The 56,262-nt window shown below is 44.6% G+C and carries 65 protein-coding genes and 2 pseudogenes (1 of these 67 only partly in view); 51 read left to right on the top strand and 16 right to left on the bottom strand.

Features of this window, described 5'->3' with window-relative positions; translation table 11 throughout:
* Positions 1–65: the 5' portion of a stressosome-associated protein Prli42 gene (gene prli42 / locus MTN95_RS15255; RefSeq protein ID WP_003226489.1), read on the bottom strand. 28 nt of this gene lie to the left of the window's left edge; only the first 65 of its 93 coding nucleotides appear in the window; its start codon is at positions 63–65; its stop codon lies off the left edge, out of view.
* A gap of 89 nt (positions 66–154) precedes the next feature.
* Between prli42 and mce the strand changes: the two genes are divergently transcribed.
* The 3 genes from mce to MTN95_RS15240 are packed head-to-tail and all read left to right on the top strand — an operon-like array spanning position 155 to position 3,226.
* A complete protein-coding gene (gene mce / locus MTN95_RS15250) occupies positions 155–577 on the top strand; it encodes a methylmalonyl-CoA epimerase (RefSeq protein WP_105955620.1) in 423 nt (140 codons plus the stop codon).
* Positions 570–2,093 (top strand): acyl-CoA carboxylase subunit beta, encoded by a 1,524-nt coding sequence (locus MTN95_RS15245; RefSeq protein WP_103672294.1) that lies wholly within the window; start codon positions 570–572, stop codon positions 2,091–2,093. Before mce ends, MTN95_RS15245 begins: the two co-directional genes overlap by 8 nt.
* A 17-nt stretch (positions 2,094–2,110) precedes the next feature.
* Entirely contained in the window at positions 2,111–3,226 is a 1,116-nt protein-coding gene (locus tag MTN95_RS15240; RefSeq protein WP_105991948.1) for a tripeptidase T, read from the top strand.
* Between the two features lie 49 nt (positions 3,227–3,275).
* Here the strand turns inward: MTN95_RS15240 and MTN95_RS15235 are convergent, their stop codons facing one another.
* From MTN95_RS15235 to mifM, 3 genes are all read right to left on the bottom strand, one after another.
* Positions 3,276–4,004: a YqjF family protein gene (locus MTN95_RS15235; RefSeq protein ID WP_248338817.1), complete on the bottom strand. Its 729-nt coding sequence runs from the start codon at positions 4,002–4,004 to the stop codon at positions 3,276–3,278.
* 126 nt (positions 4,005–4,130) lie between these two features.
* Positions 4,131–4,958, bottom strand: a complete 828-nt coding sequence (locus MTN95_RS15230; protein WP_105954881.1) for a membrane protein insertase YidC — start codon at positions 4,956–4,958, stop codon at positions 4,131–4,133.
* Positions 4,959–4,987: 29 nt separating this feature from the next.
* A complete protein-coding gene (gene mifM, locus MTN95_RS15225) occupies positions 4,988–5,275 on the bottom strand; it encodes a membrane protein insertion/folding monitor MifM (protein ID WP_248338896.1) in 288 nt (95 codons plus the stop codon).
* 72 nt (positions 5,276–5,347) lie between these two features.
* Here mifM and MTN95_RS15220 point away from each other — a divergent pair, with 72 nt between their 5' ends.
* The 3 genes from MTN95_RS15220 to MTN95_RS15210 all read left to right on the top strand — a co-directional run bounded on the left by MTN95_RS15220 (position 5,348) and on the right by MTN95_RS15210 (position 8,844).
* The gene (locus MTN95_RS15220; RefSeq protein ID WP_024121967.1) at positions 5,348–6,592 is read left to right on the top strand and encodes a DNA polymerase IV; all 1,245 of its coding nucleotides are present in this window, start codon (positions 5,348–5,350) and stop codon (positions 6,590–6,592) included.
* Positions 6,593–6,701: 109 nt separating this feature from the next.
* Positions 6,702–8,111 (top strand): NADP-dependent phosphogluconate dehydrogenase, encoded by a 1,410-nt coding sequence (gene gndA, locus MTN95_RS15215; protein WP_044154734.1) that lies wholly within the window; start codon positions 6,702–6,704, stop codon positions 8,109–8,111.
* 64 nt (positions 8,112–8,175) lie between these two features.
* A complete protein-coding gene (locus tag MTN95_RS15210; RefSeq protein ID WP_248338815.1) occupies positions 8,176–8,844 on the top strand; it encodes a DUF3885 domain-containing protein in 669 nt (222 codons plus the stop codon).
* A 44-nt stretch (positions 8,845–8,888) separates the two neighbouring features.
* Here the strand turns inward: MTN95_RS15210 and zwf are convergent, their stop codons facing one another.
* Positions 8,889–10,358, bottom strand: coding sequence for a glucose-6-phosphate dehydrogenase (zwf, locus tag MTN95_RS15205; protein ID WP_010334843.1), 1,470 nt, complete (start codon positions 10,356–10,358; stop codon positions 8,889–8,891).
* A 223-nt stretch (positions 10,359–10,581) separates the two neighbouring features.
* On the opposite strand from zwf, the gene rnz reads away from it, so the two are divergent.
* Together rnz and rpmG are read left to right on the top strand one after the other, a co-directional pair.
* Positions 10,582–11,505 (top strand): ribonuclease Z, encoded by a 924-nt coding sequence (gene rnz, locus MTN95_RS15200; protein WP_105991944.1) that lies wholly within the window; start codon positions 10,582–10,584, stop codon positions 11,503–11,505.
* Between the two features lie 79 nt (positions 11,506–11,584).
* Positions 11,585–11,734, top strand: a complete 150-nt coding sequence (gene rpmG, locus MTN95_RS15195; RefSeq protein ID WP_003226511.1) for a 50S ribosomal protein L33 — start codon at positions 11,585–11,587, stop codon at positions 11,732–11,734.
* 34 nt (positions 11,735–11,768) lie between these two features.
* Here rpmG and MTN95_RS15190 read toward each other — a convergent pair whose 3' ends face one another.
* Positions 11,769–12,539 (bottom strand): alpha/beta fold hydrolase, encoded by a 771-nt coding sequence (locus MTN95_RS15190; RefSeq protein WP_105954885.1) that lies wholly within the window; start codon positions 12,537–12,539, stop codon positions 11,769–11,771.
* A gap of 117 nt (positions 12,540–12,656) precedes the next feature.
* Positions 12,657–13,673, bottom strand: a complete 1,017-nt coding sequence (namA, locus tag MTN95_RS15185; RefSeq protein ID WP_248338813.1) for an NADPH dehydrogenase NamA — start codon at positions 13,671–13,673, stop codon at positions 12,657–12,659.
* A gap of 170 nt (positions 13,674–13,843) precedes the next feature.
* On the opposite strand from namA, the gene MTN95_RS15180 reads away from it, so the two are divergent.
* Complete coding sequence (locus tag MTN95_RS15180; RefSeq protein ID WP_248338893.1) at positions 13,844–15,475, top strand: M20/M25/M40 family metallo-hydrolase; 1,632 nt, start codon at positions 13,844–13,846, stop codon at positions 15,473–15,475.
* A 47-nt stretch (positions 15,476–15,522) separates the two neighbouring features.
* On the opposite strand, the gene proC is transcribed toward MTN95_RS15180, so the two are convergent.
* Positions 15,523–16,359 (bottom strand): pyrroline-5-carboxylate reductase, encoded by an 837-nt coding sequence (gene proC, locus MTN95_RS15175; RefSeq protein ID WP_185848853.1) that lies wholly within the window; start codon positions 16,357–16,359, stop codon positions 15,523–15,525.
* A gap of 402 nt (positions 16,360–16,761) precedes the next feature.
* Here proC and MTN95_RS15170 point away from each other — a divergent pair, with 402 nt between their 5' ends.
* The 5 genes and pseudogenes from MTN95_RS15170 (at position 16,762) to MTN95_RS15150 (ending at position 21,347) form a co-directional block, all read left to right on the top strand.
* Entirely contained in the window at positions 16,762–17,721 is a 960-nt protein-coding gene (locus MTN95_RS15170) for an MBL fold metallo-hydrolase (RefSeq protein ID WP_248338811.1), read from the top strand.
* A gap of 5 nt (positions 17,722–17,726) precedes the next feature.
* A complete protein-coding gene (locus MTN95_RS15165; RefSeq protein ID WP_105954889.1) occupies positions 17,727–18,506 on the top strand; it encodes an SDR family NAD(P)-dependent oxidoreductase in 780 nt (259 codons plus the stop codon).
* A gap of 92 nt (positions 18,507–18,598) precedes the next feature.
* A complete protein-coding gene (gene dsdA / locus MTN95_RS15160) occupies positions 18,599–19,957 on the top strand; it encodes a D-serine ammonia-lyase (protein ID WP_248338809.1) in 1,359 nt (452 codons plus the stop codon).
* A gap of 75 nt (positions 19,958–20,032) precedes the next feature.
* Complete coding sequence (gene coaA / locus MTN95_RS15155; protein WP_024121956.1) at positions 20,033–20,992, top strand: type I pantothenate kinase; 960 nt, start codon at positions 20,033–20,035, stop codon at positions 20,990–20,992.
* Between the two features lie 5 nt (positions 20,993–20,997).
* Positions 20,998–21,347: pseudogene (locus MTN95_RS15150) on the top strand (VOC family protein).
* Here the strand turns inward: MTN95_RS15150 and MTN95_RS15145 are convergent.
* The 3 genes from MTN95_RS15145 to MTN95_RS15135 form a co-directional block, all read right to left on the bottom strand.
* On the bottom strand, positions 21,344–21,505 hold the full coding sequence (locus MTN95_RS15145; RefSeq protein ID WP_024121954.1) for a hypothetical protein: 162 nt from the start codon (positions 21,503–21,505) through the stop codon (positions 21,344–21,346). The pseudogene MTN95_RS15150 and the gene MTN95_RS15145 sit on opposite strands and share 4 nt — an antisense overlap.
* A 53-nt stretch (positions 21,506–21,558) precedes the next feature.
* Positions 21,559–22,788: an MDR family MFS transporter gene (locus MTN95_RS15140; RefSeq protein WP_213417717.1), complete on the bottom strand. Its 1,230-nt coding sequence runs from the start codon at positions 22,786–22,788 to the stop codon at positions 21,559–21,561.
* A gap of 505 nt (positions 22,789–23,293) precedes the next feature.
* Positions 23,294–23,500, bottom strand: a complete 207-nt coding sequence (locus tag MTN95_RS15135; RefSeq protein ID WP_024121951.1) for a YqzH family protein — start codon at positions 23,498–23,500, stop codon at positions 23,294–23,296.
* Between the two features lie 167 nt (positions 23,501–23,667).
* Between MTN95_RS15135 and MTN95_RS15130 the strand changes: the two genes are divergently transcribed.
* From MTN95_RS15130 to MTN95_RS15100, 7 genes and pseudogenes are all read left to right on the top strand, one after another.
* Positions 23,668–24,906 carry a DNA polymerase IV gene (locus MTN95_RS15130; RefSeq protein WP_095713226.1) on the top strand — a complete coding sequence of 413 codons (1,239 nt, stop codon included), beginning with the start codon at positions 23,668–23,670 and terminating at the stop codon, positions 24,904–24,906.
* Positions 24,903–25,241 (top strand): YolD-like family protein, encoded by a 339-nt coding sequence (locus MTN95_RS15125; RefSeq protein WP_185848858.1) that lies wholly within the window; start codon positions 24,903–24,905, stop codon positions 25,239–25,241. The genes MTN95_RS15130 and MTN95_RS15125 overlap by 4 nt, the downstream gene beginning before the upstream one ends.
* Positions 25,242–25,424: 183 nt before the next feature.
* On the top strand, positions 25,425–25,895 hold the full coding sequence (locus MTN95_RS15120; protein ID WP_248338807.1) for a GNAT family N-acetyltransferase: 471 nt from the start codon (positions 25,425–25,427) through the stop codon (positions 25,893–25,895).
* A 12-nt stretch (positions 25,896–25,907) separates the two neighbouring features.
* A pseudogene (locus MTN95_RS15115) lies at positions 25,908–26,265 on the top strand (antibiotic biosynthesis monooxygenase family protein).
* On the top strand, positions 26,243–27,274 hold the full coding sequence (locus tag MTN95_RS15110) for a bifunctional GNAT family N-acetyltransferase/GrpB family protein (RefSeq protein ID WP_248338804.1): 1,032 nt from the start codon (positions 26,243–26,245) through the stop codon (positions 27,272–27,274). Before MTN95_RS15115 ends, MTN95_RS15110 begins: the two are co-directional and overlap by 23 nt.
* On the top strand, positions 27,271–27,594 hold the full coding sequence (locus MTN95_RS15105) for an iron-sulfur cluster biosynthesis family protein (RefSeq protein ID WP_024121945.1): 324 nt from the start codon (positions 27,271–27,273) through the stop codon (positions 27,592–27,594). Before MTN95_RS15110 ends, MTN95_RS15105 begins: the two co-directional genes overlap by 4 nt.
* A 13-nt stretch (positions 27,595–27,607) precedes the next feature.
* Positions 27,608–27,847, top strand: a complete 240-nt coding sequence (locus MTN95_RS15100; RefSeq protein ID WP_044154756.1) for a DUF2552 family protein — start codon at positions 27,608–27,610, stop codon at positions 27,845–27,847.
* Between the two features lie 36 nt (positions 27,848–27,883).
* Here the strand turns inward: MTN95_RS15100 and MTN95_RS15095 are convergent, their stop codons facing one another.
* Positions 27,884–28,789 carry an alpha/beta hydrolase gene (locus tag MTN95_RS15095; RefSeq protein ID WP_227597665.1) on the bottom strand — a complete coding sequence of 302 codons (906 nt, stop codon included), beginning with the start codon at positions 28,787–28,789 and terminating at the stop codon, positions 27,884–27,886.
* A 171-nt stretch (positions 28,790–28,960) separates the two neighbouring features.
* Between MTN95_RS15095 and MTN95_RS15090 the strand changes: the two genes are divergently transcribed.
* Positions 28,961–29,185, top strand: a complete 225-nt coding sequence (locus MTN95_RS15090) for a YqkE family protein (protein ID WP_248338802.1) — start codon at positions 28,961–28,963, stop codon at positions 29,183–29,185.
* 31 nt (positions 29,186–29,216) lie between these two features.
* Here MTN95_RS15090 and MTN95_RS15085 read toward each other — a convergent pair whose 3' ends face one another.
* Together MTN95_RS15085 and mciZ are read right to left on the bottom strand one after the other, a co-directional pair.
* On the bottom strand, positions 29,217–30,137 hold the full coding sequence (locus MTN95_RS15085) for an aldo/keto reductase (protein WP_248338800.1): 921 nt from the start codon (positions 30,135–30,137) through the stop codon (positions 29,217–29,219).
* Positions 30,138–30,200: 63 nt separating this feature from the next.
* Entirely contained in the window at positions 30,201–30,323 is a 123-nt protein-coding gene (mciZ, locus tag MTN95_RS15080; RefSeq protein ID WP_024121940.1) for a Z-ring formation inhibitor MciZ, read from the bottom strand.
* Positions 30,324–30,396: 73 nt separating this feature from the next.
* On the opposite strand from mciZ, the gene nudF reads away from it, so the two are divergent.
* Both nudF and MTN95_RS15070 read left to right on the top strand, forming a co-directional pair.
* Complete coding sequence (nudF, locus tag MTN95_RS15075; RefSeq protein ID WP_105954900.1) at positions 30,397–30,948, top strand: ADP-ribose pyrophosphatase; 552 nt, start codon at positions 30,397–30,399, stop codon at positions 30,946–30,948.
* A 2-nt stretch (positions 30,949–30,950) separates the two neighbouring features.
* On the top strand, positions 30,951–32,117 hold the full coding sequence (locus MTN95_RS15070) for a TIGR00375 family protein (RefSeq protein WP_248338798.1): 1,167 nt from the start codon (positions 30,951–30,953) through the stop codon (positions 32,115–32,117).
* A gap of 3 nt (positions 32,118–32,120) precedes the next feature.
* On the opposite strand, the gene MTN95_RS15065 is transcribed toward MTN95_RS15070, so the two are convergent.
* The gene (locus MTN95_RS15065; RefSeq protein ID WP_024121939.1) at positions 32,121–32,471 is read right to left on the bottom strand and encodes a helix-turn-helix domain-containing protein; all 351 of its coding nucleotides are present in this window, start codon (positions 32,469–32,471) and stop codon (positions 32,121–32,123) included.
* A gap of 182 nt (positions 32,472–32,653) precedes the next feature.
* Between MTN95_RS15065 and ansA the strand changes: the two genes are divergently transcribed.
* From ansA to lysA, 23 genes are all read left to right on the top strand, one after another.
* The gene (ansA, locus tag MTN95_RS15060; protein ID WP_248338796.1) at positions 32,654–33,643 is read left to right on the top strand and encodes a type I asparaginase; all 990 of its coding nucleotides are present in this window, start codon (positions 32,654–32,656) and stop codon (positions 33,641–33,643) included.
* A gap of 45 nt (positions 33,644–33,688) precedes the next feature.
* Positions 33,689–35,116, top strand: a complete 1,428-nt coding sequence (gene aspA / locus MTN95_RS15055) for an aspartate ammonia-lyase (RefSeq protein WP_010334814.1) — start codon at positions 33,689–33,691, stop codon at positions 35,114–35,116.
* A gap of 140 nt (positions 35,117–35,256) precedes the next feature.
* Positions 35,257–36,663: a malate-H+/Na+-lactate antiporter MleN gene (gene mleN / locus MTN95_RS15050; RefSeq protein ID WP_105954904.1), complete on the top strand. Its 1,407-nt coding sequence runs from the start codon at positions 35,257–35,259 to the stop codon at positions 36,661–36,663.
* A 15-nt stretch (positions 36,664–36,678) separates the two neighbouring features.
* Positions 36,679–38,001, top strand: a complete 1,323-nt coding sequence (locus MTN95_RS15045) for an NAD-dependent malic enzyme (RefSeq protein WP_248338794.1) — start codon at positions 36,679–36,681, stop codon at positions 37,999–38,001.
* A gap of 114 nt (positions 38,002–38,115) precedes the next feature.
* Positions 38,116–38,337 (top strand): hypothetical protein, encoded by a 222-nt coding sequence (locus MTN95_RS15040; protein WP_105954906.1) that lies wholly within the window; start codon positions 38,116–38,118, stop codon positions 38,335–38,337.
* Between the two features lie 97 nt (positions 38,338–38,434).
* Entirely contained in the window at positions 38,435–39,079 is a 645-nt protein-coding gene (gene spoIIM / locus MTN95_RS15035; RefSeq protein ID WP_024121933.1) for a stage II sporulation protein M, read from the top strand.
* Between the two features lie 112 nt (positions 39,080–39,191).
* The gene (fur, locus tag MTN95_RS15030) at positions 39,192–39,641 is read left to right on the top strand and encodes a ferric iron uptake transcriptional regulator (protein ID WP_024121932.1); all 450 of its coding nucleotides are present in this window, start codon (positions 39,192–39,194) and stop codon (positions 39,639–39,641) included.
* A 124-nt stretch (positions 39,642–39,765) separates the two neighbouring features.
* On the top strand, positions 39,766–39,993 hold the full coding sequence (locus MTN95_RS15025) for a YqzK family protein (RefSeq protein WP_010334808.1): 228 nt from the start codon (positions 39,766–39,768) through the stop codon (positions 39,991–39,993).
* Between the two features lie 7 nt (positions 39,994–40,000).
* Positions 40,001–40,891, top strand: coding sequence for a site-specific tyrosine recombinase XerD (gene xerD, locus MTN95_RS15020; protein ID WP_105954907.1), 891 nt, complete (start codon positions 40,001–40,003; stop codon positions 40,889–40,891).
* Between the two features lie 161 nt (positions 40,892–41,052).
* Complete coding sequence (gene deoB, locus MTN95_RS15015) at positions 41,053–42,237, top strand: phosphopentomutase (RefSeq protein ID WP_024121929.1); 1,185 nt, start codon at positions 41,053–41,055, stop codon at positions 42,235–42,237.
* 12 nt (positions 42,238–42,249) lie between these two features.
* Positions 42,250–43,065 carry a purine nucleoside phosphorylase I, inosine and guanosine-specific gene (locus tag MTN95_RS15010; protein WP_105954909.1) on the top strand — a complete coding sequence of 272 codons (816 nt, stop codon included), beginning with the start codon at positions 42,250–42,252 and terminating at the stop codon, positions 43,063–43,065.
* A 157-nt stretch (positions 43,066–43,222) separates the two neighbouring features.
* On the top strand, positions 43,223–44,392 hold the full coding sequence (locus MTN95_RS15005; protein WP_105991705.1) for a D-alanyl-D-alanine carboxypeptidase family protein: 1,170 nt from the start codon (positions 43,223–43,225) through the stop codon (positions 44,390–44,392).
* A gap of 95 nt (positions 44,393–44,487) precedes the next feature.
* Positions 44,488–44,841 carry an anti-sigma F factor antagonist gene (spoIIAA, locus tag MTN95_RS15000; protein ID WP_010334804.1) on the top strand — a complete coding sequence of 118 codons (354 nt, stop codon included), beginning with the start codon at positions 44,488–44,490 and terminating at the stop codon, positions 44,839–44,841.
* A complete protein-coding gene (gene spoIIAB, locus MTN95_RS14995) occupies positions 44,838–45,278 on the top strand; it encodes an anti-sigma F factor (RefSeq protein WP_248338792.1) in 441 nt (146 codons plus the stop codon). The genes spoIIAA and spoIIAB overlap by 4 nt, the downstream gene beginning before the upstream one ends.
* 11 nt (positions 45,279–45,289) lie before the next feature.
* Positions 45,290–46,057: an RNA polymerase sporulation sigma factor SigF gene (gene sigF, locus MTN95_RS14990; protein WP_024121925.1), complete on the top strand. Its 768-nt coding sequence runs from the start codon at positions 45,290–45,292 to the stop codon at positions 46,055–46,057.
* 127 nt (positions 46,058–46,184) lie between these two features.
* The gene (gene spoVAA / locus MTN95_RS14985) at positions 46,185–46,805 is read left to right on the top strand and encodes a stage V sporulation protein SpoVAA (protein WP_044154790.1); all 621 of its coding nucleotides are present in this window, start codon (positions 46,185–46,187) and stop codon (positions 46,803–46,805) included.
* Complete coding sequence (gene spoVAB / locus MTN95_RS14980) at positions 46,795–47,220, top strand: stage V sporulation protein SpoVAB (protein ID WP_024121923.1); 426 nt, start codon at positions 46,795–46,797, stop codon at positions 47,218–47,220. Before spoVAA ends, spoVAB begins: the two co-directional genes overlap by 11 nt.
* Before the next feature lie 12 nt (positions 47,221–47,232).
* Positions 47,233–47,685, top strand: coding sequence for a stage V sporulation protein AC (gene spoVAC, locus MTN95_RS14975; RefSeq protein WP_024121922.1), 453 nt, complete (start codon positions 47,233–47,235; stop codon positions 47,683–47,685).
* A gap of 12 nt (positions 47,686–47,697) precedes the next feature.
* Positions 47,698–48,714 carry a stage V sporulation protein AD gene (gene spoVAD / locus MTN95_RS14970; protein WP_024121921.1) on the top strand — a complete coding sequence of 339 codons (1,017 nt, stop codon included), beginning with the start codon at positions 47,698–47,700 and terminating at the stop codon, positions 48,712–48,714.
* Positions 48,715–49,065, top strand: a complete 351-nt coding sequence (spoVAE, locus tag MTN95_RS14965) for a stage V sporulation protein AE (protein ID WP_003230467.1) — start codon at positions 48,715–48,717, stop codon at positions 49,063–49,065.
* A 7-nt stretch (positions 49,066–49,072) separates the two neighbouring features.
* Positions 49,073–49,690, top strand: a complete 618-nt coding sequence (gene spoVAEA / locus MTN95_RS14960; protein ID WP_248338790.1) for a stage V sporulation protein SpoVABEA — start codon at positions 49,073–49,075, stop codon at positions 49,688–49,690.
* On the top strand, positions 49,635–51,122 hold the full coding sequence (gene spoVAF, locus MTN95_RS14955; protein WP_248338787.1) for a spore germination protein: 1,488 nt from the start codon (positions 49,635–49,637) through the stop codon (positions 51,120–51,122). Before spoVAEA ends, spoVAF begins: the two co-directional genes overlap by 56 nt.
* A gap of 106 nt (positions 51,123–51,228) precedes the next feature.
* Positions 51,229–52,548 carry a diaminopimelate decarboxylase gene (gene lysA / locus MTN95_RS14950; protein WP_024121918.1) on the top strand — a complete coding sequence of 440 codons (1,320 nt, stop codon included), beginning with the start codon at positions 51,229–51,231 and terminating at the stop codon, positions 52,546–52,548.
* Between the two features lie 28 nt (positions 52,549–52,576).
* On the opposite strand, the gene MTN95_RS14945 is transcribed toward lysA, so the two are convergent.
* Positions 52,577–53,449 (bottom strand): DUF1002 domain-containing protein, encoded by an 873-nt coding sequence (locus MTN95_RS14945; RefSeq protein WP_059336647.1) that lies wholly within the window; start codon positions 53,447–53,449, stop codon positions 52,577–52,579.
* Between the two features lie 257 nt (positions 53,450–53,706).
* Here MTN95_RS14945 and MTN95_RS14940 point away from each other — a divergent pair, with 257 nt between their 5' ends.
* The 4 genes from MTN95_RS14940 to MTN95_RS14925 all read left to right on the top strand — a co-directional run bounded on the left by MTN95_RS14940 (position 53,707) and on the right by MTN95_RS14925 (position 56,164).
* On the top strand, positions 53,707–54,138 hold the full coding sequence (locus tag MTN95_RS14940) for a peptidylprolyl isomerase (RefSeq protein ID WP_003223931.1): 432 nt from the start codon (positions 53,707–53,709) through the stop codon (positions 54,136–54,138).
* Between the two features lie 528 nt (positions 54,139–54,666).
* Complete coding sequence (locus tag MTN95_RS14935; protein WP_010334793.1) at positions 54,667–54,873, top strand: zinc ribbon domain-containing protein; 207 nt, start codon at positions 54,667–54,669, stop codon at positions 54,871–54,873.
* A gap of 155 nt (positions 54,874–55,028) precedes the next feature.
* Positions 55,029–55,583, top strand: a complete 555-nt coding sequence (gene sipS, locus MTN95_RS14930; RefSeq protein WP_227597649.1) for a signal peptidase I sipS — start codon at positions 55,029–55,031, stop codon at positions 55,581–55,583.
* Positions 55,584–55,819: 236 nt separating this feature from the next.
* On the top strand, positions 55,820–56,164 hold the full coding sequence (locus MTN95_RS14925; RefSeq protein ID WP_024121915.1) for a hypothetical protein: 345 nt from the start codon (positions 55,820–55,822) through the stop codon (positions 56,162–56,164).
* Positions 56,165–56,262 lie beyond the last annotated feature (98 nt).

Genomic DNA, 56,262 nt, shown 5'->3' with positions numbered 1-56,262 from the left:
ACTGTTGAAAGAATAAAAACTCCCAAAATCACGATTAAAACGCTTTTCATCAGTTTTTGAGACATGGTTTCACTCCTTAGACAATCTGATTATATTTTAACGTGTTTTGTATGGGCGGACAAGCGATATCTATTGCCGGAAAGCAGGGATGAAAATGACCGGACTTGACCATATTGGGATTGCCGTTTATTCCATAAAAAAAGCCAGAGCTTTTTATGAAGATGTATTGGGATTAACGTTTCTTCATCAAGAAACGGTTGAAGAGCAAAAGGTGATCATTGCTCTGTTCCAAGCGGGGGGCGTTTATTTGGAGCTGATCGAGCCGTTAACGCCTGACAGCCCTGTCCGTACATTTTTAGATAAAAAAGGAGAGGGGCTGCACCATGTTGCGTTTTTATGCAGCGGCTTAACAGATCAGCTTCAAGCATTATCAAACCGGCAAATTGATGTAATAAACAGGCAGCCGAGACAGGGAGCAAACGGGAAACAGATCGCGTTTATTTCTCCGCGGGAAACAAATGGTGTGCTTGTAGAGCTCTGTGAACCGAAAGGAGATCAAGACATTGAACATGAATGAACATATCGGTCATCTATACAACAGGCGCAGGCAGGCGGAAGAAGGCGGGGGACATGCAAAGCAGGCTGAACAGCGGAAAAAGGGAAAGCTCACAGCGCGGGAAAGGATCGCCTATCTCCTGGATGAGGATAGTTTTATCGAATTATATCCCTTCATGGAGAGCCGAAGCTTAACAAGGGAGCAGCGTATATTGGGAGATGGAGTCGTGACGGGCTACGGGACGATTGACGGCCGCTCTGTATATGTGTTTGCGCAGGATTTTACCGTATTCGGCGGGGCGCTTGGCGAAACCCATGCGAAAAAGATCACCTCTCTGATGGATCTTGCAGCAAAAAATAAAGCACCGATTATCGGGCTGAACGACTCAGGTGGTGCGAGAATTCAAGAGGGTGTGGTATCATTAGATGGATACGGTCACATATTTTACCGAAACGTCTTATATTCCGGAGTCATTCCGCAAATCTCGGTTATATTAGGGCCGTGCGCTGGAGGCGCTGTGTACTCTCCGGCACTTACTGATTTTATCTTTATGGCAGAACAGACGGGCCGAATGTTTATTACCGGTCCGAAGGTCATTGAAAAAGTAACAGGAGAACAGGTTGATGCGGAGAGCTTAGGAGGAGCGGGAATACATAATGCCGTCAGCGGAAATGCCCACTTTTCCGGAAAAACGGAAGAGGAGGTTCTGGCAGGAGTGAAGAAGCTGCTGTCTTATTTGCCGCTCGACAAACAGATATCACTACCTTCATCTGTGGATGAGGCCTCCAGCTCGTTAATAAACCGCCTCGTGCCGGCTGACAGCACAAAGCCGTATGATGTTCGGGCGGTGATTCAGGAATTGGCTGATCCGCAGTCTTTTTTTGAGATTCAGCCGTATTTTGCGAAAAATATAGTCATCGGATTTGCAAAGCTTGGCCAAAAAACGATCGGAATTGTGGCAAACCAGCCGAAACATTTAGCAGGAAGCCTGACGATTGACGCGGCTGATAAAGCAGCGAGATTTATCCGGTTTTGTGACGCCTTTGACATCCCGCTGTTAACTGTCGAAGATGTTCCGGGGTTTTTGCCCGGCATTCAGCAGGAGCATAACGGCATTATCAGACACGGAGCCAAATTGCTGTTTGCTTATGCAGAAGCGACGGTCCCAAAAGTAACGCTCATTATCAGAAAAGCGTATGGCGGGTCGTATGTCGCCATGAACAGCAAATCCATCGGAGCGGATCTCGTGTTTGCTTGGCCAAATGCCGAAATCGCAGTGATGGGTGCTGAAGGTGCGGCATCTATTTTGTATGACAAGGATATTGAAGCGTCAGCTGACCCGCAAAAGACAAAACGCGAAAAAACAGCTGAATACAAAAAACAAAACGCCAGCCCTTACAAAGCGGCGGCATGCGGAATGGTCGATGACATCATTTTGCCGGAAGAATCAAGGAAAAGACTCATCCAAGCTTTTCACATGCTTGCACATAAGACAGAAGAGAGACCGAAAAAAAAGCACGGTAACATACCGCTTTAACATGGAGGGACTTACAAATGGTGAATGAAAAACGCCTGCTGGAAGAATTTTTAGAGCTTGTACAAATCGATTCAGAAACGAAGCACGAGGCTGAAATCTGCAAAGTGCTGAAACAGAAATTTTCTGATTTAGGTGTAGACGTAAAAGAAGACGATACAATGGATATCACTGGCCACGGAGCCGGAAACCTGATCTGCACATTAAAAGGGACGAAAAAGACAGATACAATTTATTTTACATCTCATATGGACACAGTCGTACCCGGAAACGGCGTAAAACCGGTTGTTGAGGACGGATATGTCAAAACAGACGGCACAACGATTTTAGGCGCCGATGACAAAGCCGGATTGGCTGCCATGTTTGAAGCAATTAAAGTGCTCAAAGAAGAAAACATTGAGCACGGCACGATTGAATTCATCATCACTGTAGGTGAAGAATCAGGTCTTATCGGGGCAAAGGCGCTTGACCGTTCCATGATGACAGCATCCTACGGCTATGCTCTTGATTCAGACGGAAAAGTCGGCAATATCATTGTTGCAGCACCGACTCAGGCGAAGGTAAGAGCGGCGATATACGGTAAAACTGCACACGCCGGAGTTGAACCAGAAAAAGGTATATCAGCGATTACAATCGCAAGCAAGGCAATTTCAAAAATGCCATTGGGCCGCATCGATGAAGAAACAACAGCAAACATCGGTCGGTTTGAAGGCGGCACACAAACGAATATTGTGTGCGACGAAGTTCATATTCTCGCTGAAGCGCGTTCTTTAGTTCCTGAAAAAATGGAAGTGCAGGTTCAAAAAATGAAAGCTGCTTTTGAAGAGGCGGCAGCTGATATGGGCGGACGTGCAGAAGTTGAAATCGAAGTCATGTATCCAGGGTTTAAATATCAAGATGGCGACCAGGTCGTTGAAATCGCGAAAAAAGCGGCAACGAAAATCGGACGCACAAGCGAGCTGCAAACGAGCGGCGGCGGAAGCGACGCAAACGTAATCGCAGGCCATGGCATCCCAACGGTCAATCTTGCTGTCGGGTATGAGCAAATTCATACGAAGAACGAAAAAATGCCGATTGAAGAGCTGGTGAAAACAGCAGAAATGGTTGTTGCCATTATTGAAGAAGCAGCAAAATAATGAAGAAAAACCCGAGTGCGGATCTGGCATTCGGGTTTTTTTCTGACAGTCAGTGCCATTGTCGAAGCGGCCAAAATAACACGTCTTGTTTTTTGGCAAAATGAAGCAGCGGTTCTGAGTCTGGTAAAGTGATTTCGTGAGCATCAGCCACTGTATTGATTGAAAACTGGGCCTCGGCTCTTTGAAGAAGCCAAGGATAATGGTGAATGTCCTCATAATAGAGCTTGTCACGATGGGCGGTATAGAGTCTGTAGCGCTCCGTCAGCCAGTAATCAAGCGAATCATCTTGCGCTGTAAAAGGCGCAGAGAGCGGCCGGTACTTGGCGCCGAATTCTGCTTTTCCGGCGTCTCTCCGTTTGCTTCTATATTCCATATCAGCCCCATTTTTTTCGGTTTTCATATCGGCGTAAAAATAAGGCAAATGAAAGAAAGTCCGTGCACCTTGAACTGCCAGCCGATGATCAGCATCTAAGCTGAAGAAATAAATGCCTGGCTTGCCTTTATAGGTGACATAAGTGCGCAGGTTAAGCTCTGGAAAGGACTGGGCTCCGGGAATAGGAGGGAGAAAACGCGCGCGAAGGTTTGTGAGCATAAAGGGAAGCACGCTGACCCAAGCTTGTCCGTTATATGTATCTATGTCCAATATCGGCGGAATCTTAGCTCGGAGGGTAGAGTAATCAACCGGCCAATGAGCAAATAAGACATCATTCCATGTTTGTTTCATGATCCAAATTCCCTCAGGCACAGAAATATTTTTTTGTTGAGACTGTTCCGTCACGACACCAGCTCCTTTCATTTGGATGTGAGTAAAGGTATTCCCGATTTTTTTCTTTTTAGACGAATGCAGGTTCTAAAACGTGATGGAAATAAAAAACAACTCCGAACAAAAGTCGGAGTTGTTTTTCTATTTCACCGGCTCTGTAAGAGCGGCTGTTTTTTTATGTTTATGGTGTGTCATCTGAAGTACGACGTTTTGCACTGTCAAGAACAGGCCGCTGGTGAACCAGTACAGCGGAAGGGCTGCAGGAACATTAAGCGAGAAAATCGTCATCATCACAGGGAAGATAAACACCATTAGTTTTGCAGATTGCTGCGCTGCCGGATTTTGCGGGACAGCGGAATATTTCGCGCTCAGTTTTTGAGCGACATAGGCTTGGACAAAATACATGATCCCTGCACTAAGGGACATGAGAATATCAGATTGCCCTAAACTGAACCACAGAAACGAGTGTGACGCAATTTCAGGTGTTGAGCGAATCGCGTAATAAAGCCCAATCATAATCGGAGACTGAATCAGCATTGGAAGACAGCCCATCGCAAGCGGGTTGATATTATGCTCCTGATACAGCTTCATCATTTCCATTTGGAGTTCTTTCTGTTTTTCCGGGTCCTTTGTCTTTTTGATTTTGGCTTGAATGCTGTCTACTTGCGGTTTAATGACTGCCATTTTTTCTTGGAACACACGCTGTTTTTTAAACTGATTGACAAACAAAGGCAGTACCACAACGCGCACAATAACGGTTACAAGTATGATAGACAACCCGTATTCTCCGTGAAACAGTCCGGCAACGCCTTTCAGCAGCGAGGAAAACGGCTCAATTAAATAGTCGTGGAAAAAACCGACGTTACCGAGACCTCCCACCTGATTTGTTGCAGCAAAAGCTGCGTTGCCCGAGCATAATACGATCAAAAAGGCCCCTAAAGCCAAAAGTTTCTGATATGTTTTTAACAATTTGTTCTCCTCCTTTTTATAAATGCGGTTTATAAAAGAAGGGAACTGACGTCTTCATCATCATTCACAGGTGAATTCATGCGGAAGACTTTACGTATCCAAGTTGTAATGCGATGATATATAATAATAAGAAAGTCTGTTCGGTTTATTCGAAAGACCGTCTGATGTTCATCTGTTCGTTTTGATTTCCACCGCTCGCCGGCACGGCACTCTCGCAAGAGAAAGGCAATCCCTATGGCGGTCAGAGCCGGAAGAATAATTGTGAAAAAATCGACTAAGAATAAAACGTCATTTATCGATTCCACAAACATTGTAATCACATCCATTCAATACCTTCATTTTACTATATGTACAAGCCGTTGTCTAATGAACGGAAAGGAGATATGTTTATGCCGGGGAAGGGCCGAATTATTTTCCATATTGATATGAACAGTTTCTATGCATCGGTGGAAATGGCATATGACCCGGCTCTCCGAGGAAAGCCGGTTGCAGTTGCCGGAAACGTCAAAGAACGCAAAGGCATCGTCGTCACATGCAGCTACGAAGCAAGGGCGCACGGCGTGAAAACAACCATGCCGGTTTGGGAAGCAAAGCGTAACTGTCCTGAGCTCATCGTCCTTCCGCCGAACTTTGACCGCTACAGAAGCTCTTCAAGAGCGATGTTTAGCATCCTTCGTGAATATACAGATCTGGTGGAGCCTGTATCCATCGACGAAGGCTATATGGATATGACGGATACACCATACAGCCGCAATGCCTATGAGACGGCAAAAGAAATACAAAGCAGACTGCAGAAAGAGCTGCTGCTTCCGTCAAGCATCGGAATCGCCCCTAATAAATTTCTCGCCAAAATGGCATCCGATATGAAAAAGCCGCTTGGGATCACCATCCTGAGAAAAAGAGAAGTGCCTGATATCCTTTGGCCTCTCCCCGTTGGAGAAATGCATGGCGTAGGCAAAAAGACGGCGGAAAAACTGAACGGGCTCAGTATTGATACGATTGGAGATTTAGCGGCCGCTGACGAACACTCGCTGAAACGGCTGCTTGGCATCAACGGGCCCCGTCTAAAAAATAAAGCGAACGGCATTCACCATGCCCCTGTTGATCCGGAGCGCATTTATGAATTTAAAAGCGTAGGCAATTCATCCACACTTTCTCATGATTCTGCCGATGAGGATGAGCTGTTAGCTGTTTTTCGCAAACTGTCCGCATCAGTTAGCGACCGTTTGCAGCGTAAGGAAGTAATGGCTTCAAAGCTGTTTATTATGATCAGATATGCGGACTGGAAAACCATTACGAGAAGCATCACACTGAAGAATCCGATAGATCAAAAAAACGAAATATATAATGAAGCAGAACATCTCTTCTTTAAGCATTGGAACAAAAACCCCATCAGGCTGCTCGGCATTACCGGAACGGATTTGGTAGAAAAAGAGCAAGCCTATAAGCAGCTCGATTTGTTCAGCTTTACAGAGGATGCGAAGGATGAACCGATTCAGCAAATGATGGAAAAACTGAACGAAAAGTATGGTTCCAAGCTGATCAGAAAAGGTGCAAAGGTTAAAAAAGACGAGAGCAAAACAAGCGGAACAAGCTTTAATAAAGATTTTTTTCAAGATGAAAAGAAAAGCTGAATGTCTTGAAATAAGGGGGTGAAGTATGGTAATTTCAATAGTATAAATATCATTTTATTTTAATGTAAATTTTAAAATGGTTAAACGTTTGCAGAAGGGACGTTAGAATATGTCAAAACAACAAATCGGAGTTATCGGGCTTGCGGTAATGGGTAAAAATCTGGCTTTAAATATTGAAAGCCGAGGATTTTCTGTTTCTGTTTACAACAGATCAAGCAGCAAAACCGAGGAATTTTTGCAGGAGGCTAAAGGCAAAAACGTTGTTGGCACCTACAGTATTGAAGAATTTGTTCAATCCTTGGAAACACCGCGCAAAATTTTGTTAATGGTTAAAGCGGGAACTGCTACAGATGCGACAATTCAATCTCTTCTTCCTCACTTAGAGAAGGACGATATTTTAATTGACGGCGGAAATACATATTATAAAGATACACAGCGCCGAAACAAAGAGCTTGCTGAAAGCGGCATTCATTTTATCGGCACAGGTGTTTCAGGCGGAGAAGAAGGAGCGCTTAAAGGGCCTTCTATCATGCCTGGCGGACAAAAAGAAGCTCATGAACTTGTGAAGCCAATTCTTGAAGCGATTTCTGCAAAAGTTGACGGTGAAGCGTGTACGACATATATCGGTCCGGACGGTGCCGGCCATTATGTGAAAATGGTGCACAACGGTATTGAATACGGGGATATGCAGCTGATCTCTGAATCTTATTTCATCCTGAAGCAGGTACTCGGCCTTTCAGCTGATGAGCTTCATGAAGTATTTGCTGAATGGAATAAAGGCGAGCTTGACAGCTATCTGATCGAGATTACTGCTGATATCTTCACGAAAAAAGATGAAGAAACAGGCAAACCGCTTGTTGATGTGATTCTTGATAAAGCGGGTCAAAAAGGAACAGGAAAATGGACAAGCCAAAGTGCACTTGACTTAGGTGTTCCGCTTCCGATTATCACTGAATCTGTATTCGCACGTTTTATTTCAGCGATGAAGGATGAGCGTGTGAAAGCAAGCGGCCTTCTTTCAGGGCCTGAAGTGAAGCCTGTTACAGAAAATAAAGAAGAGCTGATCGAAGCAGTCAGAAAAGCGCTGTTCATGAGCAAAATCTGTTCTTACGCCCAAGGATTTGCCCAAATGAAAGCAGCTTCTGAAGAATACAACTGGGATCTCAATTACGGTGAAATCGCTATGATCTTCCGCGGCGGCTGCATTATCCGTGCGGCATTCCTGCAGAAAATCAAAGAAGCTTACGACCGCGATCCTGAGCTTGATAACCTGCTGCTTGACAGCCACTTCAAGAACATTGCAGAAAGCTACCAAGGAGCGCTTCGCCAAGTGATTTCACTTGCAGTTGCCCAAGGTGTGCCGGTACCTTCATTCTCAAGCGCACTAGCTTATTATGATAGCTATCGCACAGCCGTGCTGCCTGCAAACTTAATTCAAGCGCAGCGTGACTACTTCGGTGCCCATACTTATGAGCGCACAGACAAAGACGGTGTCTTCCATACTGAATGGATGAAATAATGATGTGGAAATCCCGCAGCCTGACAGCTGCGGGATTTTTTTGAAATAGAGTGCCGACGAAAGGATGTATATTTTGCCTGTAAATGAGTATCTACTTGAAAATTTCCCTGGTTTACGACTTATGCCTCCTTTGTTTTATAACTGGCAGATTGGAATTCGGTTTGAAATAGGTGTAGGGTATAATGTAAACGATGCCTATCTACACAGCCCTTATTTAAATAACGCATATAAGAGAGCTGTCACTTTATTTAAGTCTCTACATGCCGAAGATGATGATATATTTGTTATAGCTGATGCTGTTGGTTTTGAAGGGAGAAGGGGATATAAGAGCAAATTGCATATTTTCTCACGGTACATTCGAGAAAAAGCTGTGTTGAAAAAACTGCAGCACATTGCTGTTCCTTATACTTGTTCTGATGATTATGATGATAAAACGCATAGATTTTTTCTTAGATGCAAAGCTGGTGATATAAGATATATTCCAATGCTGAGAGCAATATGTAATCAAGATATGGGGATAAAACCAAGCATTTCTCAAAAAATTTACTTTATCAATATAAAAAAGAGAACCATTTTTTATCTTTATGATGATCGAGGCTGCGATATTTTAGCTGCTACAGCTGAAACAATACGGGATATGTATGAAACATATAACAGTTGGATATTAGATTACGACAGAGAGAGAATCAATCGTCTTTTTGAGCCGCTTAGAGGCAGAAAGCTTGATACATAAATAAAAGGCTGAAAATGCTTTACAAGCACTTTCAGCCTTTTTCTTTATATATTCCACCAATGCAAGCCGTCTTTCGCCAAAAGATCATCTGATTCTTTTGGACCCATAGAACCTGCTTCGTAGTTTGGCGATAGGGTTTTGTTGGCTGCCCATGTTTCAGAAATGGAATCGACAAAGCTCCAAGAAAGGGCAACTTCATCCCAGTGTGCGAAGTTAGTCGCATCTCCGAGAAGACAGTCGTGAATCAATTTTTCATATGCTTCAGGAGTGTTCAGCTCGTCATTGCAATTGCTGCAGTAATCCAGTTTGATTGGCTGCGCGTGTGCTGCTCCTCCGAGTTTTTTAGCGTTTAAGTAAAGTGTAATGCCTTCGTCAGGCTGAATATGAATGACGAGTAAGTTCGGATTCATGTTGTTTTCATTGCCGTAGTACAGGTTCATCGGAATGTCCTTAAATTGAACGACAATTTTTGTAGACTTTTCTTTCATTCGTTTTCCGGTACGAATGTAGAATGGAACACCAGCCCATCTGAAGTTGTCGATCAGAAGCTTTCCAGAAACAAAGGTTTCTGTATTTGAGTCAGGAGCGACGTTATCCTCATCTGTATAAGCAGGGACTGGCAGACCATCAATTTCACCGGCTTGATATTGTCCGCGCACAAAATACTCATCCACTTCGTCTTTTGCAATAGGGCGGAGGGCTCTAAGCACCTTCACTTTTTCGCTGCGGATTTCTTCTGTGTTCAGTTTAATCGGCGGCTCCATTGCGAGAAGCGCAACCATTTGCATAATATGGTTTTGGACCATGTCGCGAAGGGCGCCTGATTTTTCGTAATATCTAGCACGGTCTTCAACACCAAGTGATTCGCTTGATGTGATTTGGATATTTGAGATGTAGCGGTTTGTCCATAGCGGTTCGAAAATCGCATTGGCAAATCGAATGACCTCAATATTCTGTACCATTTGTTTTCCTAAATAGTGATCGATTCTGTAAATTTGATCTTCTGTAAATGCTTCGCGAATTTCTTGATTTAATGCTTGCGCGCTCGGCAAGTCATGGCCGAACGGCTTTTCAATCACAAGGCGGGACCAGCCTGTAGTTGCTGTAACACCTTCTGATTTTAATGTCTTTGCAATTGTCCCAAAGAATTCTGGGGCCATTGCCAAGTAGAACATTCTGTTGTTCGGGATTTGATATGTATCTTCCAGCTGGTTGAGCAGCACGTTAAGCTCTTGATAAGAACCAGGGTTTGTCACGTCAAACGGGTGATAATAGAAATGAGACGTGAAATCATCTATATGTTTATCAGCAGCTGAGGAAATAGATGTTTTGACGGTTTGGCGAAGATCCTCATTGGACCAGGGTCTTCTTCCGACTCCTACAACTGCAAACTCTTCTCCGATTTGTCCGTTTTTATATAAACGGTGAATGGACGGATAGAGTTTTCGTTTTGCTAAATCTCCCGTTGCACCGAATATGACAATTACTGCTTTTGGTTGTTGGTTTGTTTTCACTAAAAGTACCTCACTTTATTCGAAGCTTTATTTTAGTACCCCGCATATTTCCTTCATTTTAAATCTAAAATTCAACGAAAGCAAACATTTAAGACCTTTTTTTGCAGAATGGCGCAAAAATATTTCTAGAACGAAAGGATTGCCCGAATCAGAGGCAAGATTCACATTTTACGCATGATCCTGTATTCTTGTAGGTAACTAGTTCTAGTAGGAGGAAGGAAATGTGGAATTACTTTTTTTAGGGACGGGAGCCGGAATTCCCGCTAAGTCGAGAAACGTGACGTCGATCGCATTAAAACTGCTTGAAGAAAGGCGATCTGTATGGCTGTTTGACTGCGGGGAAGCCACACAGCATCAAATTTTACATACATCGATTAAACCTCGAAAAATAGAAAAAATCTTCATTACTCACATGCACGGCGATCATGTATACGGTCTTCCAGGGCTTCTTGGCAGCCGTTCTTTTCAGGGCGGTGAGGACGAGCTGACGGTTTACGGACCGAAAGGCATCAAGGCGTTTATTGAAACAAGTCTTGCCGTCACGAAAACTCACCTAACATATCCGCTTGTGATACAAGAGATTGAAGAGGGAGCGGTATTTGAGGACGATCAGTTTATCGTCACAGCTGTATCCGCGATTCATGGTGTAGAGGCCTTCGGGTACCGCGTACAGGAAAAAGATGTGCCTGGTTCTTTAAAGGCGGCGTTATTAAAGGAAATGAATATTCCGCCGGGACCTGTATATTCGAAAATGAAAAAAGGTGAAACTGTGACACTTGAAGACGGACGCATCATAAACGGGAAGGATTTTCTGGAGCCTCCTAAAAAGGGGAGAGCTGTCGTGTTTTCCGGGGATACGAGAGTGAGCGATAAGATAAAAGAGCTTGCACGGGACTGTGATGTGCTTGTGCATGAAGCCACCTTTGCTAAGGATGATGTGAAGCTTGCTTTTGATTATTTTCACAGTACAACAGAACAAGCAGCTGTAATTGCCAAAGAAGCTGGGGCGAAGCAGCTCATTTTAACTCATATCAGCGCGAGATATCAGGGAGAGGCTTCTTTAGAGCTCCAAAAAGAAGCGGCAGCCGTTTTTCCGAACAGCATCACAGCGTATGATTTCTTAGAGGTTCAAGTTCCGAGAGGCTGAGAAAGAGATGGTGTTTGACAATCTGTTATTAAGTTGTATAATAAAACGTAACCATTTCGTTTTATAAGGAGATGTTAACATGAGAGTAAATGTTACTTTGGCTTGTACTGAAACAGGAGACAGAAACTACATCACAACCAAAAATAAACGCACAAATCCTGATCGTTTAGAGCTGAAAAAATACTCACCGCGGTTAAAGAAATATACCCTTCATCGTGAAACAAAATAACAAAAACCCCGGCTGCTTTAGCCGGGGTTTTTGTTTAATTGACTGCCTGGTATATCGGGGCGGCCTGCTGGCAGGCCGCGCACCAAACATCATAAATCGCCAGATGGACGATATGAGGTTCATCATGATGAATGTTATGTGAGCTGTTTTTAGCTTGTATCCAGCCGCTTTGATCGGATAGAGACAAAATGCTGCTATGCAGGTTTCTCCAGTCCTCTTCACCGGAGGCGAATTTCTCAGTGCGTTCACCTGATGACAGTACAATAAGCGGCATGTTCCCTAAATGGACTTGCTGCTGTTTGAACTGCCGCAGACTTTTCGAAAAGTCTGCATGTGTCTCCTCGAGCATCATCTGTTTTCTGTATGCTGTATGCATTTCTTCAGGAATAAATGTAAAGCCGCCATTGCCGTAATCTCCTAAAGCGGGATCAAGGAGCACCATGCCGATAATATCCTGTCGGTTTTTACAGGCCCATAAACTGCTGATAACCGATCCGTATGAATGTGAAACAGCCAGATAAGGGGGTCTTATACCTGCTGCCTTAAGCAAGCTTTCTAATTCTCTCACCTTTTGGTCGGCTGTTCGTTCTGCTTTGCTTTGTCCGCTTTTCCCAATGCCCGCTCTATCATATGTGAATATGCCAAATTCGTCATCAATGTCCGCTGTTAGTGGTTTCCACGTCTCTGAAGAAGTGCCGTAGCCGGCTTCAAAGACAATGGTTACACCGCTAAATCCTTTTCGGTGTTTTGTATGAAATTCACAACCGTCAACCGTATAGGTCCTTTCGATCCATGCTGCATTCATTGGAGTCATCTCCTCTAATTGGTTCTACTAGGGAGACGGAGAACGTCAGCTGATCGTTTCTCCAAAAATAAAAAAAGAGATATCCGGCGGCGGAGCCGCGGATATCTCGGGTCAAGATTACCAGCCTCTTTCGTATTGAACAGGGGCTTGAATGTCTGTATTCAGCTGTTTTGCGGCAGTTCTTGCAAAGTAAGGATCGCGTAATAGCTCTCTGCCGATAAAGATGAGGTCTGCACGGTTATTTTGAAGAATTTCTTCAGCCATTGAACCATTTGTAATCATCCCGACAGCTCCAGTCGCCATGTCAGCCAGTTCGCGGATTTTCTCGGCGAAGCTGACCTGATAGCCAGGGAATACGTTAATGTCTGCCTGAACAAGGGCACCTGAGCTGCAGTCAATTAAGTCAACGCCCTGCTCCTTCATCCATTTTGCAAAACCGATATGATCAGCGATGTCTAAGCCTTTGTCTGTATAGTCAGAAGCCGATACACGGACAAATAAAGGACCGTCCCACACTTGTTTGACTTCATCAATGATTTCTCTTAAGAAACGGTAGCGGTTTTCTGGTGAGCCGCCGTATTCATCTGTGCGATGGTTAGAAAGCGGAGATAAAAATTCATGAATTAAGTAACCGTGTGCTGCATGGATCTCAATCACATCAAAACCTGCTTCTTTTGCACGGGCAGCCGCTTGTTTGAACTCCTGCACGGTTTCTTTCACTTTTTCAGTTGTCATTTCAACCGGCGTGCTTGATTGCTCGTCAAACGCGATCGCAGACGGAGCGAAAATATCTCCTTCAAGCTCTGCTTTACGTCCTGCGTGGGCAAGCTGAATTCCGATTTTTGAGCCTTGCGCTTTTACCTGCTCAGTCAGCTTTGCGAAACCTTCGATATGCTCGTCGCTCCATATCCCTAAATCTTGGTCTGTGATTCGTCCTTGAGGATTTACCGCTGATGCTTCCACAATAATCAATCCGACCTGGCCGACTGCGCGCGTTATGTAGTGAGCCATGTGGAACGGCTGTAATTTTCCGTCCTTTTCGTGAGAAGAGTACATGCACATTGGTGACATCACAATGCGGTTTTTTAATGTTACATCTTTAATTGTAATAGGTGTGAATAATTTTCTGGCCATTTCTTTCGCCTCCCGTAAGGTTTTTAGAGATTGATTATAACAAGTCATTTCTTTCACGTCATATAAACTGCTCAAACGATCCGAATTTGTCAAATACTTCTGTATAATAGACAGGGAATCATTTTATTTTTTAGGGTCGAAGCGTTTTTATACATAGGAGGTCGGAAATGATGAATTGGCAGACTAAGGATGATTTGCTTACCCTTTTAACTTCTCTTGTCCAGTACGAAAGTGTCACCGGTTCAAAAGGGGAGGCCGCACTTGTAGAATATCTTTATTATCTTTTAAAGGACAAGCCTTATTTTCAAAATAACCCTGATCATGTAACACTCCATCCGATGGAAGACGGCAGAACGTTTTTGACAGCGCTTGTCAAAAAGAAAGATGTCAAACAGACGGTGCTCTTGCTGAGTCATTTTGACGTCGTGGACATAGAGGACTACGGAGAATTCAAACATATGGCTTGTAAGCCGGCTGAGCTTTTGAACTCCTTTTTAGAGAAAAAAGAGTTGCTTCCTAAACGTGTGAGAACAGACGCGGAAAGCGGCGACTGGCTGTTCGGGAGAGGCACGATGGATATGAAAGCGGGGCTGGCTGTTCAGCTGTCGATGCTTGAGCGGGCAATGAATGGTCATTTTGATGGGAATGTGCTTTTGATTACGGTTCCTGACGAGGAAGTGAACTCAAGGGGAATGATCGAAGCCGTTCCTGCGCTGAAAGAAATGGAGAAAAAATATCATCTTACATACACTGCTTGTTTGAATAGCGAACCGATGTTTGAAAAGTTTCCGGGCGACCAGCAGCAATATGTGTATTCAGGAAGCATCGGCAAGGTTCTCGCAGGGTTTTTCTGCAAAGGGATAGAGACGCATGTTGGAGAGCCGTTTTCCGGTTTAAATGCAAATTTAATGGTTTCTGAGATCAACCGTTTGCTGGAACTGAACGTGAATTACTGCGAAATGGCTGACGGGGAAGTCACCCCGCCGCCGGTAAACTTAATGCAAAAGGACTTGAAGGAGGCATATTCCGTCCAAACACCGCATACGGCCGTTACGTTATTTAATGTACTGACAATGAAGCGCTCCGCGAGTGAGCTGCATAACATGCTGCGGAAAACCGCAGAGCAGGCGGCAGAGAAGATTTCAAACCATATTCAGCAGAAAACACGTGATTTCCAGAAGTTTGAGCCATTTTATCCAATTGAACGAACTGTCTCTGTTTTTACATTTGATGAGCTGCTTGCATGTGCGAAAAGGCGTGTCGGAAGCTCGGAAACAGAACGGGTGCTGAATTTCACTTATGCAAACAGGGGAGATCTTGGAGACAGGGATTTTTCGACTAGAATTGTATCTGAGCTCGCAGCGCTGTGTAAGGAAGATGCGCCGCTCATCGTTCTCTTTTACAGCCCTCCATTTTATCCCGCAGTGTCATCAAAGAACGATCAGGTAATCAAGAATACTGCTGGCAAGCTCATTCAATATGCAGCTGACAGGTACGGCATTGCTTTACGGGAGGTTCAGTATTTCCCAGGACTCTCGGATTTGAGCTATCTTCAGCTGGAAAAACAGGAGGTTGGTGCATACACAAGCAATATGCCGCTCTTTAACAGAGGATATTCACTTCCCAGCAGTAAAGACAAGGCGCTGTATGTCCCGGTATTAAATGTCGGCCCGGCTGGAAAAGACCCGCACAAATGGACAGAAAGACTGTATGTGCCTTATTCCTTTGAGGTGCTTCCCGACTTGCTTTCCTTTACAATCTCTGCATTATTAAAACAATCAGAAGCTGCCAGCCAGCCTTAAGATAAAAGAAGACAGAAAGCGCTTTGCCTTCTGTCTTGTGTTTTTTTCTATAAATGCTTCTTTAAGGCGGCTCCGGCAAATTGCTCTTTGATTTCAGCGCTTCGTTTGGCTGTTTCTTCAATACAATGAATGATCGCTTCTTCAAAGCGGGCTTCCGTTAAAGCGCGAAGGCCTGCCTCTGTTGTTCCCCCTGGGCTCGTAATCTCCCTGCGCAGCTGTGCGGGCTGTTTTCCGCTTTGACGAAGCATGTCTGTTGCGCCTGCCATTGTCTGCAGGATCAATTTTTTAGCCGTTTCCTCCTCTAAACCGACCGTTTGCGCCGCTTTTTCCATCGCTTCGATATAGCGATACAGGTAAGCGGGACCGCTGCCTGCTATCGCGGTAACGGCATCAAGGTGCTGCTCCTCAACCAATGTGGCGTCACCGATTGTTTCTAGCAATGCTGTAGCCGCCGTGATATCGTCTTGGCTTGCTTCAGCGCTTACGGAAAATCCGGTTGCTGATTTTCTGATGGCAGCTGAAGTATTCGGCATCACCCGTATGACAGCAAGCTTTCTGCCGAAATAATGCTGAATGGTTTCGATGGTAAGGCCTGCAAGCACAGAAATGACAAGCTGATCCTTCATGTAAGAACGAATGCTGTCAATGCTCTCTGCCGCATCCTTAGGCTTAAAAGCGAGAACGACGATATCTGTTTGTGTGAAAAACTCGCTCTTATCCCTGCATGGACGCACGCCGTACATTTCCTTTAATTCATTGAGTCTCTCTTCGTTTGACCTGTTTGTGATATAAATATTTTCAGGTTTTGTAATGCCGCTTTGCAAAAAGCCGTTGATCATTGCTTCAGCCATGGACCCGGCGCCGACAAATCCTATCTTTTTCATGGATATCCTCCTTCTATCAGAACAACAAAAAACCTTTTCATCACGTAAAGGACGAAAAGGTTCGCGGTACCACCCTCATTAGCACAACTTGTGCTCAGCTCAAATCCCGTAACGCGGGAAACGTTTAGGTTTTCCTAACCGCGACTTGAGGGCAGGTTCTACAAACAAGCGGGCCGCGATACCTTTCAGCCTGGGGATATCGCTCTCTCTGGCCATTGCCTGTATACTATTCCTCGTCATAGCGTTCCAATGGTTCTCATTTTAGTTGTTGTTCATTATGCAATGGGGGATAAGCTAATGTCAATAGCTTTTTCAAAAAGGGACATTCTCATACGGCAATAATGACACAGGACCGGGAAAAAGCTAAAATATGAGTAATGAATGAAGACAAGGAGCAAAAGAATGACAACTGCAGATATCATTCCGATTCGCGTCCCGACACCGTTTGCCGTCGGTGATGTCATCGTTTACTTAGTAAAAGGTGACGCGCTGACACTGATCGATGCCGGACCGAACACTAAAGAAGCAGCTGAAGTCCTAAAAGAGCAGCTTGCTAGTATACATATAGAAATGTCAGATATTGAGCAGATCGTGCTGACTCACCATCACGCGGATCATGCGGGGTTGCTTGATGTTTTTTCTGATGATATTAAAGTGATTGGACATCCGTTTAACGAACCATATATCAGTAGAGACAAGGCATTTATGGAGTGGCAAAAACATTTTTTTCAAAAGCTGCTGCCTGAGTTAGGCGTTCCATTTGATGATGTGAAAGCAGAAAAGCTCATCCGGTCGGCGTACGCATTTTCCTGTACAAGATCCTTGACCCAAACGGTTACGGAAGGGATGAAAATTGACGGGATGGGTGACTGGACTGTTCTGGAAATGCCCGGACATGCAGAGTCGCATATTGTTCTCTTTCATGAAAAGACCGGAAGAATGCTTGGCGGTGATTTGCTGCTGGCGAACAGCTCGTCTAACCCGATTCTTGAAGCGCCAAAAACGGGAGAAAAAAGATCGGAGCCTTTACTGGATTATCAGCGGTCGTTGCGGAGGCTGTCTGAACTTGCGCCGAACACAGTGTTTCCCGGTCATGGCGAGACGATTGGCAATGTACGAGCACTGATCAAGAAGCGGTTTGACAAGCAGAGCAGCCGAACCGAGGATGTGCGTCATATGCTGTCGGAAAAACCGCTTACCGCTTTTCAGGTCTGTCAGCAGCTCTTTCCTGCCGTTTATGAAAAAGAGTTGTTTTTAACGATGTCAGAAACGGTTGGGCATCTTGATATATTGGCAGCCGAAGCAGGCATCACGTCATATTGGAATGGAAAAACCGCATACTTTAGAGCAATAGAGAGGTGAACAGGGTGAAAAATATAGCTGGCAAGCGTATTTGGATTACAGGTGCTTCAGGAGGGCTTGGTGAAAGAATCGCTTATTTATGTGCGGCTGAAGGAGCCCATGTTTTGCTGTCGGCAAGACGTGAGGATCGTTTGAAGGAAATCAAAAGAAAAATGACCGAGGAATGGAGCGGACAATGTGATATTTTCCCTCTGGATGTCTCCCGTCTTGAAGATATCACCCTCGTCCGTGATCAGATCGGTCCGGTTGATGTGCTGATCAATAATGCAGGCTTCGGTATTTTTGAAACGGTTTTAGACTCTACACTTGATGAGATGAAATCAATGTTTGATGTCAATGTTTTCGGTCTGATCGCCTGTACAAAAGCTGTTCTTCCGCATATGCTTGAGCAAAAAAGCGGCCATATCATCAATATTGCCTCTCAAGCAGGGAAAATTGCCACGCCGAAATCCAGCCTTTATTCAGCGACAAAACACGCTGTGCTCGGCTATTCAAACGCTTTGCGTATGGAGCTGGCGGGCACGGGCGTCCATGTGACGACAGTCAATCCAGGGCCGATTCAGACTGACTTTTTTTCTATTGCTGATAAAGGCGGAGACTATGCCAAAAATGTCGAACGCTGGATGCTTGACCCAGATGATGTGGCAGCACAAATCGCGTCTGCCATTATGACGAACAAACGTGAAATCAACCTTCCTCGTTTGATGAATGCCGGCACAAAGCTATATCAGCTGTTTCCAGCCCTTGTGGAAAAGCTGGCTGGACGGGTGTTCATGAAAAAATAAGCATGGAACTGCCTGTGTGAGGCGCCTTTTGGTGTGTTTGCAGGCAGTTTTTTATAAAGATATACATTTGTTACAGGAAGGAGAAATGGCTGATGTCGATAAATCAAGAAACTTTGCGTAATCTGATAAAAGATCCATTTATTCAGAAATTGATTGATGCACGACCGGTATTCTGGGCTAATCCCGGCAAGAAAGAGGGGATGGTTCTACAAGCGGCTGAGTGGGAAAGCGAGATAGCCGAGGCGGACAAAAGACTTCGGCGGTTTGCTCCTTATATTGCCGAGGCGTTTCCGGAAACAAAAGCTGCCGAAGGGATGATTGAATCGCCGCTTTTTGAAATACGCCATATGAAAAAGAAGCTGGAGGAAGTGTATGGCGCAACGTTTCCGGGGAGATGGCTTTTAAAGTGCGATCATGAGCTTCCGATTTCGGGATCGATTAAAGCACGCGGCGGTATTTATGAAGTGCTGAAACATGCGGAGGAGCTTGCGCTTCAAGAAGGAATGCTTAAGGAAACAGATGATTACCGCATCTTGCACGAAGAGCGGTTCACTTCATTTTTCTCACGCTATTCCATTGCTGTCGGCTCAACAGGCAATCTTGGTTTAAGCATCGGCATCATTGGCGCCAAACTAGGTTTTCGAGTGATGGTGCATATGTCCTCCGACGCTAAACAGTGGAAGAAGGATTTACTTCGCAAAAAGGGTGTCACCGTAATCGAGTACGAATCAGATTACAGTGAAGCGGTTAAGGAAGGACGGCGGCAGGCGGAACAAGATCCATTCTGTTATTTTATTGATGATGAACATTCCCGCCAGCTGTTCCTAGGTTATGCGGTAGCGGCCAGTCGTTTAAAAACACAGCTCAGCTTAATGGATATCGAGCCTGGTCCTGAAACACCGCTGTTTGTGTATTTGCCTTGCGGAGTCGGCGGAGGGCCGGGCGGTGTGGCATTTGGACTGAAGCTATTATACGGAAACCATGTCCATGTATTTTTCGGGGAGCCTACCCATTCACCGTCTATGCTCTTAGGTCTATATTCCGGCCTGCATGACCAGATCTCTGTGCAGGATATCGGCTTGGATAATGTAACGGCTGCTGACGGGCTTGCCGTAGGGCGTCCGTCAGGATTTGTCGGCAATCTGATAGAACCTTTGCTGAGCGGCTGTTATACAATTGAAGACGAAACGCTGTATACCTTGCTTCATTTGCTGGCTTTATCTGAAAATAAGCATTTAGAGCCGTCTGCGCTTGCCGGCATGTTCGGGCCTGTTCAGCTGTTTTTATCGGAAACCGGGAAACACGACATGTCTGAAAATGATCTGCGTCTCAGCATGAAAAATGCCGTACATGTTGTCTGGGGAACGGGAGGCAGTATGGTTCCGAAAGAAGAAATGGCTGCATATAACCGAATCGGTGCTGACTTGTTAAAAAGTAAATTGAAAAAATAAGCAGACAGTAGGAATGTTTTCCGTTACAATCTTTGTAAGCGTTTGTTTAAAGCTACAGAGAGTCAGGTGTAAACAGTGAAAAATAAAGAGCTTAATTTACATACTTTATATACACAGCACAGCCGGCAGTCTTGGTCAGGATTTGGGGGCCATTTGTCGATTGCTGTTTCTGAAGAAGAGGCAAAAGCTGTTGAAGGGCTGAATGATCATCTATCCGTAGAGGAAGTGGAGACGATCTATATTCCGCTTGTTCGCCTGCTTCATTTGCATGTCAAGTCCGCTGCCGAACGAAATAAACATGTGAATGTTTTTTTGAAGCACCCTCATTCAGCCAAAATTCCGTTTATCATCGGCATTGCCGGCAGTGTCGCAGTCGGAAAAAGCACGACAGCGCGGATTTTGCAGAAGCTGCTTTCGCGTTTGCCGGATCGCCCCAAGGTCAGCCTGATCACGACAGACGGCTTTTTATTTCCTACAGCTGAGCTGAAGAAGAAAAACTTGCTGTCAAGAAAAGGATTTCCTGAAAGCTATGATGTGAAAGCGCTCCTCGAATTTTTGAATGACGTAAAGTCAGGAAAAGAAAGAGTGAAGGCCCCGGTATATTCTCATTTAACCTATGACCGCGAGGAAGGTGTGTTTGAGGTTGTAGAACAGGCTGATATCGTGATCATCGAAGGGATTAATGTTCTTCAATCACCGACCTTGGAAGATGACCGGGAAAATCCACGCATCTTTGTTTCCGATTTCTTTGATTTTTCAATTTACGTCGATGCGGACGAAAGCCGGATTCTTACCTGGTATTTAGAGCGTTTCCGCCTTCTTCGGGAAACAGCCTTTCAAAATCCGGACTCGTATTTTCATAAGTTTAAAGACCTGTCTGACCAGGAGGCTGACGAGATGGCAACCTCGATTTGGGAGAGTGTCAACCGCCCTAATTTATATGAAAATATTTTGCCGACTAAATTCAGGTCAGATTTAATATTGCGAAAGGGAGACCGGCATAAGGTAGAAGAAGTGTTAGTGAGAAGGGTGTGACCATTATGCACCATATTGAACTGTATGTCTCCGGTTTGGAAGCGGCTATAAAGAGTTTCAAAAATGGAGTTCCGGCATCAGCTGGAAGAATGATCACTTTTACCTTGTGATTGTTCAGGCAAAAGAAGAATGTCTAGAGCCGAAATATCACAGGTGCCGTGTCGGGCTGAACCATCTCGCGTTTCATGCTGAATCCAAGCTTCAAGTCGACCTGATGACTGAAAAATTCATGGCGAAAGGCTATCGTGTGCTGTACCGAGACCGGCATCCTTTTGCCGGAGGAGACGGGCATTATGCAGTCTATTGTGAGGACCCTGACCGGATCAAGGTAGAGCTCGTTGCCCCAAGCGGTTAATCGTTTTGGTCTTCGGACATGCTGTTAAGCTTTTTTTCGATTCGGTCCAGCTGTGCTTTACGGTTTTTCGCATATGTAGAGCCGATCACAGCCGCCGAGATAACAGCGGCAAACATGAAAAATACGATCAGCTGAAACATGATATCACCTATATTCATATTTCATCACCTCGTTTTTGCGGGAGAGAGCGATTCTCTCCCGTCTTCTTGTGTTAAAGCGGCTTCCCCAGTCCGGGTTGCTGCTCAGTGATTCCCGCTTTCATCCTCCGATAGGCAAACACTAAAAACGGCAGGCCAAGCAGGGTGATGCCGCTAAGGACAGAAAAAATGGAACTTGGATGCCCGGCACCAAATGCATCTATACATAAGCCGCCGGCCCAAGGGCCAATCACATTCCCAAACTGCGAAAAGCCGATCGCTCCGAAATACGTTCCTTTTAATCCGGGTTTTGCAATCTGGTCTACAAACAAATCCATCATACAGAATAAGAGCACTTCTCCAATTGTAAATGCAACCACAATGATAACAAGTGAAGAAACCCCGTGTGACATGGTAAGGATCATCATGCTGGCGCTGATCATGATATTGCCGAGCATCAGGGAGCAAAGCGGCGAAAACCGTTTACCAAGGTGGACGATGGGAAACTGTGTTGCCAAAACAACAATTGCGTTTAATGTCAGCATCAAGCCGTACAATTTTGTCCCATTTTCGATAAAGGGATTCTGCGCCATATATTGCGGAAATGTAGAGCTGAACTGCGAATAGCCGAAGATGCATAGTGTAATGCCGATAAGAGCAACTGTAAAAAGACGGTCCTTTTGCGTTACCATAAACGCTTCCCGAACGTTCAGATTTCTGGATTGTTCTAATGTCGCGGGTGGATGCTTTTTAAATTGGATGGCAAGGATGACACCGTACATCCCATAAATCACCGCGGGCACCAAAAAAGGAGCGGTAGATTGTGATGAACCAAAGTACAGACCGAGCACAGGGCCGAAGACAACGCCGATATTAATGGCTGCATACCGTAAATTAAAAACCAGCAATCTTGTTTTTTCTTCTGTCATATCTGACAGCAAAGCTTTTGAAGCAGGTTCAAACAGTGATTTACAAAGTCCGTTTAACGCATTTACCACAAAAAATACCCAGAGGTGAGAAGCGGCCGCAAACCCTGCAAACACCAGCATCCAGCCGAAAATGGATACAAGCATCATGTTCTTTCTGCCGAATTTGTCCGAGATATATCCGCCATAAAAGCTTGCAATGATCCCGACTGATGAGCTCGCCGCAATGACAAGCCCCGCGTAGGACGCTGATGCGCCTTGGACAGCTGTTAAATAAATCGCTAAAAACGGAATGCTCATCGATGTTGCCATCCTGCCAAAAATGGTTCCGATAATAATTGTCCAGCTGATTGGGTGGATATCTTTCCATGTCTTCATGTCTATTGTTCTCTCCTGTTAGTAAGATCTTTTTCTATCATACATGAAAAAATTTCCTTATCCAACGGCGGATTAAATATTTTTACTTACCGGTTTATATGGGATTGTATTACACTATGTGTGCGCAGGATGACCTTTGTTTTTGAATGGTTCATGTTTCACGTTGACGGTGGCGTTTACGCCGTTGAAGCGGAGGTTGAAGTATGCGGATTTTTTGTCCGGCGCTTATATCATGAAAGTGCAATTCTCATTGAGCAGAAATGCCCGGGCAGTTTAAAGACATCAGGAAGGCGGGAGAAGCAAACGGATTTCCGTTTAAAGACGTTGACCCATCAGGCTCTAGCTCATATCGTCGGGTTCCTGAAATGCTGAGTGAGTAAAGTTTATTGATGGGCTTGAGCGTCCTTACATGAGAAGGGGCGCTTCCCGTCAATATCAGCCGCGTCCCTTCTGGCCATACGAAAACAGATATACGAAATCTCTCCAACAATGAAGGTGCATGACACTAAGAAAACAGCCCTTGGTTTGTGACGTAGTCATAAATGATATCCTCTATATGCGCATGCAGGTCCTCGTCTGGATCTTCATTTTGTCTTTCCTCTAAAGCAGCTTTCAGGCTTTGTTTTTCATACGGGCTTAACGGATCAACGGCGACATTTCGGCCGTATTGGCGCAATGCCTGTCCCAGCATTTTTTCGACAAATTTCTCCATTTTGACTCTCCTATCTTTATGGTTCGCTTTCATTCTACTAAATGTTTTCCTTCTCTCAAACCCTTGCATCATATTTTCTGTCAGACAAGAATCATTTACCAGTATAAATCGAACAAATTTTCGCATATAATAGTGAAAGCGAACATAAGTTCTTTTTAGAGGTGTGTATGATGAAAGAAAAAGTGATTTTTCTCGTTGACATGCAATCGTTTTATGCATCTGTAGAGAAAGCGGAAAATCCACATTTGAAAAATCAGCCGGTGATTGTTTCGGGTGATCCGGAAAGGCGGGGCGGAGTTGTATTGGCTGCATGCCCGCTGGCGAAACGAAAAGGGGTAGCCAATGCCTCACGCCTGTGGGAAGCGCAGGAAAAGTGCCCTGAAGCTGTTGTGCTCCGGCCTCGTATGCAGCGGTATATTGATGTATCGCTGCAAATCACCGCCATTTTAGAGGAATATACAGATCTTGTGGAGCCCTATTCCATTGACGAGCAGTTCATGGATATCACAGGCAGCCAGAAGCTGTTTGGGGCGCCCGAGGAAATTGCTAAAAGCATTCAGGACAGAATCATGCGGGAAGTCGGCATTTATGCCCGGGTCGGAATCGGCCCTAATAAAGCGCTTGCCAAAATCGCGTGTGACAATTTTGCCAAAAAGAATAAGAACGGTATTTTCACGTTAACGAAAGAAAATATGAAAACCGAGATGTGGCCGCTTCCGGTGGGGAGTATGTTTGGCGTCGGGAGCCGGATGAAACATCATTTAAATCGAATGGGCATCAGCACGATCGGCGGGCTTGCGGTTTTTCCGCTCGAGCTGTTAAAAAAGAAATGGGGCATTAACGGACACGTGCTGTGGATGACGGCGAACGGAATCGACTATTCTCCTGTGTCAACGGCATCGCTGGACGGACAAAAAGCGATTGGCCACGGAATGACACTCCCGAAAGACTATGAACACTTTGACAAAGAAATAAAGGTCGTTCTGCTGGAGCTGAGTGAAGAGGTATGCAGGCGAAGCCGAAACGCCGGGATGATGGGGCAGACGGTTTCGGTGAGCTGCAGGGGGGCTGACTTTGATTTGCCGACCGGCTTCAACCGGCAAGTGAAGCTGGCGGAACCGACCAATTCTACGCAGGATGTGTACCAGGCTGTATGCAGACTGTTTCTCAAGTTTTGGGACGGGAAGCCTGTCCGCCGCCTCGGGGTCAATCTCTCTCAGCTCTCATCTGATGAAGTATGGCAGCTTAATTTATTTCAGGATTATGCAAAGAAGATGAGCCTCGGCTATGTGATGGACGGGATTAAAAACCGGTTCGGCGACACGGCGATCATCAGGGCGGCCTCACTGACAGCGGCAGGCCAGGCGTTTGAACGTGCGGCTAAAATAGGAGGGCATTATAAATGAATGAGCATTTAAAAAGAGGCAATCTGCTGTGGGAAGGAAGCCGAATGTTTCTGCCTGAACATAAACAAAGCCTGCTTGAGAGAAAACACCATAAACAGAAGCTGCAAAGGCCAATCCTTGATTCGGATAAGCTGGCGGAGATGAACCAAACGCTTTGCATGGCAATGGAATTTGCTCAGGATATTACTGTCAGCTGCTTTCAAGATGGCGAAATTGTCACCTGCAGCGGGAAAATCTGCCGCTATGAGGAATTTGAAAAAACAGTGTGGATAAAAGGGGACGCCGGCAAGCTCTGTAAGCTGAGACTTGATCAGGTGCTTGATATTTTTCTGTAAATGTCCCCCCTCCTGGAGGGGGAGAACTAGATGTGAAAATAGCAAACATTGTTCCGTCAGCAGTCTGGAAACGTATGATACAGAAAAGAAGGCATTTACAATTCCAGTCAGGCAAAATATAATTTTTATATTGTGAGAAAAAAGAGACATTCGTTTTGCCAGACGGAGGGAGATCAAATCGTAATGGATATTCGAACAATCACGTCTTCAGATTATGAAATGGTAACGTCTGTAATGAATGAATGGTGGGGCGGCAGGCAGCTGAAAGAAAAGCTCCCGCGATTATTTTTTGAACATTTTCAGGACACCAGCTTTATCACACATGAACATAACAGCATGACTGGATTTTTAATCGGATTTCAATCGCAATCAGATCCTGTAACGGCATACATCCATTTTTCCGGTGTGCATCCGGATTTCAGAAAAATGCAAATTGGAAAACAATTATACGAGGTGTTTATTGAAACAGTTAAGAAAAGGGGATGCACCCGGGTAAAGTGCGTGACGTCCCCGGTAAATAAGGTGTCAATCGCGTATCATACAAGACTGGGATTTGAAATTGAAAAAGGCAGCAAAACAGTGAATGGCATCTCAGTATTTGCAAATTACGATGGACCGGGCCAGGACAGGGTTCTTTTTGTGAAAAACATATGAGGAGGAACCGCTATGGATTTTTTAACAAAAACACCTGAGCCTCCTTATTATGCTGTTATCTTTTCTTCTGTCAAAAGTGAAAATGACGAAGCTTATGGAGAAACAGCAGAGCGGATGGTTTCGCTTGCGGCGAGCCAGCCCGGATTTTTAGGTGTGGAAAGCGTTCGCGGAGCGGATGGAACCGGCATCACAGTTTCCTATTGGGAGAGTATGGACGCAATCAATCATTGGAAGCATCACACCGAACATCAGGCAGCGAAAGAGAAAGGAAAAAGCGTATGGTATGAATCGTATGCGGTCCGCATCGCCAAAGTCGAGAAGCAGCGGCTGTTTTCAGGAGAAAACAAATGATTGCATTTCTTCAGCATAAGGAGGAGGCTGTATCGCGTGAGATTATTGACGTTCAAAAGCCAGCTTATGTAAAAGAAGCGGAGCTTATCGGTTTTGACGGAATCCCTGCTTTACACGAAAAAGCTGAGGATATCAGAGCCTCCCAGGAGCGATTTGCGGGATTCCGGGAAGACGGGAAACTGCTCGGTGTCATTTCATACGAGAAGTTTATGCATGAGCTGACCATTTGCAGGCTTGTTGTGCATCCCGATGGCTTCAGAAAAGGCATCGGACGAGCACTCGTGCAATTTGTTATTGATCAGAACGAAGACGCTGAGAAAATCGAGGTAGTAACAGCCGAGAAAAACAACCCGGCCGTGTCGCTGTATACGCAGGCAGGGTTTGTAAAGACGAAAACCGTCAAAGCGTCAGAGGGGCTTTTTCTGTCAGTCTTTCATCTCTATCCGAAAAGAAAGGTTGAAGTCGTTCACTACAATGAAGAATGGGCAAGGCTGTTCAGAGAGGAAAAAGATCGTCTGAAGCTTGTGCTCGGCCCGGAGATTATTGACGTGCATCATGTCGGAAGCACATCGATACCAAATATGGCGGCAAAGCCGGTCATTGATATCCTGATTGCAGTAAAGGATATCGCGGCCGTGAACCAATATGATTCGAAAATGGCGGAGCTCGGCTATATGCCGAAAGGAGAAAACGGCATGATTGGCAGACGCTATTTTCAAAAGGGCGGAAATAAGCGTACTCATCATGTTCATATTTATGAGGGAGGGCATCCTGCTATTGAACGGCATTTGGTGTTCAGAGATTATCTCACAGCTCATCCGGAGATAGCGAATGAATACGCCGCGCTCAAAAAACAGCTGGCGGCCCAGTACCCGGACAATATCAAGCAGTACATACAGGGAAAAACCGATTGGATCAAGGCTGCAGAAGAAAAAGCGAAGCGGTGGAAAAAAGGCAGAAACAATGCGAACGGACGCGTGGTGTGCTACAATAGCGAAAATGAAAAAAACGGGGGTTTCACCTTATGAACATTCATGTGACAGATGCAGCAAAACAGGCACTGCAGCAGGCGCTTGACGCCAACCCGGGGAAAAAGGCACAGCTCCGTTATGACGCTGAAGGATGCGGCTGCGCAGTAAGCGGTGTACCGACCATCTGGGTGACAGAGGAATTAGCGGGACAGTGTGAGCAGCTGGAAACGAACGGCATTCCGCTATATATCCAGTCGTCGCAAAAAGTGTTTTTTGACGATCAAATGACAATCGATTACAATGAAAAAGCCAAAACGCTGGCGCTGAAAAGTCCGGCTCAAATGCTCAGTCCAAGAATGAGCATATTAGTAAAGTAGGGAGACACGAAACGTGGAACAAAAGCTGAAGTCAATTAAGAATACAGCACAGAATAAAACGTGGGTATCCTTTCTGAACAAAAACCATCCCTACACACTGCTGCATTGGTCAATCGGAGGAGCGCAATCCGTCGAGAAGGATGTTTGGCTTTTGCAGGATGAAATGACATTTGAAGCGCAGGAGTTTACTACGATAGACCTTGCGATTGAATGGATCAGTGAACATATGGATGGCATCACCGACGTTTTATGATGGAAAAGCGAAAGGCCGAAAGGGGCCTTTCGCTTTTTACGTTATTTTGTCTAAAAAGGCTTGCACGGTTTTTCGATACGTGTCCCGGTTTTTTGTATACGACATGGCGTGTTCTCCAGCTTCAGCAATATAGAGTTCCTTTGGACCGGGCTTTTTTTTATAAAGCCGCTCGGTTGCAGAAACAGGAATATAATCATCGTGCCTGCTGTGAATAAAGAGGACCGGCTTTTCGATCGTTTCGATGACGGCAAGCGGAGATACATCGCGTGCGCGGTAGCCGTCCCTGAACCGTAAAAAGGAGTCGGCAATGGGAAGAATCGGCCAGGAAGGCAGCCGGTATTCCGCTTTCAGACGATACGCAAGCTGTTCCTCGAAGCTTGCAAACGGGCAATCGGCAATATAAAAATCAGCGCCATCGTCAGGATGTGCGCCTGCATACAACAGAGCAGTCACTGCTCCCATTGATTCACCATGAACTCCAACCAATCCGCGGTTACCGGTTTTGTCTTTGACCCATTTGACGACCTCGTGTAAATCATCCTTTTCATAAAAACCATAGCTTGTAGTCTTTCCGCCGCTCTGTCCATGCCGGCGATGATCGTAAATCAGCACATTCCAGCCGAGATCAAGAAATAAATCCATATATTTGAGAGAATTCAATACATTCACGGTCACACCGTGGCAGATGATCATTGTATTTGATGTATCGTGCGGTGCAGCATAGTAGCCTTTTATATCATATCCGTAAGCCGATGGAATCACAAAAGCCGTTTTCTCCATGCGTTCAAACGATTCAAATACATCATGCCCGTCATCTGTTTCTCTTTTCATAATCTCATCGTCGGTTTTTTTCTTTATGAACATAATGATATTTGTGAAACAAATACCGATAGCAGCTACAGCTGCCAAGACAGCGCCGACGGCTAAAAGGAATCTTTTCAAAAGACACAGCACCTTTCAACTCTATTATGGATAACCTTCTAACACCATTATACCTAAACGCTGCTGAGCCGGCAGAAAAATATGACAGCGTTTTTCCGAAGAGAGTCTGCTTGTTCAGCCTGAATCTCCATGATAAACTGGCTTCAAAACAAAAACACGGGGGAAGCGAGCATGAAAAAACAAAAATCCGCTGACAAACACCAATTAAAAGACGACCTTCAATCCGATATAAAAGAAAAGCTGATGCAGATGAAAAGCCAATTGAAGGAAGAGGATCAGGAGAGACAGAAAAGAGAAAAAGCAGAACAGATCAGAAAGAAAAAGGAGATCGAAAAAAATAAAACCTTCGAAGAGCTCCTAAATGAAAGTCCGTTGGATTGGCATCAATATAAATAAACCAGCACCTGTACAGGTACTGGTTTTTCTGTTAAGAGCGGTGCGCTTCGTAAACGTCTTGTTCCGTATGAGATTGGAGCGCTTTGATTTCCTCTTCACTTAAACGCCGTGCGTTTGCAGCATGAACGTTTTCCCGTAACTGCTCAATCTTACTGGCGCCTGTAATCACTGAGGCGACAGCAGGCTGTGCTAACAGATACTGCAGCGACTTTTCTATCATAGACAGATCTGGCGCGACATTCTCCATCGCTTTGCGGGCATTTGTCAGTGTCTCGAATGAATAGGATAAGTACCCGTTTTGTTTGATACTGTCAGCCGCTTGTTCAAGCGGTTTCTCAGTCAGCAGCCCTTTAGCGACCGGGCCCCTGGCAACGACACTGATCTGATGTTCCTCTAAAAGCGGGAGCCATTCCTCCGGCCGTCTGTCAAACAGGCTGAATTGCATCATAATGCTGACGATGTTTGACTTTTTTATATATTCTTTAATGACGTTCGGGCGAATAGAAGAAATTCCATAATAACGAATGACACCTTCTTGTTTTAATTCTTCAAATGCTTCAATCGTTTCATCAATGTTATCTTCTATTGTGCCGCCGTGAAGCTGATACAGGTCGATATAATCCGTTTTCAGACGTGTCAAGCTCTTTTTCACAGCTTCTTTTATGTAAGCTTTTGAAGGGTCCCAATACCAGCCTTCACTTTCGTCACTCCAGCGGTTTCCCGCTTTCGTTGCCAAAATAATATCCTGGCGTCTGTTTTGAATCGCTTCGCCGACGATTTCTTCATTGCGGCCGCGGTCATACAAATCAGCTGTGTCGAGATAGTTGATGCCAAGCTCAATGGCTTCATCAAGGATCGACAGCGCTTTATTTTTTTCGGTTCCAAGGGACATACAGCCAAGTCCGACTTCGCTTATTTCTAAATCAGATGAACCTAGTTTGCGCTTTCTCATGTGCACACTCCTTTTTTTAGGCTTTGTAATGACCGTAATATAAAGGAGCGGAGTTTTCAACTTTTACGGCTCGGAAACCCAATCTTTCACATACCGGAATGTGCGCCCGTATTCCTTGAGCTTCGCCCGCACCTCCCACGCTTTTCCCACTAAAACGACGCCCTTTTGCATACGGTACACTTTCATAAAGAAGCCCCCTTTTCTCTAGTATGATAAAATGTATGGGGCATGATATAGAGACAGAACGGGAGATGAAGAAATGAAACACTTAGAAGAAAAAACAATTGCTAAAGAACAGATTTTTTCGGGTAAAGTTATTGATCTTTATGTAGAGGACGTCGAGCTCCCAAACGGAAAAACGAGTAAACGCGAAATTGTAAAACACCCGGGTGCGGTAGCGGTGCTGGCTGTCACAGACGAAGGGAAAATCATAATGGTGAAACAATTCCGGAAGCCGCTGGAGCGGACGATCGTTGAAATACCGGCCGGAAAGCTGGAAAAAGGAGAAGAGCCGGAGTATACGGCGATTCGGGAGCTGGAAGAAGAAACAGGATACACAGCGAAAAAGCTGACGAAAATCACAGCATTCTATACATCGCCCGGTTTTGCCGATGAAATTGTTCACGTTTTTCTTGCGGAAGAGCTGTCTGTGCTTGAAGAAAAACGGGAGCTTGATGAGGACGAGTTTGTTGAAGTGATGGAGGTGACGCTTGAAGACGCACTGAAGCTGGTTGAGTCGCGTGAGGTATACGACGCAAAGACAGCCTATGCGATTCAATATCTTCAGCTGAAAGAAGCGCTGCAAGCATAAAAATGAAAAAGATTTACGCGGATTTACACATTCATATCGGCCGGACCTATACAGGAAGGGCTGTCAAAATAACAGGTGCAAAAACCCTGACGGTGGACCGGATTTTGGTTGAGGCCAGTGAATATAAAGGGATTGAACTTCTGGGGATTATTGACTGCCATTCCCCGGAAGTCATAATAGAGCTTGAGGAAGGCATTGCTTCAGGCAGGTATCACGAGCTTGAGGGCGGCGGAATCCGTTATCGCAGCACAACTCTTTTATTGGGAAGCGAGCTGGAGATTTACGATGAAGCCTGCAGCGGGCCGATTCATGTGCTCGTTTTTATGCCGAATCTCGCTGATATGAAACAATTTTCAGCCTGGCTTTCAGCGCGGATGAAAAATATTCACTTAAGCTCGCAGCGGATATACGAAACAGGCTTGAACCTTCAAAAAAAAGTAAAGGAAATGGGCGGATTGTTTATCCCCGCCCATATTTTCACGCCCCACAAAAGCTTGTACGGAAAAGGGGTTAAGTCAAGTTTAACTGAAGTTTTTGATTCTTCTATGATAGATGCGGTCGAGCTTGGTTTAAGCTGTGACACACCTATGGCTTCGCGGGTATCTGAATTGAATAAATATTCATTTTTAACAAATTCTGATGCGCATTCCTTAGGGAAGATCGGCAGAGAATATAATGAACTATATGTGCAGTCAGCTGATTTTTCTGAGTTTGCTCTTGCATTAAAGGGGCAGGACAACAGGAAAATTACTGCAAATTACGGATTAGATCCGCTGTTGGGGAAGTATTATCAAACGGCTTGTGAAGTATGCGGGGAGCGTACAGTGAGCGGGGCAACGGCGTGCGCGGAATGCGGAAGTGCCAGATTGACAAAGGGTGTCAGCGAGAGACTGCGCGAACTGAGTGATCAGTCTGGAAAAGGCATAACGCGTCCTAGATATGTCCATCAGATACCGCTGCAATTTGTTCCGGGTGTCGGACCGAAAACCCTGGACAAGCTGAAGACTGCCTTTGGCACAGAAATGGCTGTTCTCCATGAGACTTCAGAGGAGGATCTGGCTCGGGTTGTTCCGCTGAAAACCGCCGCTCTTATTGTGAAAGCGAGGTCAGGAAAGCTTGAACTGAAAGCCGGAGGAGGAGGAACCTACGGGAAAGTTAGTCCTGAGTGAAAATTAACTCAGTTCCTCCTGGACTTTTCTCTTTGTCCGGATAAAGGTGATCAACTGTATAATTTCGTCTTCAGACAGCGGCTTGCCGTCAACAGCAATATCAATGTCAAGGCTGCTCCACGTGGTCAATTCAATGGTCTGAGGAGCAGTCTGCTTTTGCTTTGGGCGGCCTAAGAGGTCATCGCAGGTTGTGTCAAAAAGGTCTGCCAGCATTGCCAGCGCCTCAAGCGAAGGGCGGCGGTAGCCGGATTCGTATCCCGCGTATGTGCTTTTTGCGATGCCCAGGAGGTCAGCAGTATATTGAAGCGACCAATTTTTCTTTTTTCTCAATTCAGTTAAACGATCTAAATTCATGGACTTCCGCTCCTTTTTCAACTTGAGCTGATTATATCATATAGGTATTCGGAAGTGTACGCGAATTGAATAATAATGTCTTGCGTATTTTATTTTCCGTGTCTATAATTGCATTAAAAGTATGCGAAAAGCGAATGCCTTCTCGCAAACCCATCTTTAGATATAGTGAAGAGGTGTATGGTATGAAAAAATTATTGATGTTGACAACTGGGGGAACGATCGCTTCAGTTGAAGGGGAAAACGGGCTTGCCCCGGGGGTGAAGGCTGACGAGTTGTTAAGTTACGTATCAAAACTTGATAACGATTACACGATGGAAACCCAATCGCTTATGAATATAGACAGCACCAATATGCAGCCTGAATACTGGGTGGAGATAGCGGAAGCCGTTAAGGAAAATTATGATGCCTATGACGGGTTTGTTATTACCCATGGTACAGATACAATGGCCTATACATCTGCCGCATTATCTTATATGCTGCAGTATGCTAAAAAGCCGATTGTGATTACAGGCTCGCAAATTCCGATTACCTTTCAAAAGACAGACGCCAAAAAAAATATTACAGATGCCATTCACTTTGCCTGTGAAGGCGTAGGTGGGGTTTATGTTGTGTTTGACGGCAGAGTCATTCAAGGAACACGTGCGATCAAGTTAAGAACGAAAAGCTATGACGCGTTTGAAAGCATCAATTATCCATATATCGCTTTTATTACAGAAGACGGGATTGAATACAACAAACAAGTAACGGAACCTGAGAACGACTCCTTCACGGTTGATACGTCACTATGCACAGATGTTTGTCTGCTTAAGCTGCATCCGGGCTTAAAGCCGGAAATGCTGGACGCTCTGAAAAGCATGTACAAAGGAATTGTCATCGAAAGTTATGGCAGCGGAGGCGTTCCGTTTGAAGGCAGAGACATTTTGTCCAAAGTAAATGAGCTGATTGAAAGCGGCATCGTTGTCGTCATTACGACTCAATGCTTGGAAGAAGGCGAAGATATGAGTATTTACGAAGTCGGCCGCAGAGTCAATCAGGACTTGATTATTCGCTCTAGAAACATGAACACTGAAGCAATCGTTCCTAAATTAATGTGGGCACTCGGCCAATCCTCAGATCTGCCAGTCGTAAAAAGAATTATGGAAACACCGATTGCCGATGACGTTGTCCTGTAAAAAAGCTAAAACTATAACCATTATAGAGAAAGTAGGTTAAAGATTATGTTGAACGGCCAAAAAGAATACCGCGTGGAAAAAGATTTCCTTGGAGAAAAACAAATTGAAGCAGATGTCTATTACGGCATCCAAACGCTGCGTGCTTCAGAAAACTTTCCGATTACGGGATATAAAATCCATGAAGAAATGATTAACGCGCTGGCGATTGTAAAAAAAGCTGCCGCTCTTGCAAACATGGATGTAAAACGGCTGTATGAAGGAATTGGCCAAGCTATCGTACAAGCCGCTGACGAGATTCTGGAAGGCAAGTGGCACGACCAGTTTATCGTCGATCCGATTCAAGGCGGCGCTGGTACATCCATGAACATGAATGCGAACGAGGTCATCGGAAACCGCGCGCTTGAAATCATGGGTCATAAAAAGGGAGAATACATCCACTTAAGCCCTAACACACACGTTAATATGTCACAGTCAACAAACGATGTGTTTCCGACAGCTATTCATATTTCCACACTGAATCTGCTGGAAAAACTGCTTAAGACAATGGAAGACATGCATGGTGTGTTTAAACAAAAAGCACAGGAATTTGATTCTGTCATTAAAATGGGACGGACTCACCTCCAAGACGCTGTTCCGATTCGTCTCGGCCAGGAATTTGAAGCATACAGCCGTGTTCTTGAGCGTGATATTAAACGCATTAAACAATCCCGGCAGCACCTGTATGAAGTCAACATGGGCGCTACTGCTGTCGGCACTGGACTGAACGCCGATCCGGAATATATCAAACAAGTCGTTAAACACCTTGCTGATATTAGCGGACTGCCTCTTGTCGGCGCTGACCATCTTGTCGATGCAACGCAAAATACAGATGCTTACACAGAAGTTTCTGCATCATTAAAAGTCTGCATGATGAACATGTCGAAGATCGCAAACGACCTTCGTTTAATGGCATCGGGACCGCGCGCCGGACTTGCGGAGATCTCTCTGCCTGCCCGCCAGCCGGGATCTTCCATCATGCCGGGTAAAGTCAATCCGGTTATGGCGGAGCTCATTAACCAAATTGCGTTCCAGGTGATTGGAAACGATAATACCATCTGCCTAGCTTCAGAAGCAGGTCAGCTTGAGTTAAACGTTATGGAGCCAGTGCTCGTCTTTAATCTGCTGCAATCAATCAGCATTATGAACAATGGTTTCCGTTCCTTCACTGACTATTGCTTAAAAGGCATCGAAGCTAATGAAAAACGCTTGAAACAATACGTAGAAAAAAGCGCTGGCGTTATTACCGCTGTGAATCCGCATCTTGGCTATGAAGCGGCTGCCCGAATCGCCAGGGAAGCGATTATGACAGGCCAGTCCGTACGTGATCTTTGCCTTCAGCATGATGTGCTGACAGAAGAAGAACTGGATATCATTTTAAATCCATACGAGATGACAAAGCCAGGGATTGCTGGAAAAGAGCTATTAGAAAAATAAAATTTAAACAAAATGCAGCTTATTCACCCCTGAATAGCCGGTGAATAAGCTGTTTACAAGCATAGGGATGAGGAAGTATAGTATACGTGTTGCACTATTTATTGAAAGCGTTTTAGCTTTTTCATTAAGGGGGACTTCTTTTGAAGGATGTAAGATTGCCAACACTATTTGAAATTATTATCGTACTAGGAGTATTTTTGGCACTTGTCATGTCGTTTACAGTCTTTTTGGACTTGCCGATACAGCTTGCGCTTTTTATTTCCTGGTTTATTGCAATGATTCTCGGAATCAGACTCGGTCATTCTTATAAAGATTTGCAGAATGCGATTCTTAGCGGAATATCAAACGGTCTCGAAGCCGTTCTGATTCTCGTTTCAGTCGGAGCGCTCATCGGAACATGGATCGCCGGAGGCGTGGTGCCGACTTTGATTTATTATGGATTAGAATTTATTCACCCTAGTATCTTTTTACTCGCAACGTTAATTATTTGTTCTATTATGTCTGTGGCAACGGGAACGTCATGGGGAACAGTTGGAACAGCCGGCATCGCCATGATCGCAATTGGTGAAGGCCTCGGAATCCCGCTTCCTCTTGTAGCGGGAGCCATTCTTTCCGGAGCTTATTTCGGGGACAAGCTGTCTCCTCTGTCTGACAGTACAGTCCTGGCTTCTTCATTATCAAAAGTGGATGTATTGGACCACGTCAGAGCGATGCTTTATTTATCAATACCAGCATATGTGATTACGGCTATTCTCTTTACAGCTGTTGGATTTATGTACGGCGGGAAAAATATTGACCTCGACAAAGTTGAATTTTTGAAATCTTCATTGCAGAATACATTTGACATTCATATTTGGATGCTGATCCCGGCTGTAATCGTTATCGTCTTATTAGCGATGAAAAAGCCATCTATGCCGGTTATCGTAATTGGTGCATTGCTTGGCGCTGTCTGGGCTGCTGTTTTCCAAGGCATGAATTTCGCGGATGCGATTGCAACAGCCTACAACGGGTTCTCTATTAAAACAGATGTTGAATTTTTAAACGGCCTCTTAAACCGCGGAGGCATCGTAGGCATGCTCGGGTCTCTCGTCGTGATTATCTTTGGTCTCGGTTTTGGCGGGTTGCTTGAGAAGCTAGGTGTGTTAAAAGTCATTGTTTCATTGTTTGAAAAGAAATTGACATCAGCGGGCAATGTGACATTATCTACGCTGATTGTAGCATTTTTGGCGAACATCTTCGGGTGTGCCATGTATGTATCTCTTATTTTGACACCGAAGATTATGGAAGACAGCTATGACCGTTTGCATCTGGACAGAAGAGTTCTCTCCCGTAATTCAGAGGTCGGAGGAACATTGACTTCAGGTATGGTTCCTTGGTCTGATAACGGCATTTACATGGCCGGAATTTTAGGAGTTTCTACCTTCTCTTATCTGCCGTTTATGTGGCTCAGTTTTGTCGCAATAGGTCTTGCCATTATCTATGGTTATACAGGAAAATGTATATGGTATACGAAAAACGATACAGCTCAAGCTGAAAAACTAGGCTAAGGGGAGGATCACTGAATGATAGCGAAACACATGATTCGGACACTGATGATAGAAACGCCTTCGGTTCCCGGAAATCTCGGAAGAGTGGCTACAGCAATCGGCCTTCTGGGCGGAGACATTGGTGATGTGGAGACGGTAAAAGTCGGACCCAATTACACGATGCGCAATATTACTGTACAAGTGGAAAATGAAGAACAGCTTCAGGAAGTGATCATGGCTGTTCAGGCTCTTGGCGAAGGGATCAGGCTTCACACGGTATCTGATGAAGTCCTGTCTGCCCATGAAGGCGGAAAAATCCAAATGAAAAGCAAAATGCCAATCCGTTCGCTGGCAGAGCTCGGGCGCGTCTATACCCCAGGTGTAGCAGACGTCTGCAGACTGATCGAGAAAGAACCTCAGAAGGCTGATATCTATACAACAATCAGCAACTCGGTCGCAATTGTAACCGATGGAACAGCGATTCTCGGCCTTGGTAATATCGGCTCTGTGGCGGGAATGCCTGTTATGGAAGGAAAGGCAGCGCTGTTTGATCAGCTGGCAGGAATCAGCGGTATCCCGATTTTGCTGGATACAAGTGATCCTGAAGAAATCATCAATACGGTAAAACATATTTCACCAGGATTTAACGGCATCCTGCTTGAGGATATCGGGTCACCGCATTGCTTCGAAATTGAAGATCGCCTAAAAGAGGAGCTCAGTATCCCTGTCATGCACGATGATCAGCATGGGACAGCTGTCGTCACGCTGGCAGCTGCCATTTCGGCATGTAAAAGCGCGGGCGTTGACTTGAAAGAAGCAAAAGTGGGGCAGATCGGCCTCGGCGCAGCGGGCGTAGCCATCTGCCGGATGTTTATGGCTTACGGCGTCAAAGCTGTATGTGGAACAGACAAATCAGAGGCGGCGATGAATCGTCTTGAGCAATACGGCGGACAGACAGCTGCCAGCATCGAAGAGTTAATGGAAACATGTGATATTGTCATTGCCACAACAGGAGTTCCTGGTTTAATTAAACCTGAATTCGTACGATCTGGTCAGGTCATATTGGCTTTATCCAATCCGAAGCCGGAAATTGAGCCTGAGGCTGCTTTGCAGGCCGGCGCAGCGTATGCAGCTGACGGGCGGTCTGTGAATAATGTGCTTGGCTTCCCGGGTATATTCAGAGGAGCACTGAATGCCAAAAGCAAGGAGATCAATCACGATATGCTTGTGGCGGCAGCAGAGGCCATTGCAGCCTGCACAAAGCCAGGTGATGTGGTTCCGCAGCCGCTGGATTCAAAGGTCCATCACGAAGTGACAGCTGCCGTTGAACGCGCAGCTCTTACAGCGGTCAAACATTAAAATGAAAACAGCACCTGGCACGACAGGTGCTGTTTTTTTCTGACAGGTTCAAAACATTTTAATAACAAGTTCCATTTGCTATAATGAACCAAAATGAAACAGGGAGTGATCAGCATGGCAAAAAGCCGAGCGAAAAGAAAACGGGAGCATCTGCTTAGAAACAGCGGACGGGACGCCTTATTATCAAGAGGCAGTTCTCCATCCTTCAGCACCCATGAAAGAATGACAAAAAGCATAAAAGACATATTGAATAAAAGAAAGCATAAACACAAAAATCCTTATGATCATAATGCATTTGATGATAGGGATTTTTTTATGCCCGAAACCGCCGCCTAGCAATCTCTATCGTTTCTTTTTGAAAAAGAGCATGTTTTTTCGTTTCTTTCATACAATCTATTAAATCAAATCAATAGAGCGGGCGGGAGGAAACGATATGCGGAAAATTTCTTATAAGGACATGTTTCTCGGGCATGTAAAGGATCATCTCTCTCTTTATATATTTGTGTCTGTCCTGTTTTTCATGGGTGTGATTTTTGGCGCTATTATTGTCAACAGCATGACGATCAGCCAGAAAGAAGATTTATATTATTATTTAAGCCAATTTTTCGGACAGCTATCAGACGGAAAGCAGGCCAGCTCATCCGATATGTTTTGGCAAAGCATTTTTCATAATGTAAAGTATTTAGGGCTGATGTGGATTTTAGGCATTTCTGTGATTGGTATGCCGATCATTTTTATTATGATCTTTCTAAAAGGAATTGTCGTCGGATTTACTGTGGGATTTCTCGTCAACCAGATGGGAATCAGCGGTTTTTTCTTATCCTTTGTCTCGGTTTTGCCGCAAAATGTGCTGCTTATTCCGGCTTACCTCATTATGGGCACGTGTGCGATTGCATTTTCTTTAAAGCTGATCAGACAGCTGTTCGTCAAACGAAGTCTGCATGATGCGCCGATCCAGTGGTTCGGGCGATATGCTGTTGTTCTCCTGATCATTTTATTTTTAGCGCTGATCTCGTCTCTCTTTGAAGCATACATGTCGCCTGTTTTGATGGAAAAGCTGACATCGCGACTTTTTTAAAAACATTATTAAAAGAAAATCATTTTATTTATCAGTTTATAATAATTATAGTTGGAACTCCGCGCTTATTTTGTTATAATGAGTCATGGAATGCGGCGTAGGAGGGAAAGACATGGAAAACCGTATTGATCGAATTAAGAAACAGCTGCACTCATCCAGCTACAAACTTACGCCTCAGCGTGAAGCGACAGTAAGAGTGCTGCTTGAAAACGAAGAAGACCATTTAAGCGCAGAAGATGTATACCTCCTCGTAAAAGAGAAATCTCCTGAGATCGGTCTCGCAACAGTATACCGTACGCTTGAATTACTAACTGAATTAAAAGTCGTTGATAAAATTAACTTTGGAGACGGCGTGTCCCGTTACGATCTTCGTAAGGAGGGGGCAGCTCACTTTCATCACCACTTGGTGTGCATGGAGTGCGGAGCCGTTGATGAAATTGAAGAAGATTTGCTTGAAGACGTAGAAGAAGTCATTGAACGTGATTGGAAATTTAAGATCAAAGATCATAGATTGACGTTTCACGGCATTTGCCACCGCTGTAACGGAAAAGAAACTGAATAGACGATGCCGGGCTCGAACCTTTTCTCTTGGGGAAAGGGTTTTTTGCTGTTTCGACGTATAATTCCTTTCTGATTTGGCATATGGTTTAAATAACTGGAACCATAGAGAAAGGATCGATTGGGACATGGGAAGATTCCTGAAAACGGCTGTTGATACATTGAAGGTTTTTATTCTGTTCACAGGTTTTACCGCTCTCTTCTATTATGCTATGATATGGGTAAATCAAGAGTATGAAAACTATCATCGGTACGATAAACCGGAAGGCTCTGCCGTAAAAGTTGTTGAAATGGATGCGGAAGAAAAAGGCGGATGGTTTGACCGGTTAATCTTTTTTTACCAAAATGGGGAGTAGATCTAGAGTGAAAGATCAAATAAAGGATTTCATCCACTACGTCATGGTAGAGAGAGGGCTTTCTCAAAATACGGTGGTCTCCTATGAGCGTGACTTGAAAAGCTATTCTCTTTATTTAACAGAAACCCTTCATATCAACAATTGGAACGATGTGACCCGTATACATATTATCCAATATTTGAAGCACTTGAAGGACTCGGGGAAATCCGGAAAGACATCAGCGCGGCATTTGGCATCGATTCGCTCTTTTCATCAATTTCTGCTTAGGGAAAAGGTGACGGACAAAGACCCTTCCGTACATATCGAAACACAAAAAACAGAACGGACGCTTCCAAAGGTGCTGGCGCTGAACGAGGTTGAGCGGCTGTTGGACACGCCTAAGCTTACGAGTCCTTTTGGCTATCGGGATAAAGCGATGCTGGAGCTGCTCTATGCCACAGGTATCCGAGTCAGTGAAATGATTGAATTGAAAACGACAGATGTCCATTTGTCAATGGGGTTTGTCCGCTGTTTCGGAAAAGGGAGGAAAGAGCGGATTGTGCCGATCGGTGAAACCGCTGCTTCTGCTATTGAAGAATATATGATGAAAGCCAGGGGGAAACTGCTGAAGAACAAAGTGTCTGACGCACTCTTTTTAAATCATCACGGGAAGCAGATCAGCCGCCAGGGGTTTTGGAAAAATCTGAAGAAAATCGCGCTCGAAGCCGGAATCAAAAAAGAGCTCACCCCGCATACACTCAGGCATTCCTTCGCAACGCATCTGCTTGAAAACGGGGCTGATTTAAGAGCGGTGCAGGAAATGCTCGGCCATGTGGATATATCTACGACGCAAATCTATACGCATGTGACAAAAACAAGGCTGAAGGATGTGTACAAGCAGTACCATCCGCGTGCCTAGCCGCAGCAGGCTGCGGCTTTTTTCTTTAGGCCAGACAGAAAATAATGAAGTTTCTCATTATTTTCAAATGCATTGTCAACGGGAATGAAAACGGTTTATACTTGAGTTGTCAGACCTCTAGGCGATACAATAGACGTATAGAAAAAAAGGAGGCTTTTATGATGCCTGCATACAAATATAATCGCGTGTTTTTAATCGTAATGGATTCAGTCGGAATTGGCGAAGCGCCTGATGCCGCCGACTTTAACGACGTAGGCGCCAATACGCTCGGGCATATTGCTGAGCACATGAACGGATTACATATGCCGAATATGGCAAAACTCGGCCTTGGCCTTATTGGTGATATCAAGGGCGTTGAAAAAACAGAACAGCCGCTCGCGTACTTTGGAAAAATGCAAGAAGCGTCAAACGGCAAAGATACAATGACAGGCCATTGGGAGATCATGGGCTTATACATTGATAAACCGTTTAAAGTGTTCCCTGAAGGCTTTCCTGATGAACTGCTTCAGGAGCTTGAGAAAAGATCGGGCCGCAAAATTATCGGAAACAAGCCGGCTTCTGGCACAGCTATTTTGGATGAACTCGGCAAAGAGCATATGGAGACAGGCGCTTTAATTGTGTACACTTCAGCTGACTCTGTTCTGCAAATTGCCGCTCACGAAGAAGTTGTTCCGCTTGAAGAACTGTACCGCATTTGTGAAACGGCGAGAGAGCTGACGCTTGATCCGAAATATATGGTAGGCCGTATTATCGCACGGCCGTTCGTCGGCGAACCGGGACATTTCAAACGGACGCCAAACCGCCACGACTATGCGCTTAAGCCGTTTGACCGCACTGTGATGAATGAATTGAAAGACAGCGGCTTAGATGTCATTTCAATCGGAAAAATTTCTGATATTTATGATGGAGAAGGAATTACGTCTTCCCGCAGAACGGTATCCAATATGGACGGAATGGACAAGGTGGTTGACACGCTCGGAGAAGACTTTACGGGTCTGAGCTTTGCAAACCTTGTTGATTTTGACGCCTTATACGGCCATCGCCGTGATCCGGAAGGCTACGGACGCGCGCTTGAAGAATTTGATGCTCGTCTTCCGGAAGTATTCGAACAAATGAAAGAAGATGATCTGTTAATCATTACAGCCGATCACGGCAATGATCCGATTCATCACGGAACAGACCATACACGTGAGTATGTGCCGATTCTTGCATACAGCAAAAAACATGAGAAAGCGCAAATGCTGCCGCTCGCAGATACATTTGCCGATATCGGCGCAACCATCGCCGATAACTTCCAAACAAAAAAACCGAAATACGGTAAAAGCTTTTTATCTTTATTACAATAGGGGGACTGTTTCTTGAAAGACAGAATTGAACGCGCAGCCGCTTTTATTCAACAAAATTTGCCTGAATCACCAAAGATCGGCCTTATTTTAGGCTCAGGTCTTGGTATTTTGGCTGATGAAATCGAAAATCCTGTTAAGCTGAAATATGAGGATATCCCGGAATTCCCGGTATCAACGGTTGAGGGACACGCCGGACAGCTTGTGCTTGGCACACTTGAGGGAGTTACCGTCATCGCCATGCAGGGCCGCTTTCATTTCTATGAAGGGTATTCAATGGAAAAAGTCACTTTTCCTGTTCGCGTCATGAAAGCGCTTGGAGTCGAGGCTTTGATCGTGACAAATGCGGCAGGGGGCGTAAACACTGAATTCCGTGCGGGAGACTTAATGATCATTACAGATCACATTAACTTTATGGGGACAAACCCATTAATCGGGCCAAACGAAGCAGATTTCGGCGCCAGATTTCCTGATATGTCTTCAGCCTATGATAAAGATCTTTCCAGCCTGGCTGAAAAAATTGCGAAAGACCTTAACATTCCAATTCAAAAAGGTGTGTATACCGCTGTGACAGGTCCTTCCTATGAAACACCGGCGGAAGTGCGCTTTTTAAGAACAATGGGTTCTGATGCAGTCGGCATGTCTACCGTACCGGAAGTGATTGTGGCAAACCATGCGGGTCTCCGCGTACTCGGCATTTCCTGTATTTCGAACGCGGCAGCCGGAATTTTGGATCAGCCTTTATCTCACGATGAGGTCATGGAAGTGACAGAAAAGGTGAAAGCTGGATTCTTGCAGCTTGTGAAAGCGGTAGTTGCTAAGTATGAATAAAAATGGAATTCAGAAAAGATAAAAAGACAGCTGTTTCTAATTGAAACAGCTGTCTTTTTTTATGTCGAAAAAGTCCCGAAACATTTTCCAACAGTGGTGTATAAAACCATTCAGCTTGGAAAAAATAAAAAGGATTATGAAATGGAGGGCTTTTGAGATGAAACGTCTTTTATCCACTTTGTTGATTGGTATGATGCTGCTTACATTTGCACCGTCCGCATTTGCAAAACAAGACGGAAAACATACATCGGAGCTTGCTCATGAAGCCAAGTCTGCGGTGCTGATTGAACGTGATACAGGAAAAGTGCTTTACAACAAGAACAGCCGTGAGAGACTGGCGCCTGCAAGCATGACAAAAATCATGACGATGCTTTTAATCATGGAAGCCTTAGACGAAGGAAAAATCAAGATGAGTGATAAGGTCCGTACGAGCGAACATGCTGCTTCAATGGGCGGATCACAGATTTTCCTTGAGCCCGGGGAGGAAATGACAGTTACAGAAATGCTGAAGGGCATTGCGATTGCATCAGGAAATGACGCGTCCGTAGCGATGGCTGAATTTATTTCAGGCTCCGAGGATGAATTTGTGAAAAAAATGAACAAAAAAGCGAAAGAGCTGGGATTAAAAGATACATCCTTTAAAAACCCGACCGGCTTGACCGAGGAAGGGCATTACAGCTCGGCTTATGACATGGCAATTATGGCTAAGGAATTATTGAAATATGAATCAATCACCAAGTTTACAGGTACGTATGAGGATTATTTACGTGAAAACACAGATAAAAAGTTTTGGTTAGTGAATACAAATAGGCTTATCAAATTTTATCCCGGTGTAGACGGCGTCAAAACAGGCTATACAGGAGAAGCGAAATACTGCCTGACCGCTTCGGCTAAAAAAGGGAACATGCGGGCGATTGCTGTTGTGTTCGGGGCAAGCACACCTAAGGAAAGAAATGCACAAGTCACAAAGATGCTTGATTATGCTTTCAGCCAATATGAGACACATCCTTTATACAAACGAAATGAAACGGTAGCAAAAGCAAAGGTCAAAAAAGGCAAACAAAAAGTGATAGAACTCACCACTTCTGAGCCGATTTCTGTATTGACGAAAAAAGGCGAGGATATGAAACATGTGAAAAAAGAAATTAAAATGAACAACAATGTGAGCGCTCCGGTTCAAAAGGGCCAAGAGCTTGGCACGCTGGTGTTGAAAAAGGACGGAAAAGTGCTTGCTGAAAGTCCTGTCGTCGCCAAAGATGATATGGAAAAAGCCGGATATTTAACATTTTTAAAGAGGGCAATGGGAGATTGGACAAAATTTAAGTAATTATGCCGAATGATCACTAGTTTTGTCACGGTGAAGGAATTCATTCCTGCGAAATCGAAACACTCATTATCCGATCATATCAAGGAGGAATGAGCATGAGCCTTGGAATTGACATGCATGTCAAAGAATCAGTGCTTTGTATTCGATTAACAGGCGAACTCGATCACCATACGGCTGAAACGCTGAAACAAAAAGTAACGGAATCATTGGAAAAGGATGATATTCGTCATATCGTGCTGAATCTGGAGGACCTTTCCTTTATGGACAGCTCGGGGCTTGGCGTTATTTTAGGCAGATACAAACAAATTAAGCAAATTGGCGGGGAAATGGTCGTTTGCGCCATCTCTCCGGCAGTGAAACGGCTGTTTGATATGTCTGGCCTGTTTAAAATTATTCGTTTTGAACAATCTGAGCAGCAGGCACTGCTCACGCTGGGGGTGGCATCATGAAAAATGAAATGCACCTTGAATTTTCCGCTCTCAGCCAAAATGAATCGTTTGCGCGTGTGACAGTTGCTTCATTTATTGCACAGCTTGACCCGACCATTGATGAACTCACTGAGATCAAAACCGTGGTGTCAGAAGCGGTGACGAATGCCATCATCCATGGTTATGAAGAAAATGGCGACGGAAAAGTATATATTTCGGTGACGCTGGAAGATCATGTCGTATATATGACCATCCGTGATGAAGGGCTCGGCATTACAGATCTGGAAGAAGCCCGGCAGCCTTTATTCACAACAAAGCCTGAGCTGGAGCGTTCTGGAATGGGCTTTACCATTATGGAAAATTTCATGGATGATGTCAGTATCGATTCATCACCCGAAATGGGGACGACGATTCGCTTAACAAAGCACTTATCAAAAAGCAAAGCGCTTTGTAATTAAGGAGATTTGTTATGGATGTGGAGGTTAAGAAAAACGGTAAGAACGCTCAGCTGAAGGACCATGAAGTAAAAGAATTAATCAAACAGAGCCAAGATGGCGACCAGCAGGCAAGAGACCTCCTCATAGAAAAAAACATGCGTCTTGTTTGGTCTGTCGTACAGCGGTTTTTAAACAGAGGATATGAGCCTGATGACCTCTTTCAGATTGGCTGCATCGGGCTGTTAAAATCTGTTGATAAATTTGATTTAACCTATGATGTGCGCTTCTCGACATATGCAGTGCCGATGATTATCGGCGAAATCCAGCGTTTTATCCGTGATGACGGAACTGTCAAGGTGTCAAGATCATTAAAAGAGCTTGGCAACAAAATCCGCCGAGCGAAAGATGAACTTTCAAAAACACTGGGCAGGGTGCCGACCGTACAGGAAATCGCCGAACACTTGGAAATTGAAGCTGAAGATGTCGTGCTTGCCCAAGAGGCAGTAAGAGCTCCGTCTTCGATTCATGAGACAGTTTATGAAAATGACGGAGATCCGATTACCCTGCTTGACCAAATCGCCGATAACTCAGAAGAGAAATGGTTTGATAAAATTGCGCTGAAAGAAGCCATAAGCGATTTAGAAGAAAGGGAAAAATTAATCGTCTATCTTCGGTATTATAAAGATCAGACGCAGTCAGAAGTTGCTGAGCGACTGGGGATATCTCAGGTGCAGGTATCCAGGCTTGAAAAGAAAATATTAAAGCAAATCAAGGTTCAAATGGATCATACGGAAAGCTAGTCTGTCACTGCAGGCTGGCTTTTTGTTTTGCAAAAGCGTGGTAATTTATGGTCTTTTCAAGCGGATGAATGAGAACAAAATCGAACCACATACTACATATATAACCACCGAAAGATGGTGATCAATGATGGAACGACGACTATTTATCAGGCTTCGCCACCGCGTTTTGGCACATCCGGGGGATATCATAACGGTCGGGGATGCCGCGCAAATAGAAGGGCAGCATCAGCTGAAAAAGAAACTGTCGGCTATGCCGCTGTATCAGGTGAGCGAAAAAGATAAAAATATCGTAATTCTGGATATCATAAAAGTGCTCAAAGCCATTTATCAGCAGGATCCCACACTTGATGTTCAAACTGTGGGCGGAGCTGAAACCATTGTTGAAATTCAGTATCAGAAACGGCACATATCAACCGTTCTTTTTATCGGTGTCTGGCTGCTGCTGTTTATCGGATCGTGCCTTGCCATCATGAACTTCCATGAGGATGTCAGTATGGGAGATGTTCATATTGCGCTATATGAAATCATAACCGGAGAGCGGAATGACTATCCATATTTACTTCAAATCCCTTACAGCATCGGTTTGGGACTGGGGATGATTGTGTTTTTTAACCACATTTTTAAAAAGCGCCTTAATGAAGAGCCCAGCCCGCTGGAGGTTGAAATGTTTAACTATCAGCTTGATCTCGATCAATATGTGGCCATGCATGAAAATGAAGAAACAATAAAGGACCTGCATGATCGTTAGTGTATTGTTCATCATTTTTGTCGGGCTCGGCGGAGGCATCACAGTCGGGGCAGGTTTCGTGGCTTTTTTAACCGTGATGGGAATCATTCCGCGTCTGATGCAGCTCACCAAAACGATGAGATTTGTTCAAGCTTATGAAGCGGCTGTTATTCTCGGTGCGGTTTGCGGGGGCTGGGAAACACTGCATATGCACCATCTCTTTTTATCAAAGTGGATTGCCGTGCCGGTCGGGCTGTTGGCCGGAGTATTTGTCGGGATGCTTGCAGCCGCGCTGACAGAAGTGTTAAATGTCCTTCCGATCTTGGCTAAACGAATCGGCCTCAGAAGTAAAATCATTATTCTATTAATGGCCATTGTCATTGGAAAAATCGCGGGATCTTTATTTCATTGGCTGTATTTTATTCATCATTCATAAGGAGGTTTTAATATGACAAACATAAAAGAAAACTACAAATCAAAAGTAAAAACATATCAGCCAAAGCCGCCTTACGTATGGAACTGTGTAAAAGCCTTTCTTGTAGGCGGTTTGATCTGCATGATCGGGCAAGGTCTGCAGAATTTTTATATCCATTTTTTTGATTTTAACGAAAAAACAGCAGGCAACCCTACGGCGGCAACGCTGATCCTATTGTCAGCGTTGCTCACCGGATTCGGCATTTATGACAGAATCGGTCAGTTTGCAGGCGCAGGATCAGCTGTACCTGTCACCGGCTTTGCCAACAGTATGGCAAGCGCGGCTCTTGAGTATAAAAGCGAAGGTTTAGTATTGGGAGTAGCGACAAACATGTTTAAACTGGCGGGAAACGTCATCGTATTCGGTGTTGTGGCTGCTTACATCGTCGGAATGATTCGGTTTGCTTTTGAGAAACTGATGTCATAGGAGGAGAAAGAAATGAAATTAACAGGAAAGCAAACCTGGGTGTTTGAGCATCCCTTATTTGTCAATGCAGCGGGAACAGCAGTAGGGCCTAAGGAAAAAGACGGTCCGCTCGGGTCTTTATATGATAAAACCTATGACGACATGCACTGTAATCAAAAAAGCTGGGAAATGGCTGAAAGGCAGCTAATGGAAGACGCCATCAATACCGTGCTGCAAAAAAACAATTTGAAAAAAGATGATATTGATCTTTTGCTTGCAGGCGATCTGTTGAATCAAAATGTCACAGCCAACTATGTGGCAAGGCATCTGAAAATCCCGTTTCTTTGCATGTTTGGCGCATGCTCAACATCAATGGAAACAGTTGCTGTTGCATCTGCCTTAGTCGATGGCGGATTTGCAAATCGGGCGATTGCTGCTACAAGCAGTCACAATGCCACGGCCGAAAGACAGTTCCGCTATCCGACGGAATACGGCGGGCAAAAACCGGATACTGCGACATCTACTGTAACTGGGAGCGGTGCGGTTGTCATTAGTCAGACACCGAGTGATATTCAAATTACAAGTGCAACTATAGGGAAGGTGGCTGACTTAGGAATTACAGACCCGTTTGATATGGGATCAGCCATGGCTCCTGCTGCTGCTGATACCATTAAACAGCACTTTCAAGACATGAACCGCACAGCAGACGACTACGATCTGATCCTGACGGGAGACCTTTCCGGCGTCGGATCCCCTATTGTCAAAGATATCTTGAAAGAAGAGGGATATCCGGTCGGCACAAAACATGATGATTGCGGGCTTCTGATTTATACACCAGATCAGCAGGTGTTTGCCGGAGGAAGCGGCTGCGCTTGTTCCGCGGTTGTAACCTACTCACATATTTTCAAGCAGCTGAAAGAAGGAAAATTAAACCGTGTGTTTGTAGTAGCAACCGGGGCGCTGTTAAGCCCGACTATGATCCAGCAAAAACAAACCATTCCGACCATCGCACACGGGGTTGTATTTGAACGTGCAGGAGGTGCATCTTAAGTGGACTATCTTTTGGCTTTTGTTTGCGGAGGCGCCATTTGTATTGTCGGGCAGCTGCTGCTGGACATATTTAAATTGACGCCTGCCCACGTCATGACATCCTTTGTCGTCATCGGGGCGATTTTAGATGGTTTTGGCATTTACGATAAATTTATTGAGTTTGCTGGAGGAGGCGCCACGGTTCCGATTGTCAGCTTTGGCCACAGCCTTCTGCACGGTGCCATGCATCAGGCGCATATTCACGGATTTATCGGAATCGGTATGGGGATATTCGAGCTGACATCTGCCGGTATCTCAGCCGCCATTCTATTCGCCTTTATCGTCGCTGTTATTTTTAAACCGAAAGGATAATGCCGAGATGACGACAAAACGCAAGGTCATACTGGTAACAGACGGAGATGTGTATGCTGCTAAAACAATTGAATACGCCGCAAGAAGAGTTGGGGGGAGATGTATTTCTCAATCAAAAGGCAATCCCTCCACCCGCAGCGGCGCCGAGCTTGTCAGGCTGATTACATCAGCACCGTATGACCCTGTATTTGTCATGTTTGACGACTCCGGCCTTCAAGGAGAGGGACCGGGAGAAACCGCTCTGACCTATGTGGCCACTCATCCGGCAATTGAAGTGCTCGGTGTGATTGCGGTAGCGTCGAAAACCCATCAGGCTGAATGGACCAGGGTTGACGTAAGCATTGACCGCAATGGAGAGATAACAGAATACGGCGTGGATAAAATCGGAGAGAGGGAATTCGATGAACACAGAATGAACGGGGATACGGTCTATTGCCTTGATAAACTTGATCTGCCGCTTATCGTTGGTATCGGGGATATCGGCAAAATGGGCAGGAAAGACGATATATCGAAAGGGTCGCCAATCACCATGAAAGCGGTCGAGTTTATTTTAGAAAGGAGCGGGTATCATGCCGGACAAACAGGAAGAGAAAATCCGGGTTTATCGGAATCCAGACGAAAATGAAGCTTATTTTAAAAATCGCGTCGGAATGGGAATCAGCTATGATGTAGGTGTTCGCAAGCTTACCATTTTAGACAGAGAAGTTCAGCTGTACTATTTGAATGGATTATGTGACACTGCCTTTATCATTCACTTAATGAGAGAGCTTGTTGCCATAAACAACCGGACAGGAAAAGAGGACCCTGAAGAGCTGGTCGATATCGTTGAAAACAGGCTGCTCAACGCCCAGGTCGAAAAAGTAAAAACGCTGGATGAAACCACCGACCAGGTGCTGTCCGGGTTAGTCGCAGTTATTGTCGAAGGTGCAGGATTTGCTTTTATCATTGATGTCAGAAGCTATCCGGGAAGAAATCCGGAAGAACCGGATACGGAAAAGGTGGTCAGAGGCGCCAGAGACGGATTTGTTGAAAATATCGTCGTCAATACCGCGCTTCTCAGAAGACGGATCAGGGACGAACGCCTTCGCGTCAAGATGACAAAGGTCGGCGAGCGTTCAAAAACGGATCTGAGCATTTGTTATATCGAAGACATTGCAGATCCGGATCTTGTTGACATCGTGGAAAAAGAAATTGCTGCTATTGATGTCGACGGATTAACAATGGCAGACAAAACAGTCGAAGAGTTTATTATCAAACAAAGCTACAACCCGTTTCCGCTCGTCCGTTATACAGAAAGGCCCGATGTGGCGGCCAATCACGTACTTGAAGGCCATGTCGTGATTATGGTTGATACATCGCCGAGTGTGATCATCACGCCGACAACCTTATTCCATCATGTTCAGCATGCTGAAGAATACAGACAGGCTCCTTCTGTGGGAACCTTTTTAAGATGGGTACGATTTTTCGGCATTCTTGCTTCTACTTTATTTCTCCCCATCTGGTTTCTCTTTGTTCTTCAACCGGAATTGCTGCCAGAGAATCTAAAATTTATCGGATTGAATAAAGATATGCATATCCCGATCATTCTGCAGATTTTCTTAGCTGATTTAGGAATTGAGTTTCTCAGAATGGCGGCTATTCACACACCGACCGCTTTATCTACCGCAATGGGATTAATTGCCGCGGTTCTAATCGGGCAAATTGCCATTGATGTGGGGCTGTTCTCTCCTGAGGTCATACTGTATGTCTCGCTTGCCGCTATTGGAACCTTTACGACGCCAAGCTATGAATTAAGCCTGGCAAATAAAATGGCCCGTCTTACACTTATGATATTAGTAGCGCTCTTTCATGTAAAAGGGCTCGTTATAGGATTTACTGTTCTTATTATTGCCATGGCCAGCATAAAATCCCTTCAAACCCCATACTTATGGCCGCTCATTCCGTTTAACGGAAAGGCGCTGTGGCAGGTGCTGATTCGCACGGCGAAACCTGGTGCGAAAGTAAGACCAAGCATTGTTCACCCAAGAAATCGCTTAAGACAGCCTACCAATTCATAATCGCATTGAAACTGACTGAAGAGTATGATAATGTATGTCTTAATTATGAAAGGACAGTCCATAAAACTGTCCTTTTCACCCATAAGCGGAGAAAGAGGGAATGACATTGTTCTTACACGGCACTAGCAGACAAAATCAACATGGGCATTTGGAAATCGGAGGTGTGGACGCTCTCTATTTAGCTGAAACATACGGCACGCCTCTTTACGTATATGATGTGGCTTTAATACGTGAGCGTGCTAAAAGCTTTAAGCAGGCATTTATAACTGCAGGGCTGACAGCGCAGGTCGCGTATGCGAGCAAGGCATTCTCTTCTGTTGCGATGATTCAGCTTGCCGAGGAAGAAGGGCTTTCCTTAGATGTCGTGTCTGGAGGAGAACTTTACACAGCTGTTGCAGCAGGATTTCCGGCGGAGCGCATTCACTTTCACGGAAATAACAAAAGCAGGGAAGAGCTGCGAATGGCGCTTGAACACCGTATCGGCTGCATTGTGGTTGATAATTTCTATGAAATCTCGATTCTTGAAGACCTGTGCAAAGAAACTGGGCACTCAATTGATGTTCTCCTGCGGATTACCCCCGGAGTAGAGGCGCATACACATGACTACATTACAACGGGACAGGAAGATTCAAAGTTTGGTTTTGACCTTCATAACGGACAAACTGAACAGGCGATTGAACAGGTTTTACAATCAGAACACATTCAGCTGCTGGGTGTTCATTGCCATATCGGTTCGCAAATTTTTGATACAGCCGGTTTTGTGCTAGCGGCAGAAAAAATCTTCAAAAAACTTGACGAATGGAGAGAAGCTTACTCATTTGTTTCAAAGGTGCTGAACCTTGGAGGCGGTTTTGGCATTCGTTATACGGAAGAAGATGAACCGCTTCATGCCACTGAATATGTAGAAAAAATCATCGAAGCTGTAAAAACAAATGCAGCCCGCTATGGATTTGACATACCGGAAATTTGGATCGAACCGGGCCGCTCGCTTGTAGGAGACGCAGGCACAACACTTTATACAGTCGGCTCCCAAAAAGAAGTGCCGGGTGTCCGGCAGTATGTAGCTGTTGACGGAGGAATGAACGACAATATACGTCCGGCTCTCTATCAGGCAAAATATGAAGCTGTTACAGCTAACCGTATCGGTGAAGCGCACGATAAAACGGTATCGATTGCCGGCAAGTGCTGTGAAAGCGGAGATATGCTCATTTGGGATATTGACCTGCCGGAAGTAAAAGAAGGAGATCTGCTTGCTGTTTTCTGTACAGGCGCTTATGGCTACAGCATGGCCAATAATTATAATAGAATTCCAAGACCTGCTGTTGTATTTGTAGAAAACGGAGAGGCTCATTTAGTCGTAAAAAGAGAAACGTACGAGGATATTGTAAAACTGGATCTGCCATTTAAAACGAGTGTGAAGCAATGAAAAAAGCGCCGGGAATTCGGCGCTTTTTTTATTTGAATATAGAAACAATCGCGTTCCAGATGGAAACGAAGAAATCAATGACTTTCTGGATAAAGTTCTTGCCTTCATCTGAGTCTAAAAATTTACTAATCTTATCTTTCGCTTTATCAAGCTGGTCACCGACCTGTCCCCAGTCGATATCAACATTTTTCATCTTATTGAACAAGGATACAAGCTGATCCTTTTGGCTGTCTGTCAGTGTGACGTTTAAATCGGAAGCCGCATCATCCACTTTTTTCTCAATATCGGCTTTATTGTCAGGCACACCGTTTTTAGCAAACTCTTCTTTTATTTTTGCAATCAGCGCAGCCGCATTTTCGTCACCGATTTTGTCACCAAGCTCTGAGGTCGTCACAAGCTCTTGGTTGGCGACTTGCTTAACGTCTTCAGAAATCGCTTCGTCAGAAGAAACTTCATATGCTTTAATCAAGCCTGTCAAAGCCGCAGTACCGGACACTTCAAACGGAGCGGTAACATAAACCTTCGCGTCCTTAACGCCGGCTGTCATCAAGGCATTGAGGTACATTTCATCCGTAATGCCGCTGATATTATGTGTCTCAACATTTAATCCGGAGCCTTTTTTGGCAATGGTAATAGACGATGATGAAATCGCTCTTGAGCCAATTTGCGCGCTTGGTATATATTTTCCTAAATATTCGTGTTCTTCCTTATTGGTAACGGTCACGGTTGTGGCATTATCAGGGACATTCATTTCATCAAGCACTTTTTGCTTATCTGATTCTGACAAATTTGCACCAAGTGTCACGATGACATCTCCGACTGCGGCATCCGCGAGACTGACTTTCGGAATCGTCAGCAGCAAAACGGCCGCTGCCAGCATTCCAATCCATATTTTTTTCAAAGCAGTTGACCTCCTTCATTTCACAAGCAGCAGTTAAAGCTGCTTTGCGAGGACCTGAATCATGATGAAAAATACAGTTCCGATAGGTTAGACGGAGATAGAGAGGTTCAGGTTTCATTTTTATTTTGGAGAAAAGCCGGGAGAGTCGTTTTCCCCAAAAAGGTGTGGTATAATAGCCGCGACAAGGAGAGACAAGCCATAATGATGATACATAAATTTCTCCTTTGAAAATTAAAATAAAGAAAGTGGGCATACAATTGAAAACAGGTTACTTTTTATTAGAAGATGGCAACAAAATTGAATTTGAACTTTATCCGGAAGCAGCACCGGGTACAGTTGCAAACTTTGAAAAGCTTGCAAACGAAGGATTTTACGACGGCCTTACATTCCACCGAGTCATTCCAGGCTTCGTCAGCCAAGGCGGATGCCCGCACGGTACTGGCACAGGCGGTCCCGGATACACAATCAAATGTGAAACAGAAGGAAACCCGCACACACATGAAGCAGGCGCACTCTCTATGGCACACGCAGGAAAAGATACTGGCGGCAGCCAATTTTTCATCGTCCATGAGCCGCAGCCTCATTTAAATGGTGTTCACACGGTATTTGGCAAAGTAACAAGCGGTCTAGAATTCGCGAAAAACATGTCTAACGGTGACGTGATGAAAGAAGTTCGCGTAGAAGGCTAATAGGCAGGCAGAAAGCTCCCGATATGAGGGAGCTTTTTTTTTTCGCTCACAGCCTGATCTGGCTGTGGCAGTTAACAAACAGACGTTTTTAAGGTAGAACGAGGAGGCATAGAGAGATTTGAGTTAAATCCTATAGCTATGTTTCAAATCATAAGTGTTCAATCACAATTGTATTCAATCCGACGGAACCAAAACACTGATTTTTGATACGTTCAGCGGGCTTATAGAAAATGCACTGCCTACGCTGTTCCCTTCAATATGATTCAACGTAATGGGAAAATCATCCCTATCTCTTCTTCTCTATATACATATTAGAGAGCGTATGAAATAGCTTAAACGAACCAGTAAAAAACAAAATGAGATTGTAAGCTAGTCCGCGTTTGTATGGGTGGAGCATTCCTTACAGTCAGATACACTCATCAGGGAAAAATTAAACAAATTTTAAAGTTGACATGCTTCATCCCAAACGGCATTTGTAGTAAAATGAAATCATATCAATGTCATTTTTTTGAAAAGGAGCTGCGTTTGATGAACAACAAGGGCTGTATAAAATGCGGAAGCACTGAAGCTGGCCAAAAAGAAATTGCCACAACTGGAACCGGATTGTCAAAGTTGTTTGATGTGCAGCATAACCGTTTTCTCGTCGTCTACTGTAAGAAATGCGGATATTCGGAGTTTTATAATAAAGAAACTTCAACTGCCGGCAATATATTGGATTTGTTCTTTGGAGGCTGATTGATTCTTCTCCCGATTTCATTAGGAAATGGGAACAAATTGATTCTGGCAGAAGAATAAATAGATGTGAAAATTTTCTTCAATGGTCCTAATGGGATTTCTTATCGATTCGTGATAACATAAATTGAAGACCGTTGTTTATTGGAGGAACTCAGTTGAAAGCGGAAACCGTTTCTAAGAAAAAATCAATATTTGAATGGGCCAAAGCGATTATTATCGCAGTTGTTCTGGCATTACTCATCCGCAATTTTATTTTTGCGCCGTATGTCGTTGACGGTGAGTCCATGGAGCCTACCCTTCTTGACCATGAAAGGGTATTTGTCAATATGACAGTTAAGTACATAGGCGAGTTTAAGAGAGGGGATATCATCGTACTAAACGGGGATGATGTCCACTATGTCAAGCGGCTGATCGGCTTGCCGGGAGACACAGTCGAAATGAAAAACGACCAGCTTTATATCAATGGAAAAAAAGTGGCTGAGCCTTATTTGAAGGCAAATAAAAAGCAAGCAAAAGAAGATGGATATGCCCATCTAACTGATGATTTCGGCCCGATCAAAGTGCCTGATAACAAATATTTTGTGATGGGTGATAACCGCCGAAACTCAATGGACAGCCGAAACGGGCTTGGACTCTTTACGAAAAAACAAATTGCGGGTACGTCAAAGTTTGTTTTCTTCCCATTTAACGACATTCGTAAAACCAACTAGGTATAAGCAGTTTCCTGAAAAGGAGCTGCTTTTTTATTCTTTTTCTCATGCATCCCCTAAAACCAGAACATAAATTCGTATATCTATAGAAAAGAAATTTTTGCAGAAATGCGAAACATATTCCCGTTATGCATCGTTATATTAATAATTTACGAGAATTTACGTTTTTTTATTCATGAAAAAAAGGAATAACTCATATGAATGAATAGATTCATATTGGCTGGAGGTTTTTTAAAATGGGAAGAATAAAAACCAAGATTACCATTCTGTTAGTGCTTCTGGTTTTGCTTGCAGGGGGGTATATGTACATAAATGATGTTGAACTGAAAGACGTTCCGACAGCGATTGGACAAACCTTGTCCTCCGAAGAAGAAGAGTATACAATCGAGGAATATCAAGTGACAAAAATTGACGGCACAGAATATCATGGAGAAGCAGAAAACGGCACGAAGATCATCTTCAACGGAAAAAAGCTAAATCAAGATTTGTCTGATATAAAAGAAGGCGATAAGATTAAGGCGTACTTCAGCAAATCAAAGCGGATCGACGGTTTAATCAAGGTTGCAAAAGTAAATGATTAAGTGAAAAACACCTTTCGGAACGGGACTGACCCCCGTTTTTGAGACAGGGATCAAAACACCTTTTATACAGCCAATTGCCGATAGCTTATCGGTGATTG

It is taken from the genome of Bacillus sp. 2CMS4F (genome assembly GCF_023161785.1).
GTDB classification, from domain to species: domain Bacteria; phylum Bacillota; class Bacilli; order Bacillales; family Bacillaceae; genus Bacillus; species Bacillus halotolerans.
This window is presented reverse-complemented; position numbering and strand designations above follow the sequence as displayed.

Coding starts and splice junctions, on each gene's coding strand:
- MTN95_RS15005 (WP_105991705.1), top strand. CDS start 43,223: ATGAAACGTCTTTTATCCACTTTGTTGATTGGTATGATGCTGCTTACA.
- aspA (WP_010334814.1), top strand. CDS start 33,689: ATGTTGAACGGCCAAAAAGAATACCGCGTGGAAAAAGATTTCCTTGGA.
- mciZ (WP_024121940.1), bottom strand. CDS start 30,323: ATGAAAGTGTACCGTATGCAAAAGGGCGTCGTTTTAGTGGGAAAAGCG.
- MTN95_RS15025 (WP_010334808.1), top strand. CDS start 39,766: ATGGGAAGATTCCTGAAAACGGCTGTTGATACATTGAAGGTTTTTATT.
- MTN95_RS15065 (WP_024121939.1), bottom strand. CDS start 32,471: ATGAATTTAGATCGTTTAACTGAATTGAGAAAAAAGAAAAATTGGTCG.
- MTN95_RS15040 (WP_105954906.1), top strand. CDS start 38,116: ATGGCAAAAAGCCGAGCGAAAAGAAAACGGGAGCATCTGCTTAGAAAC.
- MTN95_RS14925 (WP_024121915.1), top strand. CDS start 55,820: ATGGGAAGAATAAAAACCAAGATTACCATTCTGTTAGTGCTTCTGGTT.
- MTN95_RS15125 (WP_185848858.1), top strand. CDS start 24,903: ATGAATGAGCATTTAAAAAGAGGCAATCTGCTGTGGGAAGGAAGCCGA.
- MTN95_RS15070 (WP_248338798.1), top strand. CDS start 30,951: ATGAAAAAGATTTACGCGGATTTACACATTCATATCGGCCGGACCTAT.
- dsdA (WP_248338809.1), top strand. CDS start 18,599: ATGTCGATAAATCAAGAAACTTTGCGTAATCTGATAAAAGATCCATTT.
- MTN95_RS15210 (WP_248338815.1), top strand. CDS start 8,176: ATGTATATTTTGCCTGTAAATGAGTATCTACTTGAAAATTTCCCTGGT.
- MTN95_RS15085 (WP_248338800.1), bottom strand. CDS start 30,137: ATGAGAAAGCGCAAACTAGGTTCATCTGATTTAGAAATAAGCGAAGTC.
- gndA (WP_044154734.1), top strand. CDS start 6,702: ATGTCAAAACAACAAATCGGAGTTATCGGGCTTGCGGTAATGGGTAAA.
- namA (WP_248338813.1), bottom strand. CDS start 13,673: ATGGCCAGAAAATTATTCACACCTATTACAATTAAAGATGTAACATTA.
- spoVAF (WP_248338787.1), top strand. CDS start 49,635: ATGCCGGACAAACAGGAAGAGAAAATCCGGGTTTATCGGAATCCAGAC.
- MTN95_RS15130 (WP_095713226.1), top strand. CDS start 23,668: ATGATGAAAGAAAAAGTGATTTTTCTCGTTGACATGCAATCGTTTTAT.
- spoVAD (WP_024121921.1), top strand. CDS start 47,698: ATGAAATTAACAGGAAAGCAAACCTGGGTGTTTGAGCATCCCTTATTT.
- MTN95_RS15135 (WP_024121951.1), bottom strand. CDS start 23,500: ATGGAGAAATTTGTCGAAAAAATGCTGGGACAGGCATTGCGCCAATAC.
- MTN95_RS15090 (WP_248338802.1), top strand. CDS start 28,961: ATGAAAAAACAAAAATCCGCTGACAAACACCAATTAAAAGACGACCTT.
- MTN95_RS15045 (WP_248338794.1), top strand. CDS start 36,679: ATGATAGCGAAACACATGATTCGGACACTGATGATAGAAACGCCTTCG.
- spoIIAB (WP_248338792.1), top strand. CDS start 44,838: ATGAAAAATGAAATGCACCTTGAATTTTCCGCTCTCAGCCAAAATGAA.
- deoB (WP_024121929.1), top strand. CDS start 41,053: ATGCCTGCATACAAATATAATCGCGTGTTTTTAATCGTAATGGATTCA.
- MTN95_RS15140 (WP_213417717.1), bottom strand. CDS start 22,788: ATGAAGACATGGAAAGATATCCACCCAATCAGCTGGACAATTATTATC.
- MTN95_RS15240 (WP_105991948.1), top strand. CDS start 2,111: ATGGTGAATGAAAAACGCCTGCTGGAAGAATTTTTAGAGCTTGTACAA.
- spoVAB (WP_024121923.1), top strand. CDS start 46,795: ATGATCGTTAGTGTATTGTTCATCATTTTTGTCGGGCTCGGCGGAGGC.
- proC (WP_185848853.1), bottom strand. CDS start 16,359: ATGAAAAAGATAGGATTTGTCGGCGCCGGGTCCATGGCTGAAGCAATG.
- spoIIAA (WP_010334804.1), top strand. CDS start 44,488: ATGAGCCTTGGAATTGACATGCATGTCAAAGAATCAGTGCTTTGTATT.
- MTN95_RS15190 (WP_105954885.1), bottom strand. CDS start 12,539: ATGAATGCAGCATGGATCGAAAGGACCTATACGGTTGACGGTTGTGAA.
- MTN95_RS15245 (WP_103672294.1), top strand. CDS start 570: ATGAATGAACATATCGGTCATCTATACAACAGGCGCAGGCAGGCGGAA.
- spoVAEA (WP_248338790.1), top strand. CDS start 49,073: ATGACGACAAAACGCAAGGTCATACTGGTAACAGACGGAGATGTGTAT.
- spoVAA (WP_044154790.1), top strand. CDS start 46,185: ATGGAACGACGACTATTTATCAGGCTTCGCCACCGCGTTTTGGCACAT.
- MTN95_RS15120 (WP_248338807.1), top strand. CDS start 25,425: ATGGATATTCGAACAATCACGTCTTCAGATTATGAAATGGTAACGTCT.
- MTN95_RS15220 (WP_024121967.1), top strand. CDS start 5,348: ATGCCGGGGAAGGGCCGAATTATTTTCCATATTGATATGAACAGTTTC.
- ansA (WP_248338796.1), top strand. CDS start 32,654: ATGAAAAAATTATTGATGTTGACAACTGGGGGAACGATCGCTTCAGTT.
- MTN95_RS15110 (WP_248338804.1), top strand. CDS start 26,243: ATGATTGCATTTCTTCAGCATAAGGAGGAGGCTGTATCGCGTGAGATT.
- fur (WP_024121932.1), top strand. CDS start 39,192: ATGGAAAACCGTATTGATCGAATTAAGAAACAGCTGCACTCATCCAGC.
- MTN95_RS15170 (WP_248338811.1), top strand. CDS start 16,762: ATGACAACTGCAGATATCATTCCGATTCGCGTCCCGACACCGTTTGCC.
- MTN95_RS14935 (WP_010334793.1), top strand. CDS start 54,667: ATGAACAACAAGGGCTGTATAAAATGCGGAAGCACTGAAGCTGGCCAA.
- sigF (WP_024121925.1), top strand. CDS start 45,290: ATGGATGTGGAGGTTAAGAAAAACGGTAAGAACGCTCAGCTGAAGGAC.
- spoVAC (WP_024121922.1), top strand. CDS start 47,233: ATGACAAACATAAAAGAAAACTACAAATCAAAAGTAAAAACATATCAG.
- MTN95_RS15145 (WP_024121954.1), bottom strand. CDS start 21,505: ATGAATATAGGTGATATCATGTTTCAGCTGATCGTATTTTTCATGTTT.
- mce (WP_105955620.1), top strand. CDS start 155: ATGACCGGACTTGACCATATTGGGATTGCCGTTTATTCCATAAAAAAA.
- spoIIM (WP_024121933.1), top strand. CDS start 38,435: ATGCGGAAAATTTCTTATAAGGACATGTTTCTCGGGCATGTAAAGGAT.
- MTN95_RS15180 (WP_248338893.1), top strand. CDS start 13,844: ATGAATTGGCAGACTAAGGATGATTTGCTTACCCTTTTAACTTCTCTT.
- rpmG (WP_003226511.1), top strand. CDS start 11,585: ATGAGAGTAAATGTTACTTTGGCTTGTACTGAAACAGGAGACAGAAAC.
- MTN95_RS15105 (WP_024121945.1), top strand. CDS start 27,271: ATGAACATTCATGTGACAGATGCAGCAAAACAGGCACTGCAGCAGGCG.
- nudF (WP_105954900.1), top strand. CDS start 30,397: ATGAAACACTTAGAAGAAAAAACAATTGCTAAAGAACAGATTTTTTCG.